We start from the raw sequence: 56,514 nt of genomic DNA, 5'->3' as shown, positions 1-56,514 counted from the left end.
AAATAATGATGCCAGAAACAAAGTTACCCGCCACATTCCGCATGCCAAAACCGATCCCAATGCCAAGCACACCAAACAAAGCCCCAAGAGCGGTTAAATCAATGCCGACACTCGTAAAGCTGACCGCCAGTGCCACAATCATAACCATATAATAAATGATTTGATTGAAGGTATAGCCGAGTCCCCTGTCGACCCGGTAATAATCATAAACAGGCGTCAGCACATACCTCATCACAAGTTTTAAAAGCCGGTCAGCCAGCGACACAATCATAACCGCCATAATGATTAAAAAAAGAGACACATCCACATCGCCATTAGAATATAGCGGGTAAAACAGCCAGCTGCTTTTTGAAAAATAAAGCAAAAACAGGAGAATCAAACAGTAAAAGGTCACCCAGTTTAACAGAGAGGAAATGGAAGTGAAGACCCCTTTTTTCACGCCTATTTTTTTAGCAGACATAGCATTGAAAAATCCTTTTAATACCATATTCACCAAAATGACTGCCGCAAATAATCCAATAAACCATGCGAGCTGGAGGTCTGAAAAATGCTTTAAAAAATCTGTCATTCGCCCTATCACCTAACTTGTTTTACAGTTTACCGCTGAAAGTGAAAAACGGTTTTGTTTTGCTTATTCCCTTTTCGATCAGCACAAAACTCATTCAGCATTCTCCCCGTTTTCCGCTCTTCCGCCCGCCTGCTTGCGCATAAATTCAAAACGAACGTACAGAATAGAACCGTCGTATAAACGTGATCATAAACTTTTTAAGGTGGGTCCGCTATGCAAATCGAACAAATTGAAACGTTTCCCCTGCTTCATCGTCTTGCCGCCCCTTACGGAGATGCGAATGGCCCTAAGAAATATAGATCGTGTTACCTCATCCGCATTACTACCAAATCCGGTGTTGACGGCTGGGGAGAATGCATCGACTGGCTGCCTGCCCTGCATGTCGGATTTACAGAAAGAATTATCCCGTACTTAATCGGAAAATCGGCCGCTGATCGCCTGCCGTTAGTGTCCGTCATTCAAAAATGGCATAAGCGGGCGGCCGCTGCAGTCAGTATGGCATTAACGGAAATAGCCGCAAAGTCTGCCCGTCTCTCGGTTTGTGATTTGTGGGGAGGAAAATGGCGGGACCGCATACCCGTGTACGCTTCCTTTCAATCTTATTCGGACCGGGACGATTGGATCGGCCACTCTCTACAGCTTGTAGAAGGAGCAATTCAAAAGGAGTTTAGGGCCGTAAAAGTAAAAATTGGCGGCAGAACGTTTCAAGACGACCTTACACATATTCAGTCTCTGCAAAAAATGACCGAAGAACGAATTTCGCTTATTCTGGATGCCAACCAGAGCTACGATATGGCAGCGTCCCGCAAATGGGAACCTTACCTATCAAATTGGGCTAATCTTTTGTGGCTGGAGGAGCCCATGCCGCTGAACAACCTGCCCGAGTATAAGCTATTGCGTGCCAGCCTTTCTGTACCGATTGCAGGCGGCGAAAACATAAAAAGCGCCAAACAGTTTTTGCCGATTTTAACCGAAAATGCGCTTGATATCATCCAGCCGGATATTCTGCATGGGACGGGTATCAACGATTTCCGTGATGCTTTGCAGCTTGCCCGGCATTTCGGAGTTAGAGTATCTCCTCACAGTTACGACGGTGCGCTTTCACGGCTGTATACGCTTTTTGCTCAGGCTAGCCTGGCTCCCTGGACAAAAATGAATGCGGAAAATATTGAACCCGTTGAGTGGGACGTAATGGAAAATCCGTTTTCCGACCTCGTGCCTGTTACGCCATCCGGCGGCTCCGTATCGATTCCAGACGGGATAGGAATCGGAGTTGAGATTAATACGGACCTGCTTCAAGCTTACCGCTGGGACGGTTCAGTTTACTGGAAGTAAATCCCTTAACTCTTTATAGGAAAACAGACCTTTAGGGACCCTAAGCATTTCAGTTTGTTTTGGATGTTTGGACTGTTACGATAGAAAAGAAACTTCATCCAGAAAGGACAAAATGAAATGTCAAATATACACATACCTGTATCGGTTTTAAACTTGGCCCCTATCCGCAAAGGACAAAAGCCAAAAGAAGCGATTGACTCTATGATCGATTTAGCGCAGGCGGCAGAAAAAATGGGCTACAGCCGCTACTGGATTGCAGAACATCACAATACACCTACTCTTGTAAGTTCTGCTACATCCATATTAATTAAGCATACCCTTGAGCACACAAAGCATATTCGCGTCGGCTCCGGCGGTATTATGCTGCCGAACCATTCACCTCTCGTGGTCGCTGAGCAGTTCGGCACGATGGCGACTATTTATCCCGACCGTCTCGATTTAGGCCTCGGGCGTGCACCGGGCACGGATATGAAAACAGCCAGCGCTTTAAGACGCTCGCAGCATGATACGGTTTATACATTCCCGGAAGATGTAAACAGCCTGCTGACATATTTTGGTCCGGCCGCGCTGCAAGGCGATGTGAAAGCTTACCCGGGCGCCGACACCAATATCCCAATTTATATTCTCGGCTCTTCCACCGATTCCGCTTATTTAGCCGCGGAGCTTGGCCTGCCGTATGTTTTTGCTGCTCATTTCGCACCAAGGTACCTGGCAGAAGCCATTGCGATTTACCGCAACCGGTTTAAGCCATCCGACTATTTGGACGCTCCTTATATGATCGTCTGCTTGAACGTAATCGCAGCAGAAAGCGATGAGGAAGCCGAGTTCGAGTCTACAACGATGCAGCAATTTTTCTTAAACGTTGTACGCGGCTCCAGCGTACCGCTCAGCCCTCCTGTAGAAAATATGGACGAACTGTGGAGCGAACCAGAAAAACAAATGGCGTCTTCCATGTCCAGCGTTACACTGATGGGAAGCAAGGAGTCTGTCCGCGATCAGCTGACGAGCTTCCAGGATATGTACAATGTAGAAGAAATTATGGCCGTCTCTTATATTTACGATCCGGACAAGCAAAAACGGTCCTATGAAATTTTAAAAGAAATTACGGATGGGAAATAAAACAAAAAAGCAAGCTCTTCTTCCAGGAGAAAGCTTGCTTTTTTGTTTTAATTGAAAAAGATATTTTTCAGTTCATTCACTGTCAGCACAATAAATAATAAAATACTAATGCCCAGCGCAAGGTTAGACCAGCGCTGATAGCGGTCAATCGTTCCTACGTATGTTTTCTTGTTGAGCAAATAAAGCAGTGTAATTGCCATAAATGGCATAAAAATCGACCCCAGCGCCCCGTAAGCAATAATTAAAAAAACCGGCTTTCCGATAAAATGAAGCAGCATCGGCGGAAAGGTTAACCATAGCACGTAAAAACGATACGCCTTTGTTTTACTCAAATCCTCCTTGCTGATATGTTGATGGCGAATGGTCCGGATAAAATCAGCAAATAAATACGGAACCCCATTCCACACTCCAAGAACGGAGGTGAAGGAAGCAGACCAAAAGCCGATAAGAAATAAATAGCGTACAGCAGGATGCAGTTCATTTCCTAGAATAGAAGCAAAATCGATCAATCCTTTTTCACCGCTAATGTTTACATTCGTTCCATATAACAATCCTGCGCCCAACAGGAGAAGGGCAGCGGTAAACAGCGCGGTTACAATATACGCAACGGCAGAATCATAGCGGACTGCACGAATAAAGGAAGGCCCCTGCCATTTGTTTTCCTGGAGCCAGTACCCATAAGAAGCCATTGTGAGAGAGCCGCCTACCCCGCCAATTAACCCGAGCGCATACACTAATGATCCTTCTGGAAGTGTGGGAACAGCTGTATCTACAATGTCACCAAGTTGAGGTACAACCAAAACAGCAGATCCTACTACCGTAATAAACATAATGCCAACCAGCCAGTTCATTACCTTTTCAAATGTCTTGTATTTCCCCCACCAAATCAAGCCAAAACCGGCTAATCCATGAATAACGGCCCATTGTGTTAAAGAAAGATGAGGAAACAGTGCGGCCATTGCGAGGGCACAGGATGCTGTACCGGCAGCTCCATATACAAACCCCCAAATAACGGAATACACACCAAAATAGCCAGTAGCCCATTTTCCCATCATGTGCCAGCCTTCTAATATGGTGTTTCCACTTGTTAAGTGCCAACGGCCTACCCCTTCATTTAGGGCAAACTTCAAAACAGAACCGATCAAAATTGCCCAAAGAAACACCAGGCCATAATTAGCACCCGCCATCAGTGCTGCTACTAAATCACCCGCGCCTACTCCGGTGGCCGCCACGATCAATCCCGGCCCGATCACCGACGTCTTTTTTACAGGTCCATTCAACTCCTCGTGTGTCTGCATGTGCTTTTCTGGTTTCATCGTTATCCCCCTTAGTTTAATTTGATGCCGTTTACAAAAAAAATATTTTGGTAAACTAAGCCATAAAATATAGATCACTTTTATTTTACCTTTCTTTTCCTGATTAATCTCTTCTTTAAGCTCTTTTCTTTACATCTCTCCCTCGATAATCTATCTTTTGATCAAACAAACTAAAAGCTTTACGGTTAGAAAGGTTGGGATAAAATGAAGCTGAGTGTATTGGACCAGTCTGTTATTGCGGCCGGCGAAACGGGAGCGGATGCATTAAAGAAAACCGTGAAGCTGGCGCAGTTGGCAGAAGCCATGGGCTATACCCGCTTTTGGACAGCAGAACATCATAATACAAACGGAATGGCGGGATCCGCACCAGAAATACTCATTTCGCATATCGCCTCACAAACAAAATCGATCCGCGTCGGGTCAGGCGGCGTGCTTCTCCCTCAATACAGCCCTTATAAGATTGCAGAGAATTTTAAAGTGTTAGAAGCGCTGTTTCCAAACCGGATTGACTTGGGCATCGGCCGCTCCCCCGGTGGTGCAGCCGATACCCGTCTGGCTCTTACAGACGGCGTGCGGAGGAGCTTAAATGAATTCCCGAGACAAGTAAGAGACCTGCATCGTTACTTAACGGATCGAGATGAAGCGGTAAAAGCCTACCCGAAGACAAGCGGGCTTCCCGAAATGTGGATGCTGGGCATTACCCACCGCGGTGCACGGACCGCTGCCGAAAACGGAACCGCTTTTACATACGGTCATTTTATTAATCCTTACAACGGCCAAAGAGCCATGAAGCAATATCGAAGCGATTTTCAGCCGTCCGCCCTGCTAAAGCAACCAAAAGTAAATGTCTGTATTTTTGTTGTATGTGCGCCTTCTCAGGAAAAAGCAGATGAAATCGCCCTCAGCCAGGATGCCTGGCTTTTAGCCGTTGAAAAAGGAGAAGACACAAGAATTCCGACAATTGAAGAAGCCAAACGAAAAATCGTTACACAGGCAGATAAAGAAAAAATAAAAGAAAACCGAAAACGGATAATTGTCGGCACCCCGCAAAAAGTAAGGGACGAGCTTCTTGCCCTGAGCGACGCCTATCAAACAGAAGAATTTATCGTCATTGCCAACGTGCACAACTTTGAAGATAAAGTACAGTCTTATACCCGTTTGGCCGAAGTGATGTTGTAACTAAATGGACTGCTTTTCCTAAAACAAAAAGACCCTTCTGTTGTCAGAAGGGTCTTTCTTTTATGAATAGTAACGGTTTGCTCTTCTTCTAAAGAAGACCTTGCGGATAATCGCAATTAACACGACAACCGCGAGCACATTAACGAGTAGTCCTAATATAGACCCAAGCATTCCCATGCTGCTAAGCAGACTGCCAAATATTAAGCCTGCCAATCCGCCAAGCATAAGTCCTTTCATTAATCGGCTTGAGAAAAAGCTGTTCTTTTTCTTTGTGGAAAAAGTCGATTTATTAGATACCGCTGAATTAGCTTTTTTATTTTGAAACGTTGAAGTAGAAGGGCTGTTCACGCTGCCGTTTGTGCTCTTGAATCCGCCCTTGCTTCCTCTTGCTTCTACGGTTGTAGACTGATCGTGAAAAACTGCACTTCCAACCGGTGAAAACGCGATTGCTGCTGCAAGTATAGCCGTAATAAATTTTTTCAATGTTCTATCTCCTTCATGCCTATAAGCATGGTATTTTGTAGTAGATCCTGCCTCTTACCTATCTTTCCTATGACAACATACAATTAGTTGTTATGCTTGAGATAGCCCTTTCTTTGAAGGCAAACGCCTTTTAATTTATTCTTTCTCTTACACTATGATTATAGCATTTTTTACGTTTCTTTGAAAACGAATGAACTTGGGAACAGAGGCCAAAAGCAGGGCATTTAAACACTTCTATTTTATTTTTAAATTATAGTACCCCTCCATTTAACTAAAAAACATTGTATGCTGTTAAATGATTCTTTTAGTCCACGTCTATTGGATTCTTACCTTTAGACTCATAAAGTTTCAATGCTGTCCCCTGCTCCGTTATTGGATAATAGTCTACTTCACAATAATAAAGTCCGTCTTTTACTTTTGAGTAACCCTGAGTAGAAAATGAAATCATCCTTTCACCAAAGGAAACTTCCATACTTTCTGCTGTTCTTCCGCCCCCGTAGACCCAAACTTCGCATTTTCCTTCATAATGCTCGGTCTTATTCGTTAAAACATTGGGCAAATCCATTAAAGACAAAATAAAGATGAATCCAAATGCAAAAATTAAAAAAGCATACACTAGTTTATTTTTGAAAGGAATTTTGTAAGAAGCGTCCTCTTCCTTGTTCCATTTATATGAATAAATAAAAGAGGCCACTGTGGCGATAGAGCCAACTCCTGAAATAGCTAGCATTACATAAAATTCTCGCAAATACTATCATTCCTTTTTAATGATTCTTTTCTTGTTATTGTAGCGAGATACGTAAAAGAACGGTTTAACTAAACAAAAAAAGCTGACCTTGCAGGCTCAGTCCTCGTCCCTTCTGCTTGTGCGCCTTTCAATTAACAACAAAAAAACCTCCTTGGCAGACCCATATAGAGTCCTCCAGAGAGGTTTTTCCGGCTCACAAGTTGACCTCTGTGCAACTGTAAGCTTCAAAGCTTGATATGATTCCTACTGGGTTCGAACCAGCGACCTCTACCCTGTCAAGGTAGCGCTCTCCCAGCTGAGCTAAGGAATCGTTTACTGACAATTTATATTTTATTCAATAAAGCCCTCCATGTCAACAAGTTTATGTATCTTTATTGATGTAAGTTCATATTACTCTTCTTTTATGTATGTAGTATGCGGTTGATAGCCCATACCGAGCCTTGATTACAAAAAGGGGCCCTTTTCCGTCAAACGGCAAGGGCTTCCTTTTTTCTATTTAATCTTCCGCCACATAAGATACAGCACGGTCATAAAGAGAACCGTCATTAAAAACGCTGTAATGAGCGCGATAATATACGTGTTCGTCCCGGAAATCGGTGACTGGTTTCCCATGGAGACGAAAATGCCGGCCATAATAATACTGAAAGCGAGCATAATCACACTGAGGACAATGAGTGACGCCATCCGTTCAAGGCGCCTCATCAGATTGTTATCGGCGGTTACATGCATTTTCAGCTTCGGCTGGCCGCCTTCCCATTCATTCAGCGTTTCATTTAAAATACTCGGCAGCTTGTTGGCGGCCATTTTAAACAAGCGCAAAAATGAACGGGATTCGCGTATCACTTCCTTCGGATGAATACGTCCAAACAGCACTTCCTTCGCCATATCGCGCACCATGCCGGATAAGCTTGAGCCCGGATCAAGGGCAATGACGGTTTGTTCCACTTTCAGAAAAGCCTGTCCCACTTGAACAAAATCTTTTGGAATGGAAATGTGATGGCGTCCAGCAACAGCAAAGAGCTCCTGCAGCATAGCGCCCATTTGTACCTCCGCAAGCTCAATGTCCATGTAGCCCGCCATCCAGCGGCTGATATCACGCTGAAGCTGGCGCCGTTCGACCGGCTTTCGCGCACCGAGTTCGAGCACAAGCATCGACAGCGCTGCGGCATCGCGGTCAGCGAGGGCAAACAAGCAGTCTGATAACAGATGCCTCATATCCTCTGACAACCGGCCGGTGTTACCGAAATCAATCAGCCCAAGACGGCCGTCGTCCAGAAGCAGCAGGTTGCCCGGGTGCGGGTCGGCATGAAATACGCCATCGATAAATACCTGGCGCAGCACAGTTTCCGACAAAGCCCGCGCAAGCTCCTGCCGCCGCTCGACATCCATTTCTTTGATCACATTGCCCCGCAGTGATTTTCCGTTCACAAATTCCATCACTAGCATTCGCTCGGTCGTCCATTCCGAGAAAATACGCGGCACATAAATACGCTTATCTTTCATCGACTCCCGCATTCCCGCCGCTTCGGTGGCTTCGAGCCGGTAGTTCATTTCCCGGCCAAGGGCCGCCGCAAAATCATCAATAATCGCTTTTAAGCTGATCTGCCGCGCAAGCTCGGAGTTTCGCTCAGCAAGGCTGGCCAGCTGGCGCAAAATCGAAATGTCGTTTCGAATCACCGGTTCGATGCCCGGCCGGCGAATTTTGATCGCAACCTCTGTTCCATCTTTTAAAGCAGCGCGGTGCACCTGTCCAATTGACGCGGCACCGAGCGGCATTTCTTCTATATACAACAGCCAGTCTGCAATCGGCTGTCCCGTTTCTAACTCCACAATTTTGCGAATATCATCAAACGGCATTGCCGGTGCACTGTTTTGCAGCTTGGCAAGCGGCTCTGTCCAGGATGGAGGCAGCAGATCGGTTCGCGTGGATAAAAACTGCCCAAGCTTCATAAAAGTCGGACCCAGATCTTCAAGCGCCCGCCGCAGTTCTTCGCCTTTTACATTTTGTTCTTTGGCGGCCCAGCGTGTGAACGGAATTTTTTCCGCCAGCCCAAGATCTTTTATGTATCCGGCAAAGCCATGCCTCGCAAAAACTGCCACGATTTCCGGCGCGCGCCGGAGCGTCCCGATTTTCACCACATTGTCACCTTCTCCGTTTCCATTATTTTGTTCATCATACCATACTCACTGCTGCCTCTGCTTGAAAAAGAACATTTATTCCCTTTTGGTCATGGTACAATAAGCTGACTGCATTTTTCACAGGAGGTTTTGACATGAAACGCGGAACCATTCAGGATCACTTTATTCATTCAGCCGAATTAGGAGAAGACGTTTCTTTTTTGGTATACGTGCCGGCAGACTTTTCACCGATGTTTTCGTATACCTTTTTAATCTGCCAGGACGGCAAAGACTACTTTCAGCTTGGACGGCTCCCGCGCCTGGCCGATGAACTGCTCGAAGCGGAAGAGATAGAACCATTGATTATGGTTGGCATTCCCTATCTTAACAAGCACGACCGGCGCGAAAAGTATCATCCGGACGGCGTGCAGCAATCCGCATACATACGCTTTCTCGCCAATGAACTTGTCCCTTATTTGGACGAGCAATTTCCGGGGCATGGCAACCGTTTTAGCCGTGCGCTCGCGGGCGATTCCCTTGCTGGTACCGTTTCCTTTATGGCAGCGTTAAAACATCCAGATTTATTCGGGCGCGTCCTGATGCATTCGCCTTTTGTGGACAGCACCGTAATGAATTTAGCCGAATCAGCAGAAACCCTTCCTTCTCTTTATCATGTGATTGGCACTGAAGAAACAGATGTGCTGATGACAAACGGCGAACGGGCGGACTTTCTGACGCCGAACCGGGCGCTTTCTTCGCTCCTATCCAGCAAAAGAACCGACTATTTTTATGAGGAGTTTGCCGGCAATCACACATGGACTTACTGGCAAAAAGACATGAAACGGGCGCTTTTAAAAATGTTCGAGTGAGGCCTGCCTCCCATTCTGCATTTTTGAAAACGTTTGGTATACTAATAGAGAAAAGGTTATTTTAAAGGAGTGAATGAACATGAAATACGGTATTGTCATTTTTCCATCAAAATCTTTGCAGGATAAAGTAAACGGTTACCGGAAACGGTACGATCCGCATTATGCGCTCGTGGCTCCTCATATTACGTTAAAAAGCCCATTTGACGCAGATGAACAGGATATAAGCAAGATTGCAGAGCAGCTGCGCCGTGTTGCTTCGCTTCATCAGCCGTTTTCGTATCACGTCAGCAAAGTTAAATCGTTCGAACCGGTAAATAACGTGATTTATTTTAAAGTGGATCCGAACGATACACTCACTTCTTTATATGAAATGCTCCATACGGAGGAATTTCCAGGTGAGGAGCCGTACGGATTCGTTCCCCACATTACAATCGGCCAGAAGCTGTCTAATGATGAACATTCCGATGTATATGGAGCCCTGCAGATGGAATCGATTGATTTAACGGAAAAAGCAGACCGTTTTCATTTGCTGTATCAGCTTGAGAATGGCTCATGGACAGTTTATGAAACATTTTTACTTGGGAAGGATGCATAAAACGTGAACGTTGTAAAAACAACAGATCTTGATCAGCGGGAAGATGCGTATTCTGTACGCACAACCGTTTTCGTAGGAGAACAAAATGTTCCGCCTGCACTTGAAATTGATGAGCTGGAAGATGAAGCTGTTCATTTTATTTTGTATGATGAAGAGCAAAAGCCGTGCGGCGCCGGCCGGTTTCGTACTGTCGGAGAATTTGGAAAAGTGGAACGGATTTGTGTGCTCAAAGAAGCAAGAGGGCGCGGCGCCGGCAATCTGATTATGGAAGCGATTGAGCAGCATGCTCAATCGGTAGCCGGCCTCACAATGCTTAAGCTTGACGCACAGCTTCATGCTATTCCCTTTTATGAAAAGCGCGGCTATACAGTCGTATCTGGCGAGTTTTTGGATGCAGGCATTTTGCATAAAACGATGACAAAACCGCTGTAACCACAAAAAAGCGTGTTCTCGATGAGGAGAATACGCTTTTTTATGCGCTTATGTAAACGCTGCTTCGTTATGCAAGACGGTCAATTTCAATGCCTCTTCCACTGATCTGCGCCATATGTACACGAAATGCTTCATGCTCACTTTGCCGTTTTCTTCTTATTTCTTCCGTGCTTAACTGGACCTGTGGCTCTGTGCGGTCTTGCAGCACTTTTTCAAATGTTACTTTTGAAGTCGGATCAATCGGTGCATACCCAACGGCTGCTTCGTTTAAAACCCGTTCTCTGTAATCATTGTATTGGAATTGTGGGATTGGAAGAATGTAGCCCATGTTATTCGCTCCTTTCAATAAAATATTCATTAATCTCCATATATATTCGCTTTTTCCTTATTTATTCCTTACGTAAACGCTTTAATTGAGAAACAGATCATTTGACCTGTATAAATAGGAAAAAGAGCAGCGTTTTTGCTGCTCTCTTTCTAGGCTCATTTGATCATCTTTGTGATCGTATTTATATCGAGCTTTTTGCCGTCTTTTAAGATCGTGCGGACGATTTCATCTTCGACCTGCTTCGGCACTTTTTTCCCGGCAAGCGCGGCTGTTTGCGCGACAACCGCACGGATTGTCCGTTCATCTTTGAAATCAGCATATTGAAGAGAGTCGACGAGTGCAAATATATCGCTCATACGCACGCCGGTCTTTTTTTCAATATTGCCGAAAAATTTATCGTTCATTGTCCGCTCCTCCTTCTAATGCATCAATAAAAACTCGCACCGACGATGATGAGCAAAATGAACAAAACAACAATCAATACAAATGTGCTTGAGCCGCCATAACCGCCACCGTAACCGCCGCATCCATACATTGCCATATATTTCTCCCCCTTTCACTGTTCTCTCCTTATCATATGAGAGGGGGGCAAAAAGGGATGGGCCCTGTTCACCCTTTTGGTTTAAAAAAGAGGGCACCGATAAATCCAAACACGATCGCAGCAGAAATACCTGAGCTTGTCACTTCAAACATGCCGGTCAGCACGCCGACTACTCCATGGAGCTTAGCTTCCTGCATCGCACCTTCTACAAGTGAATTGCCAAAGCTTGTAATCGGCATTGTTGCACCGGCGCCGGCAAAACCTACAAGCGGTTCATAAAGATCAAAGCCTGCAAGCAGTGCTCCGACTGAAACGAGAATCGACAACGTATGACCTGGTGTCAACTTTCCAAGGTCCATCATAAGCTGACCAATGACACAAATAAGCCCGCCGACGACAAATGCCCAAAAAAACATTGCGATCATCTTTTTCTTCCTTTCTCTACGCCATTTCTTTTTTCAATTTAATAATTTCCGCCAGGCGTTTGTCCGCTTCTTTTTCTGTAAAATGTCCCGCTTCCATATCTTCTTTTAAACGAACTGCTTCAAGAAAAATCTTATAATCGCTTGACACAACAATTTCTACTTTTTCTTTCTCTGCCGTTTTTTTCATACGTTCAGCCAGTTTTTTTTCGATTTGCTTCATCCGAAACCGCTCCAGATGGCGCACTTTGTAGGCTACAAGCAGCTGCTTCGTGCCTTTTACAACGGCTGTATCGTAAATCTCATCAAAAGAATCTGCTTCCTTTTTTATTTCTGCTGCCAGCTGATCATCATGACCGTCCAGCTGAACAGCATCGGGATCTGCTTTTTCAATCATCGCCGTCCCGTCGTGCTCGGGTCCGCACCCTGCCAGCAAAAGAACTAAAAAAATGCATGCTGTTTTTTTCATACCCGCACCTCCATTTTCGATCAGTATGTGCGAAACCAAAAAAAAAATTCCATTCAATGCGGCATTTGTCCATGCCTTTTTGAATGAAATTCATACTGTAATAATGTACCGATATTAAAGGAGGAATGCACAATGGGATGCCACAAGCATCGCGATGATGACAAGTTTGAGAGCTGTGTATGCGAAGTTGTCCGCGCGATCCGTGATATTCAAGACGCACGAGAAGATGAAGAGTGCCGTGATTGCAAAGACTGCTTCGCTGAGCCGCTGGGCGACCTGGATGGACCGCGCCGCCGCAATGCAGATACACGTGTGTTTACACTGACAACAAAAAAAGGGAAGCCATTTTTTGCTTTCTTTAGTCCAGATGAAGCTGATGATTGTGACGCCGGCTGTGTATCCATCTTCTTCCGTGTAGAAGATGTATTTGACAGCTGCTGTGCGCGCCTGCGGGTACTTATGCCGCTTGATGATGATCATGAGCCGGTTAACCTTGCCTGCGACGAAGGTATCAGCTTAAAGCAGGTGTGTAAAGTCGAAAATTTTGACAAGACACGAAGCTGCATAACGGTCGATCTAAATGAATTTATTGCGGTTCAGTGCATCAAAGACGTTGATCTTGATATCTGCCGTTAAAATCTACCGCCTCCACTAACGGGGCGGCTTTTTTTATGTTCCAGCGAGACGGATATACACAATGTCAGCAATAGGAACCTGCACCGGTGTATGGCTTTCTTCATCAAGTATCCATACGTACGTTTCATCAAACGATTGAATAACACCCCGAACCGTAGGACCACTCCACTCAAAACGGCACGGAACCGGAATGCGCCGCTCAGCAAGGTAAACGACTTTTTCTGTTATACTCATTTCCCGAAATGGTTTTAAGCGGCCGTCGCCTGACTTTTCTTCTTTTTTTTGGACCGGCGGCGTCAATTGCTTTTCCTCAACCTCTTGTTTCACCTCTTCGATAATTTCTCCCTCTGATTCTGCTTTAGCAATTTTCTGCATTACGGGCTGAATAGGTGTCAAATGAGGCTGACCAATATAAAGCAAGGGACCAGGTGTTTTTTTCATATGCACACACCTCCGCTTTTTTGTCCAGTATATGCAGAAAAACCGCCCAATATGGACGGTTTTTTTAATTAATTGCCTGTAATGTGGTAGCCGGAATCCACATGAATGTTTTCACCGGTAATGCCACGAGACATATCGCTGAACAAGAAAACAGCTGTATCGCCTACTTCTTCCTGTGTTGTTGTCCGGCGAAGCGGTGCTCGTTCTTCAATTTGAGTCAGCATCTCATTAAAATCACTAATGCCTTTTGCAGCCAGTGTACGAATTGGTCCTGCAGAAATCGAGTTCACACGAATGCCGTCTTTGCCAAGATCAGCAGCCAAATAACGCACGCTTGCATCAAGGGACGCTTTTGCGACACCCATCACGTTGTAGTTTGTAATTACGCGCTCACCGCCGAGGTACGTCAGTGTCACAATGCTGCCGCCTTCTGTCATAAGAGGCTTCGCATATTTTGCTACCGCTGTCAGCGAGTAAGCACTGATGTTGTGGGCAAGCATAAAGCCATCGCGGGATGTATCGACAAAATCGCCGTCTAAGTCTTCTTTGTTGGCAAACGCGATACAATGAGCAAGACCGTGGATGACACCTTCTTTTTCTTTGATGGCACGGAAGCATTCTTCAATCGCGGAATCATCTGTTACATCACATGGTAAAATGAACGGATCCTTTTGATTTTCAAGTGTTGCCGCCAGGTCACGAACGTTTTTTTCTAAACGATCGCCTGCATAAGTAAAAATAAGACGTGCTCCTGCTGCATCCAGAGAGCGGGCAATTCCCCATGCAATGCTGCGCTTGTTGGCAACACCCATTACGACAAATGTTTTTCCTTCAAGTGAAAATAGCATAAATCCGCTCCTCCATTTATACAAGTTATTAGTACCTAGTGTTAATCTTATCATGATTGCCAAAAAAATCAACGAATATCATGCCAGCTTTTGCCCGGCTTTTAAATTTTCTCCAAACGGATTATACTAATGCAGTAGACAAAAATGAATGGGGAGCGATTGAATGAAGCTGGATATTATCGGAGACATACACGGCTGTTTCGATGAGTTTCATATGCTGACGCATACGCTTGGATACAAATGGGACGAAGGTATCCCTATTCATCCGGATAGGCGGACGCTGGCTTTCGTCGGCGACTTAACCGACCGGGGCCCGGATTCGGTCCGGGTAATGGACGTTGTCTGCCGGCTGTTTGAAGAGCAAAATGCCCTTTTTGTGCCAGGCAACCACTGCAATAAGCTGTACCGGTATTTTCTTGGCAACAACGTTCAGGAAACACATGGACTGGAAACAACAGTGGCAGAGCTTGATTCCATGCCTGCCAATGAATACCGCCTGCTTAGAAAACGGTTCCTGTCTATGTATGAAGAGTCACCGCTCTATCACGTGCTTGAAGACCAGCGGCTTGTGATTGCTCACGCCGGGATACGTGCCGACTATATTGGCCGATTTGATGCGCGTGTAAAAACGTTTGTGCTTTACGGAGACATTACAGGTGAAAAACATCCGGATGGCTCTCCTGTCCGCCGCGACTGGGCAAAAAAGTACGCAGGAGATGCATATGTTGTGTACGGCCATACGCCTGTCAGCGCGCCGCGCGCGATCGGCAACACCATCAATATCGACACCGGCTGTGTATTTGGCGGCAAGCTGACCGCACTGCGCTGGCCGGAGCGTGAAATCCTATCGGTGGATTCCCAACAGCCGCTCGTTCGAGAAAAATTCCGTTCATTCTGCGATGTTTCATAAAAAAACCCGGGTTCCATAGTGGAATCCGGGTTTTTCTATATAACCATATTTCTCATATCCATTGGCATGGGCATTGTAAGATCGATAGGCGAGCCTGTTACAGGATGGTGAAACGACAGCGATCCACAGTGAAGTGCCTGCCTGTTTATGCGGCTCCTGCTGCCTCCATATAAATCATCGCCTGCAAGCGGATGACCAAGATGGGCAAGATGAACACGAATCTGGTGCGTCCGCCCGGTTTCCGGCTTAACAGCCACATGAGCAAAATCATCGTACTGCCGGATCACTTTGTAAACCGTCCGGGCATATTGGCCGTCCTCACGCACCATTCGTTCAATAATGCTGTCGTCCCGGCGGCCAATCGGCGCTTCTACTAAACCGGATGCCTGCTCAAAAATGCCTTCTGCAAGTGCTTCATATTGACGGAACACCTTTTTTTGCTTTTGCATCTCAGACATTAAATGATGCACGTATCGGTTTTTCGCCGCAAGGACAATCCCTGATGTATCGCGGTCCAGCCGGGTAACGATGTGTGCCGTTGCCTGCAGCCCCTGCTCCCTATACAGCCAGAGCAGGCCGGATGCAAGCGAGCCGGATGGATGCTCGCGGGACGGAATCGTGTTCATGCCCGCCGGCTTGGCGACAGCGATCAGCGCTTCATCCTCAAACAAAACCGGAAGATCGACCGGCTCCGCCTCGAGTCCGCCTGATGGTAATTCGGGCGGAAACACTACCCGTACGGCATCTCCTGCGGATAACACATGGCGGACATTTACTTCACAGCCATTTACTTCAATCAGCCCGCCGGTAAATTTAATATCCGTTAAAGCACGCTTGGAGATCGCCTTTTGCGCTAAAAAGGTTCGGAGCAGCAGTCCATCCTCATCCGCAGTCCAGCACAATTCGAACGGCTTTCCATTAACTGCTGACAAAGGAATCATGCACCCTTTTCCAAAATGGGAACGGCCGGAAGCGGGCAAAACGGATTTTTTCTGTGGCAACACGATATTGAATGGATTTTACATCTTTATGCAAAATTGTTAAGTGATCGATAGTCACTAAAAAATCCGGCCGGTTAACCGGTTTTAAAATACACGTATGGTGAGCGGGCAAAATCAGCGGTGAGCCAACAGTCCGGAACACACGGTTGTTGATCGATGCCATTTCCGCCAGCTGCAGGGCGCGGATTGACGGATGCAAAATAGCTCCGCCAAGCGCTTTATTATAGGCTGTGCTGCCAGATGGCGTTGATACGCACAAGCCATCGCCGCGAAAACGCTCAAACTGCTCGCCGCGAATTTCCACATCCATTACAAGTGTTCCATCCACACTTTTAACGGTTGATTCATTCAAGGCCAAATAGCGTGTTTCTTTACCCCCATCCTGATAGCGGATAATCGCTTCAAGAAGTGGATATTCAATGATCTGATATGGCGTCCGCGCAATGGCGATTACCAGCTTCTCAATTTCATCCGGTGTCCAGTCCGCATAAAAACCAAGATGTCCCGTATGTACCCCGACAAATGCCGTTTTATCAAGACGTCCATTATACCGGTGAAACGCGTAAAGAAGCGTTCCATCTCCTCCAACCGAAATGACGATATCCGGCTCGCTTTCATCGTACGTTAATTTAAAATCCGTCAGGTAATTGCGGATTTTATGCATTAATGCATTGGACTTGGCGTCCCCTTTTGATGTAATCGCAAATTTCATTCTGCCTCACCCCTGCCGTTTAGTAGTCATTCTTTTTTCTTTGTAAAAAACAGCTGCGCTTCCTGGATCTCTTCCCGGATCAAGGACATTTCCTCGTCCAGCCGGAAAGCGGCCTCTGCCGCACGCTGCAGCCTTGTTTGAATTTCTTCCGGAAAATCGCCATTGTATTTATAATTCAGCGAATGCTCAATGGTCGCCCAGAAATTCATGGCAAGCGTTCTGATTTGAATTTCAGCAAGCAGCTTTCTTTCCCCGTGAATGGTCTGTACCGGATATTCAATCACTACATGATAGGATCTGTAGCCGCTTGGTTTTTTATGGGAAATATAATCTTTTTCTTCAACGATTTTAAAATCTTTCCGCTTGCGCAAAATCTCCACAACGATTTTAATATCATCCACAAACTGGCACATCATGCGCAGCCCGGCAATGTCTTGCATATCCTGCTGGATGCGTTCCATTGGAATTCGTTTCGTTTCCATCTTATCTAGGATGCTTGGAACCGGCTTTACCCGTCCTGTCACAAATTCGATTGGTGAACGGTCGTCTTCCAGTGTAAACTGCTTGCGAATGCCGCGCAGCTTCACTTTTAATTCCTCTACCGCCTGCTTGTACGGTACTAAAAACTCATCCCAGTTGTCCATGCACGGTGTCCTCCATTAGCGCTGTTCGGCGAAAAAAACACGTTCCACTTTCTCTACCATTTCTTCGCCGTAGTTGCTGTTTCCTTCGATGTTGACAAGCAGATCGCTCATTTCCTCATGAAACGAGGCAAGCAGAAATGTACCGTCCGCTCCGGCTGCTTCAACCGGATGCCCGCCGTCAATCGCTCTCTTTACTTCTTCCCACGTACTCTCGTGTACATATAGATAAACATATCCCGGCTCTGCTTCCGCCAGATACACAAAAGCCGCGGCGTCTGAATCGGTAATCACCTGGGAGACCGGCTTCAAGTGTGTGACCTGTACCTCTTCCTCTGATAAAAGACGAAGCGTTTCGCCTGCCCATTCTGTTTTTGTAAAATGCCATTTCGTTCTCATTCTTCACTTCTCCTTTACAACAACCGTTCATTCAAAACTTCGTAAACATTTTACCACATTTTACTCTTTCAAACACGGTTCGAACAGGATACAATAAAAGAAGAACATTATGGAAAATGAGGCGGACACGATGAAGGAAGAAATTGAAATTGAATTTAAATGTGTGGTTACAAAAACACAGTTTGATCAGCTTGTCGCCGCTTTTGATCCAGGACCTTTTCAACAGCAGTCCAACCACTATTTTGATACATCAGATTTTTTGCTTAAAGAAGCCGGCGCCGCGCTTCGCATCCGTGAAAAGGGCGGACGAGCGGAAATGACGCTGAAAGAACCAGCAGATACAGGTCTTTTAGAATCAACGGTTTCATTATCACAACTTGAAGTGAAGGACGCCTTAGCCGGCACTCTTCCTGATAATAAAGTCATCAGCCGGGCGGCTGGCCGCGCTGGCGCGGCCAGTTTCGCTCACTTTGGCACGCTTTCAACAACACGGGCAGAGATGGCTTACGAAGGCGGCCTGCTCGTGTTTGACCATAGCACGTATCTCGGGCAGGAAGATTACGAGATTGAATATGAAGCAAAGGATGCTTCTGGAGAAGATGTTTTTTATCAAATTTTGAAGAAATATGGCATTGACTACACACCGGCAGAAAATAAAATCCGCCGTTTCTATCACGCACTTACACAACATGGGGGAAACTAACAACGTGGATACAAACTTTTTCAACACGATGATCAACACGACTGTCGCTAAAGCCGCTGGAACAGGAACCACTTCTCCATTTTCTTCTGCCGCTGGGACAGGCAATGTGTTTGGCTCTATTTTACAGCAGGCGCTTGCGCAGGGTCTTGAAATTATTCAAGCCGGGACCTCCGCTTCCGTGAGTGCCGCTTCTTCTGCAGCATCTGCACCAGCCCTCTTCACAAAAGCCGGCGCCGACATTGCAGCCGCACCTAAAACAGATTTTGATGATATTATTACCAGGGCTGCCGAGAAGTACAATGTTCCGAAAAAATTGATCCAATCTGTGATTAAACAGGAATCCAATTTTAACCCGAATGCCGTCAGCTACGCGGGCGCTTCAGGGCTTATGCAATTAATGCCGGGCACTGCAAGCTACCTCGGTGTTAAAGATTCAATGGACCCAGAACAAAACATATTTGGCGGAACGAAATATTTACGCCAAATGCTCGATATGTTTGATGGAGACATTTCCCTTGCGCTCGCTGCATATAATGCAGGGCCGGGCAACGTAAAGAAGTATGGCGGCATCCCGCCATTCAATGAAACACAAAACTATGTAAAAAAGATCACCGGCTACTACAATGCGTAGAGCCGGTTTTTTTTAAAGAAAAGGGATGTTTTGGAGATATGCCCTCAATCCTATCATTTGTTTTATGTCGAAAGCCTTGTTAAAATGAAGATACATTACGAGGAAAAAAGGAGTAACGTTTATGGCCGAGCAATCCAATGTTCCATACGACATCATTGGCGGGAAACAGCTTTCAGAACTGGTGGACGTTTTTTACAGCCGCGTTTCGCAGCATCCGGATCTTGCGCCGATTTTTCCCGATGATTTAACCGAAACTGCCCGAAAGCAGAAACAATTTCTAACTCAATTTCTAGGTGGACCAAGCCTTTATACAGATGAACACGGGCACCCGATGCTCCGGGCACGCCATTTGCCTTTCCCTATTACGCCAGCACGCGCAGAAGCCTGGCTGGAGTGCATGAATGCGGCAATGGATGATGTGCATTTAACCGGTGAATTGCGTGTTTTCTTTTTTGAACGACTTAAACAAACGGCGTTTCATATGGTGAACCAGCCGGATGATAAGGGTGATGCTTTGTGAATTCGATGCAACTGCCTGAACGTATTTGCTCTGCCCGGCAAAAGCCGCTCGAACTCTATGTATTTATTGATCCTTTGTGCCCGGATTGCTGGGCGCTCGACCCCCTTATTCGGAAGCTGCAAGTAGAATACGGCCATTATTTCAAGTTGAAGCAGGTATTAACCGGCAAGCTGACTGCCTTGAATACAGCTAAGCCTCTTCTTGCAGTGGAGCAAAGCGGGCTTGCCTGCGAGGAATCCGTCTGGGAGGAAGAGACGATCGAATCTCCTTTTCTTGCATCTATTGCCATCAAAGCAGCTGAGCTGCAAGGAAAACGGGCCGGCAGTAAGTTCCTCCGGAGAATTCAGGAGCAATTATTTTTAGATAAAGAGAATGTCGCAGATATAACTGTGTTAACCCGCTGTGCTGAAGAGGCGGGACTCGACAAAAGCGAGTTTTTAAATGATATTTATTCAGCTGGTGCCACAAAAGCCTTTCAAAGTGATTTAACGGTCACATGTGAAATGGATGTGGACGAAGCGCCGACGATCGTATTTTTTAATGAACGCATTGAAGATGAAGGTATTAAAATTGCCGGCCTTTATTCCTATGATATTTACGTACAAATTCTGCAGGAAATTCTAGAAGAAATACCAGAACCGCTTGACCCGCCTTCACTTGAAGAATTTATGCAATACTTTCGCATTGCGGCCACAAGTGAAATAAGAGGCGTTTATGATTGGACCGACGGCCAGACAGAATGCGAAATGAAAAAACTGCTTCTGCAGCGAAAAGTCCGCAGGATCCATACGAAGCACGGCACTTTTTGGGAATATATTCAGTAAAAACGCCAGCATCGGATGCTGGTGTTTTTTTTAGTGCATCCAAATAGAAAAAGCCCCGCCGAAGCGGGGCTCTTTCTTACGAACAAAGGGGATGGGAGAAATTTTTCACGGTCAAACAAAGGGGTATATGTTTGTTTGTGATCAACTTCACGACCCCATCGTACCATGTGTGGCACATTTTTTGCAAGGAATGACCCTTCAATTCACAAAATCGACATAATAATGGATTTGACAGCGATAACTTACAAATTAACCCAATAATTTCTCCATTTCGTCCAGTGTTTCCTCAAACACACGGCAGGCTGCTTCAATCGGACCTGCTTCCGTCATATCAACGCCTGCACGCTTTAATACTTCAATTGGATCTGCAGAGCTTCCTGCTTTTAAGAACTCATTAATGTACCGCTGGGCAGCCGGCTCGCCATCTTTTAAAATTTGTGAAGACAGCGCAATCGCTGCACTTAAGCCTGTCGCATACTGATATACGTAATAATTATAATAGAAATGCGGAATGCGTGCCCATTCAAGTGCAATTTCTTCATCAATAACCATATCATCACCGAAATACTTTTTATTCAGTGCGTAATAAGCTTCACTTAAGCCATCTGCTGTCAGTGCTTCTCCCTTTTGCGCTTTTTCATGAATCAGGTGTTCAAATTCTGCAAACATCGTCTGGCGAAAAATCGTGCCGCGGAATGTTTCAAGAAAATGATTCAGCAAGTAAATGCGTTTTTTCTCATCGTCTGTTGCTTTCAGCAAATAATCATTTAAAATGGATTCGTTGCACGTAGAAGCCACTTCTGCTACGAAAATAGAGTAGTCCCCATAAATATACGGCTGGCTCGCACGTGTATAATAGCTGTGAATGCTGTGCCCAAATTCATGAGCAAGTGTAAACAAATTGTTTACATTATCCTGCCAGTTCATCAGAACGTAAGGATTTGTGCCATAAGCACCGGAGGAGTAAGCCCCGCTTCTTTTTCCTTTATTCTCCACTACATCGACCCAGCGGCTTTCTAACCCTGTCGTTAAAATCTCGATGTATTCTTTTCCGAGCGGCTGTAAACCTTTTTGAAGAAGATCTTTCGCTTCGTCATACGTGACATCAAACTTGCCTTCTGCTACAAGCGGCGTATACAAATCGTACATATGCAGTTCATCAAGACCAAGTACCCGCTTGCGCAGCGCCACATAACGGTGAAGCAACGGCAGATTTTTGTTAATGGTAGCCACTAAATTGTCGTATACCTCTTCAGGAATATGATTACGTGACAGTGCTGCCTCTCGCGCGCTGTTGTAATGGCGTACACTTGCAGAGAAATTATCCCGTTTCACCTGGCCGGATAGCGTTGAAGCAAATGTATTTTTAAATTTTCCATAGGTGGCATACACGGCTTTAAAAGCTTCCTCTCGAACACGTCGGTCCGATGACTCAAGAAACCGCACGTAGTTGCCGTGTGTAATTTGTACACTTTCTCCGTTTTCATCCTGGATAACCGGAAATTCCAGGTCAGCATTATTCAGCATTCCAAATGTTGCACTCGATGAACCTAATACATCTGATGCCTGCGCCAGTAAATTCTCTTCTGTTGCAGACAGAACATGCGGACGCTGCTTGTTTAAGTCATCCAGCACTTTTTTGTACAATTGGAGCGGCTCATGGGATGCGACAAACCCATTTACTTTTTCTTCGTCAATCGACAAAATTTCAGGATCGGCAAACGAAAGCGCTCCTGCAATTTGCGTATACAGCATTTTAGCCCGGTCATTCATGCCCTGGTAATGAGCGTTTTGAGTATCTTCATCGTAGCGCATATGCGCATACGTATATAGACGGCCCATCCGCTCAAGCAGAACATCCTGCCAGGAGAAAAAGGCATACATCTGCTCTGCACTTTCATCAAGGGTCCCTCTATAGGAAGAGGCTTCTCCTGCAAGCGTCTGAAGCGCTTTAAACTCCTTCTCCCACTCTTCATCCGTTACAAAAATATCTTCAAGACGCCATTTCAGCTCCTCCGGCACCTCGGAACGTGCCGGAAGCTGTTTTACTGCATTTTCTGCCATCTTCAAAAACCTCCTTTTATGTATATAACCATTCTCCTTCCTTATTATATAATCCTTTGTTTTTCACCTCAAAAAATCAGCTTGTCTAAAACAGCCTTCCCGGATGCCTCTGTAAAGGCTTTTTCTTTTTCCAGCTTCACACCGAGCGAAGGGCTGTCCAAAGAAAGCGGATTTCCGATTACATCCAGCAGCGCGGCATATTCTACAGCAGCCATCTCCGGTGTTTTTCCGCCGGCAAGCGGCAGCGGCTGCTCTTTTACATGCCCAAGCTCGATTCGGCGTCGAATAATTTCTTCAGCCGGACGCTTCTCCAGCTCCAGCAAAAGATAAAACTGCCATTCAATCGGATGGTTCCGAATCGCTATACTGCTGCGGACAGGAAGCCCAATGTGTTCCGGCAGCAAATAAGGATTACGGCCGGATGCATAAACCGCTTGAAGAAAAGGATGTCGGTGCCCCCGGTCAAACTGGCAGGTCTGATCGATCCATTTCCTCCTGTAATCAAAAAAGGTATTCAGGTCAGATACCTCTCTTTCGCCGCCCGAAGCAGACGGAGGAAACGTCATGTCTTGAATAGGAATGAAGCGCTGGTGTGCTGTACAAAGTGTTACCGTAAGCGGAATGATGTTTTTATATAGCGTAAATCCTTTTCGTTCAGGGTCATACGACAAAAAATAAAAGCCCAGCTGAGGATGAAAACGCAAAAACAGCCGCTGAAAAGGCGTCAGCTTTACATAGCTCCCTTTCCGCTCAACCGGCTTGCCTCCATATATCCAAAACGGAATCATTCCACGCGCTGTATACTTCTCTGTCCGCTCCTCAAATAAAGTAGCGGAAATCGAAGAACACTGAAACTCAACCGCTATATTTCCTGTTAAAATGTCCGGGCGCTGGCCTCCGCCTGGCAAACATGCTTCCAATTCTGCTTCTGCTGTTTGGGTAATCCATTGAAATAAGTCTGCTTTTCCAGCTAAATGCCTGGGAGATTCGTGTTCTGAAAATGAGTGGCATAAAGTGTGGGAAATGTGGGCAAAATGTGGAATGTTAACATTCCCTGCTTTAATCATGACAGGGCTACCACATTGCGGGCAGTAATGTGGAGTATTTTTTAAACGAAGAGCTAGTGACTTGGCTTCTGTCCCGGTCAATACGACCGGCTTTCCTTGTCGATTCACTGCCGACAGCATACAGATATCCTCTCCTTTCATTTTATACGATTCGACAAGCGGGAGGGCACTTCCTTTTTTTTGCAAAAAAAGCATCCTCTTGACATGTCAAGAGGATGCTGGTTATGAAAAGTATTGACGAACGGTTTCAAATACATTTTCAGGCATGATGCATTTTCCGTATTCCTGAAGTGTATGGATCGTCATGCGGGATTCATGCGTATATTCAAGCAGAATGCTGAGCGCATCATCAATTTCTTCTTCCTGGAAACGATCGTCCGCGAACTCAACAAACAGATAATAACGATTTTCATGCGCATACAAGGAAGTGGTCAAGTAATCGAGACCGCCGCGATTGCTAAGCGCGATAACGTCTTCAAAATCACGGAATGCAAGAACAAAATCAAGCGGCGCATCGTCTTCTTCTGAACGGTCAAAATGTTCATCAAGCAAATCTTCAATCTGCCCATTTACATCCATTTTATCGCTTGTAAATGGCAGTTCCAGACGCTGTCCGTCTTTTGTCAGATTTGCCTGGGTAACCAAAATTTCCAAACCTTTATCAAGTGCATGCACTTGGATCCAAAGAGGCCCATCCACTGTAAAATCTTCTTCGTCGTGGACTTCCTCCATCATATCCCAGAACAGTTCTTCGCTGCGTTCCCGGTTGTACCAGATTTCCTCGCGGTCAAAGCCCCGTTCTTCTATATCAACATATGATATGAAAAACTTCACCGTGTTATCATTAATGCGTTCAATTTCCATTATGCGGTCTCTCCCTTCCATTTAGAGGGTTCACAGGGGTGCGGAAACATATCCCCATCCCTTCTTTATATTGTATGATAAACAAGGCGTAAATGAAAACAGAAAGACTTAGGTGTCTGCACATTCTAACTGAATTTTCTGCGTTCTTCAAGCTAAAACGGTTAAAAAAAATAAAAAATTCCTGCATACCGGGCAGGAATTTTTCTTTGTCAATTAGTTAACCATACGTTGTGCTTCAAGCAGCTGGAAAGTACGAACTTTCCGCGGTAAGAAACGACGAATTTCATCTTCGTTATAACCAACTTGCAGGCGCTTTTCATCCATAATAATCGGACGACGAAGCAATCCTGGGTTTTGTCGGATCAATTCAAACAAATCTTGAAGTGGAAGTGTTTCAAGATCAACATTCAATTTTTGGAAAATTTTCGAACGTGTTGAAATGATTTCATCCGTTCCGTCCTCCGTCATACGCAAAATTTCTTTGATCTCGTCAATGCTTAACGGTTCTGAGAAAATATTGCGTTCCACGTAAGGAATTTCGTGTTCCTCTAACCACGCTTTTGCTTTTCGGCATGAGGTGCAGCTTGGTGATGTATATAGTGTAACCATTCCTCATTCACACTCCTTAAATAAAATATATAATACCTGTCAATTTGAGGAATCGAACGTTCATGGAGATTTCATAGATAAGTGAAACTCCTCAACAACCGGCTACATATGTATTATACCATGAAATAACAGCCAATTGAATATCGTTTTCAGTTGTACGAACAATTATCTTTTACTTACAAATACATTGTACCCGGTGAATGTGTCAACTAAACGTCAAAGCTGCACCTTTTTAAACTTTTTGTGAGGATTCAAACGGCTCAAGAATATTCTCACGCTCTTCTTTATCTATAAAGGAAAGGGTTTCGCTTACCGGTGCGAAAGGAGCTCCGTAAATTTCTTTGTCTTTATACTTATGAATATCACGATATGTCCGAACCATCGCTTCGTAAATATCTTCCTCATCTGCCCCACTTGGGCTCCAATAAAGGATTTCCATCACCGTTTCCCGTCCGGTCGCAAGCGAACGCCGGCGGTAGCCGATTTTAGAAGCATGTTCAAATCCTTCACGGGCATAGAAGCGAAGCCTTTTTTCCGTATCTGTGTCCTCATATTGAACCGGTTCAACCTCAAGAATGACCGGTTTGTTTTTCGACTTTAATCCATCAATCAGTTTTTTGCCTAGTCCCTGTCCCCTTGCTTGTTTGGACACAAAAAGATAGTCGACAAAAACAAACCCGTCAAACTCTACATAAATGAGTACGTGGTTCGGACCTTCATCTTTATGGTAAACATCGCCGCGTTCAGCGAGCAGCACATCGATTTGTTCTTTTGCCTTCATTTCTTCAATCGGAAAATATTGATTCAACTTTTCATACCAGTTCATGCATGTCTCCTTTGCTTACCCATATTAAGTGCTTCTTATATAATATAGACCGTTTTTAAACGCTTAAACCTATAATTTAAAAAAGCGGCCGCTTATTGGGCCGCTTCGTAGATTTTTTAAAATTTATTCAACTCTTTTTCAGAGCATTAAACAAAGTAGTCAAAAGCTAAACTATGCTTCTCCACCTTGTCTTGCCGGCCACATTGACGCCCCGCAAATATCCGTACAATGAGCTGCCTCCTTCCTTTGAACAGGGTGCTGTCTTGCTGGCCCTGTTTTCTTCTTATTTCTTGTCATCTTGAATATTCAGTTTGTTTTATTTATAATGGAACACATATCAAGATGAAACGAAGTGAAGTGGACTAATGATGAAAACAATTTTTTCCGGCATTCAGCCAAGCGGCTCTGTTACATTGGGTAATTATATCGGTGCTATGCGGCAGTTTGTCGAATTACAGGAAGACTATGACTGCTTTTTTTGCATTGTAGACCAGCATGCCATTACCGTTCAGCAGGACCGCCTCGCGCTGCGCAGAAATATCCGCAGCCTGGCAGCGCTTTACGTGGCTATAGGGCTTGATCCTTCTAAAGCAACCCTATTTATCCAATCAGAAGTGCCTGCTCATGCACAGGCGGGCTGGATGCTTCAGTGTGTCTCTTACATCGGAGAGCTGGAGCGAATGACACAATTTAAAGACAAATCTGCAGGTAAAGAAGCGGTATCAGCCGGACTGCTTACATATCCTCCTCTCATGGCAGCGGATATCCTGCTTTACGGCACCGACCTGGTGCCGGTTGGCGAAGACCAAAAGCAGCACCTTGAGCTGACACGCGATTTGGCGGAGCGGTTTAACCGAAAATACAATGATATTTTCACGATTCCTGAAGTGCGTATTCCGAAAGAAGGCGCACGGGTCATGTCTCTGCAGGAACCAACGAAAAAAATGAGTAAATCCGATCCAAACCAAAAAGCATTTATCACGCTTTTGGATGAACCGAAGCAAATTGAGAAAAAAATCAAAAGTGCCGTAACCGATTCGGAAGGCGTAGTAAAGTACGACAAGGAAAACAAGCCTGGCATCTCAAACCTTCTGTCTATTTACTCAGCACTTGAAGGAATTTCGGTTGCGGATCTTGAACAGCAGTTTAGCGGAAAAGGCTATGGGGACTTTAAACAGGCAGCAGCCGATGTTGTCATCAAGCATTTAGCACCGATTCAAGAACGCTACTATGCATTAATTGAGTCTGATGAGCTAGACCAGATCCTAGACGAAGGCGCTGAAAAAGCCCGCTTTAGAGCCGGTAAAATGCTGAAAAAAATGGAAAATGCGATGGGTCTCGGCCGCAAACACAAATAAAAAACGTTCCGGTATAAACCGGAACGTTTTTTATTTGCTTGTTACGACTTTCATTTCCTGCTCATACATTTTTTCAAAGAACGGGCGCCCTTTAATCATCTGGGCACACAGCTGTTCATGTGCAGAAGTCCAGCCCATTACAACTGATTCACTAAACATCTTCACAGCAGATGTCCAATCCATCTGCCGGATAATTTCATATTTTGCCGGCTTCCACTCTGTGAGCCAGTACTTCAACGCCGGCTCATGGTCGGATTCAATAAGCTGATCAACAGCCATTAACAGAAGTGTTTTTAGCTGCCGCTCTTTTCTTGTTAACCCAATCATCCATTCCGGTGCCGGCTCTGAAAGGCTGTATGTTTTTTCAGCCATATCCGGGAAGTAAAACGGTTCTGCCGGATGGCAGTCGGCCATTTCCCGGACAATTAACTCATGCTGAGGCATAATGCGGCTTTTTTTAATTGGCACCCGGTATCCATTTGTATCAACAGCCATTGTCCGGTCTCCATCTGAAACAATAAAGCAGTACTCCATCATTTCACGTTTGCTTCCTTTACGGATAAACGCTTTGCTTTCTACTTTCTGCAGCAGCTCTTCCGGCAATTCACAAAGAGTTTTTTCAAAGAAATCCATTGCATTTTTACGTAAAATTAAAACTGGTACTTGATCAAGCAGCATCATCCCGTCGTCTTTACGCCATTCGTGATACGGGCATACATTGCATCCATTTTCTTCTCCCTCGAACCAGTTCACCCACACATCATGAAGGTACAGCATCAAATTCCTCCTTGATTACCGTTTTATGGGTTCATTATCGACACGTTTTTGTTACTTTATTCAATAAAACCGAAAAACATGAGCAGCCAGCCGACGAAAAATAAATAGCATTCCGGCCGGCGAATCGTAAAGGAAATGTATTCAGGCCATGTCATGCCTGCCGCAAGTAAATTCAAATACATAATAAAACTAATCCCGCCTGCTACGGCCAGGCCAAAGCCGGTTAAAAAAAGAACGAGTTTCATTCTATCACGCCTCCGCTGCTTGTCCTTCATGTATATGCAAAAATAAGCAAAAAAAAACAGGCCGGGGCCTGTTTTTTTAATCGTTGTATTGTTTCAGCACAATTGTCGCGTTATGTCCGCCGAATCCAAGCGAGTTGCTCATCGCTGCGCGTACTTCACTTTTACGTGCTTCGTTCGGCACATAATCAAGGTCACATTCCGGATCCGGGTTCTGCAGATTGATTGTTGGCGGAAGTGTGTTTTCCTGAATGGCAAGCGCAGTAAAAATGGCTTCAACACCCCCAGCCGCACCAAGCAGGTGGCCCGTCATTGATTTTGTTGAAGAAACGGCCAATTGTTTGGCGTGATCGCCAAAAACGGTTTTAATCGCCGCTGTTTCAAACTTATCGTTGTACGGCGTGCTTGTTCCATGTGCATTGATATAGTCGATATCAGATGGGCCAAGACCTGCATCATCAAGCGCCATTTTCATGGCACGAGAACCGCCTTCTCCCTCTGGTGCCGGAGCTGTAATATGGTGAGCATCGCCTGTTGAACCATAACCGACAATCTCAGCATAAATGTGAGCGCCGCGGGCTTTTGCATGCTCTAATTCCTCAAGGACCACAATACCTGCCCCTTCACCAATTACAAATCCGTCGCGTTCAGCATCAAACGGCCGGCTTGCTGTAGCTGGATCTGGATTTGTAGACAGCGCTGTGTTCGCACAAAATCCTGCAACCGACATTTGCGTAATCGGCGCTTCTGTTCCGCCTGAAATCATCGCATCGGCATCGCCGCGCTGAATAACTTTAAAAGCATCCCCAATGGAATTTGTTCCTGTTGCACAAGCTGTTACGGTACACGAGTTTACCCCTTTCGCTCCCAGGTAAATCGAGACTTGGCCCGCGGCCATATCCGGAATCATCATTGGGACGAAAAACGGGCTGACCCGGCGGTAGCCGCGTTCTAAAAATGTTTTATACTGTGTTTCAAATGTTTCCATGCCGCCGATGCCCGAACCGACCCAGACACCGATGCGCGGCGCGTTTTCTTCTGTAATTTCGAGCTTCGCATCTGCTACCGCCATTTTAGCCGCCGCAACGGCAAATTGTGTAAAGCGGTCCATTTTACGTGCTTCTTTTTTTTCTATAAATTGCTCCGGCTCAAAATCACGGATTTCAGCCGCCACTTTAGCAGGATAGTCATCTGCATTCAGGCGGGTCATCGGCTTAATGCCGCTTTTTCCTGCTGTAATATTACTCCAAGCTTCTTCTACTGTATTTCCCACCGGTGAAACAATGCCTAGACCGGTAATTACTACTCTTCGTTTTTCCACATTTTTCACCTCTTTATTAAATTGCTGTTAACGTCCCCATCTCATGGCGATGGCGCCCCACGTTAATCCTCCCCCGAAACCGACCATGACAATCACGTCGTCATCTTTTACCCGCCCGTTTTCAAGCTCTTCTACCATTGTGAGCGGAATGGATGCAGATGATGTATTGCCAAACTGGTTTACGGTTACAGACATTTTTTCCGGAGGCAGGCCAAGGCGCTCCCGTGCCGATTCCATGATACGGATATTGGCTTGATGCGGCATGAGAAAATCAACGTCTTCTTTTTGAAGACCCGCTTTTTCAATTACACTAATAGAGGATTCTCCCATTTGGCGAACGGCAAATTTAAACACTTCACGGCCATTCATTTTAACATATTTGTCTTCATACAAGTGCTTGCCGCCGCGTCCGTCAGCTCCAAGCTCAAAAGATAAAATTCCGCGTCCTTCTGATACCGGCCCAAGAACAGCAGCTCCTGCCCCGTCCCCAAACAGCACAGCGGTATTCCGGTCTTCCCAGTCAATCAAATTCGACAGTTTTTCTGCGCCAATAACGAGTACATGTTTGTATGCACCTGTTTCGATAAACTGTTTTCCCGTAATGATACCATACATAAACCCGGCACACGCAGCACTAATATCCATAGCGGCTGCATTGACTGCTCCGATTTCGTGCTGAATTTCACACGAAACAGATGGAAAGCTGTGGTCCGGTGTAACCGTTGCTGTAATAATCAAATCTATTTCTTCTGGATGAATGCCTGCATGTTCAATGGCTTTTCGAGCTGCTTTTGCTGCCATATGGACGGTGCCGACTTCATCTCCCGCAATGCGGCGTTCCTCGATGCCTGTGCGGGTACGAATCCATTCGTCAGAAGTATCCATTCTTTTTTCAAGATCAAAGTTTGTAATCACTTGATCCGGAATGTAACGTCCCATTCCCCATATTCCAGCGTTCAAAAAAACGCACCTTCTTTCAACCACATATTGTGATAGCAATTATTATGACTTGGTACTAATTTTACTGAAAAACACCTTTAAATGCAATGTCTAAATAGGAAAAAGCGAATTCCGTCTAATGGGAACCCGCTTTCATTTTAATGCTTTTCAATTGGCTCATCTGGGATCAGTTTGATCACAATAATAAGCAGGAGTGTCAGAACGATGGCAATGAAAACACCTATTTCAAAATGAAATGGTGCTCCATTCATTGAGGAAATAACATAAACCGTCATTTCAGATAAAAGGAATGTCCAGACAAACATCATGATATACTGCATAGGGCAGCCTCCTTTGCTTCTTTTTATGCACTCTGTTCATAATAGTAGCATATTTATCGGCTTGTGAGCGCAAAAAGTGTTTCTTTTTCTTGACGATTTGCGCAGATTGAATAAAATGAAGGAAAGAACTGGCTGAAGCCAAAAAGGAGATCCTATAATGGAAAAAAATATGGAATTTATGCAAATCGCAATGAAATACCTGCCGGAAGCCCAGCAGAAAATGCAGGAAGCCGGCATTGAGTTTTCACCTGCAATGGCAGAGCCGTTTTTTGGCTTGTTCATGAAAGTCATGCAGGAAGCTTACGATCTGGGCAAGAAAGAAGCCTTGCTCGAAGAATAAAAAAATCCGCTGCATGTAAAATGTAGAAATGCGGCTATGTTCATGTTTTTAACATAAAGAAAGGGCGTCTTATAAGCCGGAAAACCGGCTTATAAGACAAGCCCTTTTTTTATAGCCGTAACACAGCGTGCGCCGGACATATTCTTGTTCATGAAAGCCGAAAAAAGATATTCCGGCCATCCTTGGTCCTTATTGCTTCAGGCAAGGTGACACTTCATCTTATTTCACAACAAGTTCACCATTCACTACATCAACGACAGCTTCAGTTCCTGGCAAAACCGTTCCAGCAATAATCGCCCGGGCTGCCTGCGTCTCGATATTACGCTGAACAAACCGCTTAAGCGGCCGCGCACCGAAAACAGGATCATACCCTTCCTCTGCAATTTTCTCTTTTGCCGCTTCTGTTATCCGAAGCGTAACACCGCGCTCAAGCAGGCGTTCCGCCAATCCTTCAAGCACTTTGCCGGCGATGCCTTTTAAGTTTTCACGTGTAAGCGGCTTGAAAAGAACAATGTCATCTACCCGGTTTAAAAACTCCGGACGGAAATGACCGCGCAGCTGCGCCATTACATTGTTTTTTGCTTCTTCTGGAATCTCTTCTTCTCCACCCGCTTCAAGCAGGAAGGATGAACCAATATTTGAAGTCATAATGACCACTGTATTTTTGCAGTCAATCATGCGGCCTTGAGAATCTGTAATGCGGCCGTCATCAAGCATCTGCAGCAAAATATTAAACACATCCGGGTGCGCTTTTTCCACTTCATCAAGCAGCACGACAGAATATGGACGGCGCCGGATCGCTTCGGTAAGCTGTCCGCCCTCTTCATAGCCAACGTATCCCGGAGGGGCGCCGACAAGTCTCGACACCGAATGCTTCTCCATGTATTCAGACATATCAAGGCGGATCATCTGGTCCTCGCTGTCGAATAAAACATCGGCGAGCGTTTTAGCAAGTTCTGTTTTTCCAACGCCGGTCGGACCAAGAAACAGAAACGAACCAATCGGCCGATTCGGATCTTTAATACCTGCTCGTGCCCGCAGAACAGCATCGCTCACAAGAGACACAGCTTCATCCTGGCCGATTACCCGCTCATGCAGAATGTCTTCAAGGCGAAGCAATTTCTCACGCTCTCCTTCCACAAGCTTTGTTACCGGAATACCGGTCCACCGGGCGACGATAGAAGCAATTTCTTCTTCTGTTACTTCTTCTCGCAGCAGACGGTCGTCTTTTCCGGACGAAGCCGCCGATTCAAGGGCAGCCAGCTCTTTTTCCACTGCCGGAATTCGACCGTGGCGCAGTTCGGCTGCCCGGTTTAAATCATATCTGCTTTCCGCATCCTCAAGCTCGCGGCGAAGCCGGTCCAGCTCCTCCCGCTTGTCTTTGACGCTCATAATGGCTTCTTTTTCACTCATCCACTGGGCCTTCATCGCATCAGCCTGCTCTTTTAAGTCGGCCAGTTCCCTTTGAATCTGCTCAAGACGCGCTGCACTTTCACGGTCTTTTTCTTTTTGAAGAGCCGCTTCTTCAATTTCAAGCTGCATAACCCGGCGCATCACGGCGTCAAGTTCAGACGGCATAGAATCAATTTCGGTCCGAATCATCGCGCAGGCTTCATCCACCAGGTCAATCGCTTTGTCAGGCAAAAAGCGGTCCGTAATATAGCGATTTGATAATGTTGCCGCAGCTACAAGCGCCCGGTCATGAATATTTACACCGTGATGAATTTCAAACCGCTCTTTTAAGCCGCGCAGGATGGAAATCGCATCTTCAATGGTTGGTTCAGAGACGAGCACGGGCTGAAACCGGCGCTCTAAAGCCGGGTCTTTTTCAATATATTGGCGGTGTTCATCCAATGTAGTGGCACCGATACAGTGCAGCTCTCCCCGCGCAAGCATCGGCTTCAGCATATTGCCGGCATCCATCGACCCTTCTGTTTTACCTGCACCGACAATGGTATGAATTTCGTCAATAAACAGGAGAATGCGTCCCTCGCTTTTTTTCACTTCATTCAAGACCGCTTTCAGCCGCTCTTCAAATTCCCCGCGAAATTTCGCGCCGGCAATGAGTGAGCTCATATCGAGTGAAAAAATAGTTTTGTCTTTTAAGCCATCCGGCACGTCTTTACGGACGATCCGCCAGGCAAGCCCTTCAACGATCGCTGTTTTTCCTGTGCCCGGCTCACCGATCAGTACGGGGTTGTTTTTTGTTTTCCGCGACAAAATACGGATCACATGGCGAATTTCCTCATCCCGTCCGATCACCGGGTCGATTTTTCCTGCCCGGACTTCTTCAATCAGATCCCGTCCGTATTTTGCTAATGCTTCGTAACCTGATTCCGGATTTTGTGTCGTCACTTTTTCATTCCTCCTTATTTCATGAATAGCCTCCAAAACTGCGTTCTCTGGCACGTTTTCCTGCTTCATAAAATCGGCTGTTTTCATACCGGCTGAAAAAATCGCAGCGGCCATATGTTCAACCGATAAGTATGCATCTTCCCACTTTTTTTGCATCTCAGCCGCTCGTTGAAACCATGTATTCAGCCCGCCTGACAAGTAAGCACCGTATTGCACGTTTCCTGACACAGCAGGCTTTAGCTGAATTTCCTTTTGGACAAACTTAAGGAAGGCGGCTTTTGATAGACCGGCGCGTTCAAAAATGCGGCTGAACAGGCCATCTTCTTTTGAAAGCAGCGCTGTCAGCATATGTACGGTATCCACATCTGAATGGTTTCGTTCAACCGCGCTCTGCTGGGCAGCTGCCAGTGCTTCCTGCATTGTATACGTCATTTGTTCCATGTTCATATGCTTCAAAACCCCCTTGACCTTTTTTGACCTTTTGTTTTATTTTAAAAGATCCTCCCCTTTTCCGCAAAGAAAACGGCGTGAAAGAATCGTATTTACTGACAGACAAACAAGCTCCATCCAAGTTTATCCTTTTTCCGGCTTTCTTTTTGAATAAAAATTTACTCTCTCAAAGAATGCAGAATCAGGTTGAAACGTTGTAACGTCCTGTTTTTCTCGTTAAAATAGTAGAAAAAGAGGTAAATTCCGTGGCGTTTGAACCCTCTCTTGCACAAGCACTGGAGCTGTTATTTACAGAAGAGCGGAAAGTACGTTCTTTTCAAAAAGGAGCCTATCTTTTCCAAGAGGGTGAGCCCGCTGATGATATTTTCTGGCTTCGCTCTGGAAAAGTAAAAGTGGGCAAGATTGTGCCGGATGGGCGCGAGCTGACGATCCGCGTATCAAAAAAACAGGACATGCTTATCGAAATGACCCTGTTTGAAGAAGAAGCTGTTTATATGATGAATGCGAAAGCACTGGAATATGAGGAAGCCCGGGCGGTTCCACGCCGTTTTTTAGAAAAACTTTTGTCCTCAAAGCCGGAATTGATGGTTTACTGGCTCCGTTACACACAAACTGAGCATTTGCGGACTCAGTCCAAGCTGCGTGATCTCGTAATGAACGGGAAAAAAGGCGGTGTTTATTCTACTCTCATCCGGATGGGCAATACGTTTGGCAAACAAACAGAAGACGGCATCATTCAAATGAAACGAAACCAGATTACACTTTGTGATCTTGATTATTTAAAACGTGAAATCAACTGTGAAAATTGCCCGATTGATATTTGCCAAATTGATTAAAAAAGAAGGTTCCATAACGGAATCTTTTCAGATTGTAGACAATTAAAATCTTTTGCCAAAGAACCTCTTTATTTCTTTTTCATGCAAGGAGTCGGAAGGTACAAATAAGAGCCGATAAGACGGCGGGCGCACAACTTTTCCTATCGGCTCTTTTTAAGAAGCGATGTTTCCCTAAAAGTCTGCTGCCCGATTTCGGCAGTGAAAGTTTTCATAAAAAAAGACTGACGACAAAGTCGCCAGTCTCAGAAGGCTCCATAATGGAACCTTCTCTTTTACTGGATGCCTAAAGCGATTTTCGCGTAGCGTGACATCATATCACGTGACCAAACTGGCGTCCAGACGATATTTGTTTCCACGCCCGTTACTTCTGGAATATCAGAAAGCGCTGCTTTTACCTGGTCAACGATCACACCGGCAAGCGGGCATCCCATCGATGTTAACGTCATCGTAACCGTTGTTTTTCCAGCCTCATCCATATCTACATCGTACACAAGCCCGAGATTCACAATATCAATACCCAGCTCCGGGTCAACAACCTGTTCAAGCGCACCCATAATATTTTCTTTTAAATCCTGATCCATGTAAAACACTCCTTTCAAAGTATGCGTATAGCTTTATCATAACAGACATTTCTTCGAATGATGAGTAAAAAGCCTGTTTCTTTGCAAACGGCGCCCTAACCCTCTACACTGAAAGAAGAACCGACAAAGGAGTGACTCGCCTATATGGAAAAGCATTTAATTGTATTAGACCTCGATGGTACGTTATTAACGGATCAAAAAACCATTTCCCCCCGCACAAAACGCACCCTTCAAAAAGCGATGGAGCACGGGCATGAAGTAATGATTGCCACAGGCCGCCCGTTCCGCTCAAGCGCTCCTTACTATGCGGAGCTCGGATTAACAACACCGATTGTCAATTTTAACGGCGCCTTCGTTCATCATCCCGGCAATCAAAAATGGGGCTTCTTTCACGAACCGATGGAGTTAAAAACCGCCATTGATATCGTTGAAGCATGCCATGATTTTGACTTTTACAATATTATCGCAGAAGTGCTCGATAACGTTTATTTTCATTATCATGATGAAAAGCTTATTGATGTTTTTAACATGGGCAATCCTGTAGTCACAACAGGTGACTTGCGCCAAAAGCTGACCGATCATCCAACAAGCATGCTGATTCATGCAACAGAAGAGCAGGTACCGGCTATCCGCCGCCATTTAAGCGATGTGCACGCAGAAGTGATTGACCACCGCCGCTGGGCCGCTCCGTGGCATGTGATTGAAATTGTCAAAAGCGGCCTAAGCAAAGCAGTCGGCTTAAAGCGTGTATCAGACTGGATCGGCATCCCGCCGGACCGGATTATTGCATTTGGTGATGAAGATAATGATCTTGAGATGATTGATTACGCCGGCACAGGTGTAGCGATGAGCAACGGTATTGATGCCTTGAAATCGATCGCCAATGACATTACCGCTTCAAACGAAGAAGACGGCATTGCGGTTTTCCTGGAAGAGCGCTTATCTTTAAAAACGTTCGCATAAAAAAAGGCTTCTCAGCAAATTTGCTGAGAAGCCTTTTTTTACGATTGAGCTGCCCTTTTGCCGCGCTTCCATACCACATAAAGAAACAAAACAAAGATAATCCAGACCGCTGACATAGCCGCAATAAAGGCATAATTTATGCCGGTTTTCTCCGCCAGTGCATAAATTTCCGCTTCCTCACGGTCAAGAATAATGGTAAATTCCCCATCTGCCGCACGCGACATGTCACCAGCAAGCAATCCTCTCAGCTCTTTGTTCTCATCCAGTTTAGAAGCTGGAATCGCGATGCTTTGTGTTTCGCCTGTGTTATTGATTGCCACCACAACTGTTTCATTCTCGTATTGCCGCTTAAACACCGTCATGCCGTTCCGATTAAAAATCGGCTCATAGGAACCACGTCTGAGCGCCGGGAGTTTCTGGCGTAAGGCTGCGATCTGTTTGATATAATCCATCAGCTCCTGATCGGTACGGAAATTCATCAGTCCGTGCGCGTCCGGGCCGGTTTCTCCGTTTTGCGCGATTTCCGACCCATAAAAAACTGCTGGAGTTCCAGGAGATGTGTACAAATACGTAAGTGCCATCCGCCAGCGTGTGCCCGGAAACATATTTTCTTCCGCCATATCCCTTGTAAACCGGTCTGTTACGACAGAGTCCGTTAAATGAACTGTTTCCAACGGATGCTCCAGTACGGTTTCTTCCTGGAGAAGGAGCTCTTCTACCATATTCGAAGAGCGGTCTACTGTCGCAAACTGCTTGCGCAGCGGCTCCTGCATCCAGGAAGAAGTCACCGCATCAAGCCCGGCTTTTTCATAAGCGGCGGCTCCCTGTATGGTGGTTTCCGCCATTTCTCCTATTAAGTGCAAATTAGGCATCGCCTCATGAAAAGCGCTCCAAAAAGCAGGCTTTGCTATGGAAGCATTGCTGAAAAAATATCCATCAATACCAGTCCGGCCGGCCAGCTTTACAGCTGCTTCAACGAGCGCTGCCTGTACATCTGGATTCTCTGTGTTTAAAAGAGCCATTTCGCCAAGCCAGTCCGGCTTCTGCAAAACAGAGACGTTTGTAAACCAGTTCTCTTTGCCGGCTTCACTTAGCCATACATGCTTTGTGCTTACACGTACAGCCGGAAAATCCACTAAAACACGAATATTTTGTTTATGTGCACTGTCAACGAGTTCTTTTAACTGCTGCTCATTGCCAAATTGCGGGTTTAGCTTTGTGTAGTCCGTTATGCTGTAGCCATGGTAAGCACCCGCTTCGTTTTCAAACACAGGTGAAATCACGATTGACGTCATGCCCAGCTCTTTCACATAATCAAGCTGATCTTGAATTCCTTTAAAGTCACCGCCCTGGTAAGCAGATGCATCATCATTATTCGTTTGTTTATCATTTGAACGATCCCCGTTCATAAACCGGTCCGTCATTAAAAAATACATCGTTTCATCCTGCCAGCCTTCCTTCTTTTCTTCGGCAGAAACCATACCTCCAGATAAAAGAAGAAGCGGAATGATAAGTGAAAGAAATCGTTTTCTCACTGCTCGTTTCCCCCTGCGCCAAAATGTTCCATCCTCATTTAGAGTACGCTTTTTCCCACATGACGTCAATGAAAGCAGGGATTGTTCAAGAAAACGACACGGTTCAACACCCGCTGTTTATGAAATAAATGCGAGAATTTCTTTTTTCTTAAAACGGGAAACCACATACACAGCTGAAGCAAGCCCACCTGGCCCCGTTCTAACAACTGCAATTCTTTTTGGCATAAACTCCGCCCTCTCTTTTATATGAACAAATGTTACACAAAAAAACATAAACAAGTGTCAGATTGGGCGCAACTTTCGATATGTATATAAAAAATAACCGCCGCCCCTTTACGGGAATGACGGTTATCGGGGGGATGAATCCTCTTTTTCTTCTATTGGCACTAATTCACTTGCTTCCTGCGGTCTGGCTTTTTTCATATAAACCGAAACAACCTGCACTGACACAAAAAACGAAACAAAAACAAGAATCCATAAAATCACGGGAAACACAAAGACGCCTCCTTTTTGTCATTATAACAAAAAAAGCTGCGCTTTTTGCACGCAGCTCTTTCCATGGCTCTTTTATCAAGCAATGCCTGGGAGGGCAAAACCTAAAATAACCGTCAGAACAAGCACAATAAACGCGCCGGCCAAAACACCGCCGTTTTTTTTGCCTTTTTTCTTCCGTACGAGCGTCATTTCCATTAATCCAATCGTGACTATGCCTAAAAGCATTTTGATGCCATACAGGGCTGGATTCAAGCTGTCGAACGTGGTAAATAGCGCAAAGCCAGTAATTAAAATCAGTACATAAAACAGGCGAAGCCCCATATGTACACCGGTTGATGGCTTTCTTACTGCGATCAAAAACAGTACGAGCGCAATCACCCACGTTGTAATATGTACGTGTGTGGATTGTGTTAAAAAGTCCATAAAAGATCCCCTCCTTTTCTTTCTTATTCTACCATACTACTCTTGAACGGTATTCGACAACGTTCCAATGCCCTCCACCGTAATTTCAACCGTATCTCCTTTTTGCAATGTACCTTTCGGCTCCATCGCAAATCCTACTCCCGCCGGTGTTCCCGTTGCGATAATATCGCCCGGCTCGAGTGTCATGCCTTTTGAAAGAACATGAATCACTTCATCAATAGGAAAAATAAAGTGAGAAGTGTTGGACTGCTGTCTTATTTCCCCATTTACCATTGTTTGAATCGCTAAATTGTGAGGATCGGCAATTTCATCTTTTGACACAATCCAGGGTCCTATCGGGCAGCTGCCATCCAGGCTTTTACCGATAAAAAACTGTTTATGGCGGCTTTGCAGATCTCGTGCGGTAATATCATTCAGCACAGTGTAGCCAAACACATAGTCAAATGCCTCTTCACGAGCAATTTCTTTTCCTTTTCTGCCGATAATGACAGCCAGTTCTCCTTCATAATCCAATGAATCGGTCAATGACTCATAAGCAGGAATAGGTGCTCCATGTGCACTGACTGCGGTCGGTGCTTTTGTAAAAATCATCGGATGCTCCGGTACACTTGCTTCTCCACCCATTTCAATGGCATGGTCCCGATAGTTTTTCCCCACGCACATGACATTTTTAAGCGGGCGCGGGATAGGTGCCAGCCATTCAATAGATGCTTCTTCTACGGAAAGTATGGATTCCGGATTACGGCAGACAGATGCTAAAAACTGTCCTTCTTCAATGGCAGCCGCCAGCGTGATTGGGGCACCATCTATATCTGAAACAGCAGCTACTGCCTGTTTTTCTGCCAAATAAAAACCGTACTTTTCTTTTCCCTCATGTTTAAAGCTCATCCACTTCATTTTCTCATCCCCTTTTTTCCGTAAGTAACAAACCGCCAGATGACTTCCATCGGTCCGCGCTGAAACTGGCTCAGCCATAGCCCAGAAACCATTACTTGCAGGGCAAAAATAGTGACGCAAAGCAAAATGCCTGTCGTGACCGTAACCTGTCCGTAAAAACCGAGACCATATGCATAAAACAAAAGCGAACCGATCACCGACTGCATCAAATAGTTGGTCAGCGACATTTTACCGGCCTGTGCAAAGGGCAAAAGCAGTTTGAACGGACGAGTTAAGGTACACAAATACACAACGAGCATCGCATAAGAAGCCGCAAGTACCGGGCCTCCAAGAGAATCCTGCACATACATATACGCTATATGACTTGGACCGAGCAGATGCGGAACACCTTTAAGCAGGAGCCCTGCCCCGAAAAAAAGTGCAAACATCCGAAGTGTTTTTTTCGGATGAGCGGCCCATTTTTGGATAAGGCGCTGCTTGTATACACCCGCGCCAATGAGTAAAAATGGAAAAACCGTCATTGTCTGAAACCCAAAGGCGCCGTCAAAAATGTTATTGTTCGTCCAATCGTGAATACGCTGCTCCGTTACCTCTGCGTACGACCCGCTTCCGTAGGCTGCAATCGAATCGGAAACAGAAGTAATATCCGTCCAAAACAAGGCATTATACGGGTCGGATTGAGCAGATACAAAAAGAAGCACGCTGAACAAAACAGCTGGTACAAGCAGGAGAATAAGCCCCATTCGAAGAAGCGTTTCTGCGGAAAAACGCAGAAAAAACAAAAGCAAAAAGCCGCATACTGCGTAATTGAATAAAATGTCCCCTGGCCAAATAAAGATAGCGTGAGCAACACCTAAAACAAGCAAAAACGAAAAACGCCGCACGCCTGTCCAGGCAAATGTCCCCGTTCTCTCGAGCGCTTTCTCACGCTGCATAGCCGCGCCGAATCCAAACATAGCCGCAAAAATTGGATAAAAGCTCGCCTGCACAAGCACGTCAATCCAGGAAAACGCCAGTTTATCCTGAGGGGCTTCCCACCATTCATACGGGTTGTAATAAAAATAAGGAGAATGAAACGACAGCATATTCACAAGGAAAATACCGAAAAGAGAAATACCTCTCAAAATATCGATGGACGCAATCCGCGCCGTTTCATTCTGCTTTACAGACTGCAACCAATCACACCCTTTCCTTTTATGATTACTTGCTTATCATAACAGAAAAGGAACAATTTACGTATATTCCACTACATGGGCGCCATCTAAGAAAAAGACAAATTTCCCGTCAATTGGACGCTTCCAGATTCGCTCGACCGCTTTGGTATAAAGCCCGATTTGTACATTGTACCGCTTAGCCAGCACCGGCTTCGCTTCCTCGAAGCCGCCGGCGAAACGATCCGTGACCCGGTCTGTTTTATAGTCGAGTAAATACAAGCGGCCTTTGTATTCAAACAAGCAGTCAATAACCCCTTGAATCAAAACAACTTCATCGGATTCACCCAGACCTGCTTCACGTGCAGTCATGCCCATATTAAAAGGCAGTTCCCGCTGAACGTGATCAGCAGCGAGAAGCATTCTGCCAGGCTCGGTGGCAAAAAACGCCACAATCTCTCCCGCATCAACTGCTTCTGCCTGCTCAATCGTAAGCAGCTCTCTTCCGATCAATTCATCCAAAAGCCGTTCTACCGACACTTCAGATGGAGCGCGGTTTAAATCGATGTGCTGCATAACGGTATGAACGGCTGTCCCTATCTCTGCCTGTGACAGCTGCTTTTCCTGAACAAAGCGGGGCCGGCGGAAAATAGGGCGGCGGTAGGATCGGGCTGCTTCATTGGATGCTCCTTCACTGTAAATATCATTCGATCTCTTAAGGTCAGACACGGATTGTTTGGAACGGAGCCGGACGGCTTCAGGGAATCGGTATTCCCATGTCATCCGCTCTTTAATTTCTTCTTTTGCCGGTGACTGCTCTGGAGACGGCTTTCGTTCTTTCAATAAATCCAGCCAGGACTCTTCCTGCTCTTCACTTTCTGCCTGGGAAGCAATGAGGCTTTCAGCCGCTGTAACCCCAAGCTGAAAGCGGGATGGATGATCTGCAAAAAACGGATGGCCGCCTTTCACGTCATTGTGTCGCATCAGTGCCGGGCCAATCCAGTCAATGTAAGAACCAGCCGAAGCCCGGACCGCGTCCCCGAGCAGCCGTGACGGGTGCTCTCCTGACAGGGCCCACGCCTCCATTTTTTTCTCTAATTTTTTGACGGACGCTGTGACGACCAGCCGTTCTTTCGCCCGGGTCATCGCCACATACAAGACGCGCATTTCTTCCGCCAGAAGCTCCAGCTTCTTTTTGCGCTGAAAAGCAAGCTGCACAAGCGACGGCCAGGCAATTCGTTTCTGGGGATTCATATATTTCACAGCAATGCCATAATCCTTATCAAACAGCACACGCCCGTTTAAATCCATCATATTAAAGCGGCGGCCGGCCGCTGCTGTAAATACAACAGGAAACTCCAGCCCTTTACTCGCATGAATCGTCATAATGCGGACGACGTCTTCCTGCTCAGATAAAGCACGTGCTGTGCCCAAGTCATCTCCCCGCTCACGCATCCGCTCAATAAAGCGCAAAAAGCGAAATAGGCCGCGGAATGATGTTTCTTCGTACTGTCTTGCCCGGTCGTACAGAGCTCGCAAGTTAGCCTGGCGTTGCTTTCCGCCCGGCATTCCGCCTGCAAAAGCATAAAACTGTGTATCGCGGTACAAGATCCAGATTAAATCAGATAGAGCGCCACTGCGCCCAATGGAGCGCCACGTCTCAAGTTTTTCCATAAACGGAGCTAGTTTCTCCATTAACGCCGCATCGCCCCGGCCGTTTTCCATAAAAGCAAGCAGCGCTTCAAAGTAGCTTCCTTTTTTCGAAGCAAGCCGGATCGTAGCCATTTCATCTTCTGTACAGCGGACAATTGGCGAACGAAGCACGGCTGCAAGCGGAATATCCTGAAATGGATTATCGATAACATGGAGCAGCGACAGCATTACAGAAATCTCAGTTGCCCGGAAATAGCCGCCAGATGTATTGGCATAAACGGGGATGCCGGCATGCTTAAATTCTTCGATCATTTCTGGAACCCATGTAAGAGAGCGCATTAAAATGACGATATCCCGGTATTGAACCGGTCGCATGGAATTGGTTTTCGAATCCCAAATTGGATGTCCGGATTCAATCAGTTCTTTGATTTTTGAAGCAATGAAGCGGGATTCCAATTGAGACTGTTCTGCATCTTCACGATCCATTTCGTCCCCGTCTGTTTCTTCCGGAGCGTCGCTGTCAATAATGGCTACTTCAATTGGATAATCTGCTTCCGGATAAGAAGCCCCTAAAACAAGTGCTTCTTCTTCTCCATACTCAATTTCCCCCACTTCCGTTCCCATAATTTGCCCGAAAATATAGTTTGTTCCATCAAGCACTTCCCTGCGGCTGCGGAAATTACGAGATAAGCTGATTTTCAAGCCGGCATCTGCGCCTTCTGGATGAAAACGATTGTACTTGCCAAGGAAAAGACCCGGCTCTGCAAGACGAAAACGATAAATAGACTGTTTAACATCGCCTACCATAAAGAGATTGCCCGACTGTTCCTGATCATGGGAAACAAGGCGGACAATCTTTTCCTGAACCATGTTTACATCCTGGTATTCATCTACAAGCACTTCTTTAAAACGGCGTCGATAAGCCTGGGCTGCTTTAGAAGGCTGGCCGCCTTCCGTTAAAATAGCCAGCGCATAATGCTCAAGATCGCTGAAATCTGTCAGGCCTTTTTCCCGCTTAGCTTCGGCATACCGGGCTGAAAACGTCAGAACAAGCTCGGACAAGCGTTTCACAATCGGCTGCATTTCCGCCAAATCCTTCAGCCAGTTTTCAGGCTTCCGGCTAAAAAAGGTGTCTTTTAATTCGGTTACTATTTTTTTCGCTCTGTCCCGAACACCTTTAGACCGCTCCTTCAGCTCTTCATCGTAGTCATCGCCTTTGCACGTTTTTAAAGTCGGAAATTTAACCGACTGAAATGCGCTGTACCATTCCTCCCACGTTTTACACTCGAGCAGTGCGGTTACTATGGTGAGGTCTGCGGTGAAATTTTCTGCCCGCGGCACCGGACCGCCGGGCATCTCTGTCATTTCAAGCCCTTCGCGAAGCAGCGCCTCGGCACTTTGAAGCTGAAACCGAATATCTTTCTTCAATGGTTCTATAAAAGGAAGATCGTCAATTGCTTCAGCCGGTTCATACAAAGAAGGGAGTTCACTCAGCCAGCGTTCCGGATCTGGATGGGACCGCGCAAAATTAAATAATTGAATAACAGACTGCTGAAGCTCTACATCGCTTCTGTCTCCTGAAAAGGTATCAACCAATGCGAAAAAAGCTTCGTTGTCCGGGCGGGCATACTCTTCCTCAAGCAAATCCTCGAGTACTTCATCCCGAATCAGGACGGCTTCTGTATCGTCAGCGATACGGAAGCCTGGATCAATATCAATTAAATAGTAATACTTTCGAATAACCTCCAAACAAAAAGAATGGAGAGTAGAAATAGATGCTTTGTTTAATAATCGAAGCTGGCGGCGAAGCCGGCTTGAAGCAGGATCCCTTTCAATCTCTTCTTCCAGTGCTTCGCCAATCCGCTGCCGCATTTCTGCTGCTGCTGCATTGGTGAACGTGACAACTAAAAGCTCATCTACATCCACCGGTGCTTCCTGACGAATCATCTTTTGAATGATCCGTTCTACTAGAACAGCGGTTTTGCCAGAGCCGGCTGCCGCAGCGACCAGAATGTCGCTTCCTTCTGCATAAATCGCTTTCCACTGATCGTCCGTCCAGCGGGCTCCGTCCGGTTTTTCAGGAACTTTATAGCTGTTCATCGCTCTCCTCCTTCATCATTTGAATAATCTCTTCATTTTTTTTCGGCCGGATGATCCGGTAGTTGTTTTCATCCAGTGTATCGTCAAACTGGCATACCTGACGGTAAGAACAAAATGTACATGGCGTTTTTTTATTGTAACGGTACGGCGTAATGTCCACGCGGCCGGATACAATGGCATTGCCCGCTTTTTCGTACAGGCCGCGGACATGCCCTCTCATCGCGCTGAACTCGCTGTCATCAGCTGTTTTTGAACGTGCGGACAAGGAACCGTCTTTTTTAAAGCCCGCTGGAATAATCAGTGAGTCTCCTGTTTCAAGCTGCTTGTCCATTAAATGAATGGCCTCGTCTTCCTCCAGCACCAGCCCTTTCATTCGGAAGCTTTTCATCATTTCTTTTTCAATTTCATCAATTGTCATAAATTTTTTCGTATTTAAGAACGGATTGTGGACATGAAAATATAATACACCCCCCGGCCGTGCTTTCGTGCCGGTTAAAAGCGGTGAATGCGTAACGACGATATCAAGGTACGTCAGCATCTGCATCGCAAAGCCATAATAAATCTCGGTCATATCCACATCCCGTGTGCCGGATTTATAATCGATAACGCGTAAGTACGTATCGTTCTCTCCATGCGCACGGTCAACCCGGTCAATACGGCCGGCAAGCGACATGCGTGCTCCATTTTTTAATTCAAAAACGAGCGGCGGCAGTTCAGAACGCGGTCCAAATGCAAGCTCAATCCCAAGCGGTGAAAACCCGCTTATTTTTGCTTGTTCACTTAAAACCGTTGAAGCACGAGCAATAATCTGCTCGAGCTTATTCTGAATATAAAGGTGCCGGTGGGAACTCATTAAAATACGATTTTGAAGCTTCGGAGCGAGCTCTTCTACAGCTGTTTTCGCAAACGTCCGGCACTGTTCCGGTGTAAGCTCCGGCCATTTCATCCCTCTTTTTTCTACTTCTTCTGCAATCCATTTGAGTGCACCATGGAAAAGGTCGCCAATGTCCGGCGCTTCAAGACGGTACACAAGGCGGTCACGCAGCTTTAAGCCATGGCTGGCAAAATGGCTGAATGGGCATGAGTGAAAAGTCTCCATACGCGAAACGCTGGCAATCATATCCGTTCCATACAAATCAAGGCTTGTTTGATCTTCCAACGGTGTTGTTTTATTTTCATAGGCGAGACTATCAAGAACGAAGCCTGCTTTTTTTCTGCTGCTTTCCAGATACAGGTTATATACATCCCACCAAAATGGATAAACCGGGTATCCCCGCTTTTTCATTTGAAGCTGGGAGGTTAAATAAGACAAAGTCGGCTCCGGATGGCAAATGTATGCAAGCTGCTCCTCCGCCGGCAGATCAGCCGGATCGTTGGCAACGACTGTTTCCTCCATTTGTTCAAACCATTCCCGCATTCTTTTTAAATAAGGAGACGGCTGTAGGGACTTTCCTTCCGCATCCGCAATAGGCCATGAAACGTACAAGCGGTGTGATGGAACAGTAAAAGCCCGGTAAGCAATGAGTTCTTCATCAAGCAGTTTCGTTTTGCTGCCTGGTGCCACATGCATCCCGGAAGAAAGAAGCGCCTCTCTTTCTTCATCATCTAAAATGCCGTCCTCCATCTGACGGGCGGGAAAAACGCCATCATTCATGCCGACAATAAAAGCGGTATGAATATCGGCGAGTCTGGATTTATCCGGGTTGGCTACAATCACTTGATCGGCTGCCGGCGGCACAATCGAAAATTCAAGTGCTTCAAGCCCGGCATCGAGCACGGCAGCGAATTTTTTGGCATCCATTTCTTCACTGCCAGCTACCTCTGCATACTCATCGAGCATCCCGATCACCGCATCCCATGCCTGGTTGTGCTGTGCTGCTTCAGCCAGCTCACCGCGTTCCTCCGCTTCAATAGAGAGCTGCTCTATTTTCTCGGGTATATCCAGCTCTTCAATATACTGATAAAGAGCCCGGCAGCATTCCATCGCATTTTTGGCGCGTTTCATCCGCTTTTCAAGCCGGAAAAGCGGCGCTGCAATCGTTTCTTTCATTACATTTAAACGTGCTTCAAATGCCCGTTCCTCATCCGTCTGGGCAACAGCGGTAAATTCGAGTCCCATGTAACGGCGGTAGGTCCAGCGTTCGCCGTTCGTCCAGCGCTCGCCATAAATTCCATGAGCCAGCACATAGTTTTCAAGCAGGTCCATTCCGCGCCGGACCTGTTCGCGCGGCTGGTCAAATGAAAAAAGCAAATCGGTTTTAACTGCACGAAAAACTGCTTCGTAACGCCAGTTTCCGCCGATTACTTCCAATGAAGAGCGAATCAGCTCTACGAGCGGATGATTAAGCATCGGTCTTTTTTGATCGATAAAAAACGGGATGCTGTAGTCATCAAAGACGGTCTCGATAATAGACCGGTAGTCTTCCCCGTTTCGTGCAAGGAGCGCTATTTGCTTGTAACGCAGTCCTTCTGTGCGGGAAAGGCGGCGTATTTCACGCGCTGCTGCTTCAACCTCCGCCCGTCTGCTTGCCGCCTGCCAGAGAGCGGTGCCGCTGCTGTGGGCTAGGGCTCGTGCCGGACGTTTATCGAACTGCATTTCAAGATGAATAAGAGAAGCCTCTTTCTGGCGTTTATGGCCATACAGGATCAGATCTTTTTTTATATCGATTTCCTCTTCTGCCGCAATCCGATACAAATCATGATACGCACGTCCCGGCTGGCGGAACAAATGCGTGTCCTCGGGCGCCTCATCCCGGAACGGACGGTCAGTTGTCAGGGCAATCGTGACTTCATTGGCTGTTTTCATTAATACTCTTATTACGTCATATTCCTGCGGCGTAAAGCTGTGAAATCCATCTATATATATATCAGCTTCCCGTACATAAGACGAGGAAGCGGCCATTTGGGCAAGGAGCCTCAAATAATCCTCGGAATCTATATATTTGCCGGCAAGCGCGCGCTCATATGACGTATAAATCATTTGCAGGTCACTCAGTTTGTCTGCGAGAGCAGCCGGTACATGCTTGCGGTGCTCTTCCATTTCTTCAGGGACAATTAAATACTGGCGAAATTCTGTCAGCATCTGTTCAACCGTGCTGACAAACCCTGTTTTATCGGCTGCTTTTGCAAAAACGGCTAAATCCTGGCGGCTCTCTTCAATAATTTTTCGAATTAAGATATTGCGCCCGGCTGGCGTTATATGCTGCCTGCTCATGCCGCCTTCCTGCTGCAGAACACGCCAGGCAAGACGTGTCAGGCTGTATACCTGCGCCCGGATAATGCCTCCGACTTCCTGGTCAGACGCCAGGCGGTACTCTGACAAGAATGACATTTGCTCAGGTACAATATAAATAAGCGGCTTTCCGTCTGGCTGCCGGATAAGACGTTCTTTTATTTCATTTATAATATGCTCTGTTTTTCCCGAACCGGAACGTCCGATAATAAATTGTAAAGCCATCCGGATTCCTCCTTTTACTTCCTTTCAGTATAACAAAGATCATACGTTCGGTCAAAAGAACAAAATAAAAACGGCCCTTAGCCGTTTTTATTTTTGCAGACGCTTTTCCAATTGTTTTCCTGCTGCCCATAGAAGAGCAATCGCTGCGATAATAACAGCCGTTCTTCCCGGCTGATGAATAAGAGCGAAAAGATCGTGGCCGACGTAGCTGATCGTAAAAATCATGACGGTTTTTCCCGCCATAACGGCAAATAAATATTGAACCACACTAATATGAGACAGGCCCGCTACGATATTAACAATCGCAGAAGGCGTGAACGGGAAGCACAACATCAAAAAAATGGGCGCAAAGCCATGCCTGTCCATCCAGTTCATCATTTGTGCAACCTGCTTGTTTCGCTGCAGGAAACGTAAAATACGCTGCTGCCCCAATCTTCTCACAAGCAAAAAAACAAGGAAAGACCCGGTGACGGCCCCTCCCCATGAAATTAAAAAGCCGAGCCAGAGCCCAAACGCATTTACATTTGCAAGAACAAAAGCAAAAAGCGGCAAAAAGGGCAGGAATGCTTCAAGCAGCGGAAGCAGGAAGCCCGGCAGCGGCCCAAATGACTCGTACCGCTGAATCCATTCCATAATATGGTCTATTGAGAAATTCATTGACTTGTTCCCTTTCGTTATCCATCCTTGTTGTGCTCATTCCCTGTTTCGGGTATAAAAAAACGAAATGATATTTTCTTTTACCCCGACAACATATTGAGCACGATTGACTTTTTCGGTTTGTATAGAAGGTGAACTGGCATTACCCCTTTCATAAAGTTCTTTTGTCATCATAATCTGATTATGAACAGCAAGAGGCGAGACCGGCACCATAATGGCTTGATCGTCTGTAAATGTTACTTTTGTTTGTTTTTTATCGATTTTTTCCAAGAATTTTAAATGGGAAAGTGTAATCCATATACATTCAGGTTTTAAATGAGAAATCGTCGGGAATAGATAAGTACCTTTCAAATGATCCACATTAACCGGAACTTTTCGATTGATGCCAAGGACTCTGGTAGACGCTTCTCTCCGGCCGTCATAGGTTGAAAGGTAGCGAATGCAGCTTTGCCGAATAATTTTCAGCGGCGTTTTCTTTATCATAACCGGTTCTTTGTTTTTTTCATACACTTTTGTGTATTCTCCAAAACGAATCGGTTCCAGGGAAAGAGTACGTTCATTGATAATATATTCGCTGTTTACATCATTCGGCTGGTTGTTCACTTGATCGACTCACCCGTTTCTTTCATTTATTTGAACGACTTTATTCTATCATTTAGCAGTAAAATTGTCCCATTTGCCACGAGAAATAATTTTCTAAAAATTTTAAACTTTCTGTTGATTAGTTGTTTGGAATCCCATATAATAAAAAAAAGGTATCTGAGGTGATTAAAAATGGAAAACAACAATTACTTTGCTGAGATGATGAAGTCCCCGATGCCCCGTGAAAAAGAAAAAACAGTAATGAGCGAATTTATTGACAGCTTTTTAAGCGATATTCTATACAAAAAAGAAAAAGCGGCCTTAATGGAAAAAATCGATCTTTCACTTGATAAAGGCGACCGTTCCGCTTTTATTGCCCTATCTGATGAATTAAACCGTTTGGAGAAAACCTATCGCGCATCTTGATGCTTCCCTTCACACTGGTTTCCCCAAACGACAAAATCCCATATTCAACCTAAAAGCCCCGTATCCTTCTAGATACGGGTGCTTTTGAGTGTACATTCCCCCTCTCACATTGAAAAAACGGATAAAACCGTTAAAATTCCAATTGACCCAAGAACCGTAACAATAATGTTAGCGCCTGTAAACGCAAGAATAAAAGCTGCCGCTGTTCCAATTAAAGCAAAGGCCGTATTTTCATGAAAGGTTAAAATTCCTGGAAAAATAAGCGCGCCTAGAGTAGCATACGGAACATTCTGCAGTATTCCCTGCCAAAAAGAAGGCAGCTCTTTGCCTTTAAACAAAACAAATGGCAGCATACGCGGAATATATGTTACGAGAGTCATCCCTATCACAATGGCCGCAATCGTTATACTCATTCTCTGCTCCCCTTTCTTTTTGCCTGGTCAGCTGCTTCAATACTGATCGCGGCAATAAGCGTTGACACAATAATAGACCAGCCGCTTGAAAGAGCATCCGAATACGTAAAGATACAGTTTAATACCGCTGCAGTAGAAGCCAGCAGGACCGCTTTTGCGCTTTTTTTAAGCGACGGCACCAAAAGACCAATAAACATGGCGTATAAGGCAATGCCCATACTTTCCTGAACAACAGGCGGCATGGCACTTCCTGCCAGATAACCGACTCCCGAGGCGAGCACCCAGCTGGAATAAGAAATAAGCACAAGACCTGCCATAAAAGAGGAATGAAGCGTTCCGCTTTTCATTGCCGCCACTGAAAATGTTTCATCTGTCACGCCAAAAGCATAAGCGGCTTTTTTCCAGAGAGGCTCTTCTTCCGCTTTTTCATTTAAAGCAGTTGACATTAGAAAGTGGCGGATGTTCAGAATAAAGGTCGTCAGCACAATTTCAAAAATCCCTGTGCCGATCGTGATCAAGCTTAAAGCTATATACTGAGCGGCTCCGGCAAAAACAAAGATGCTCAATGACATCGCCTCGGCCAATGTTAATCCCGCACTTTTAGCGAGCAGGCCATATGTAAGAGCTGCCGGCACATAACCAATGGCAATGCCTATGCCGGCTGCGAGCCCATCTTTAAATTCGCTTTGCGCTGCCGCTGTTGTTTCCACTTCGTCCCCTCCATTTTCTCGTTTTTCAACAAATTATACTCTTTTGCGTGGAGTCTAACAATAAAAAAATGCGCCGGCAGCAGGCTGGCGCGTGGATTATCTCTGTTTTTCAATTTGTTTTTTAAGAGATTTTCTTAAAATTTTTCCAGTCGTGTTTTTTGGCAGCTCTTTTAAAAACTCTACGGATGATGGCACCTTATACGAAACAAGTCTTTCTTTGCAATATGTCCGGATCTCTTCTTCGGTTAAGGAATCTCCATGTTGAACAACAAAAGCGAGAACCGCTTCTCCATAATCGGGATCCGGGACACCAAGCACAGCGGCTTCTCTGATACCGGGATGCTCATATAAAACTTCTTCTACTTCACGCGGATATACATTGTACCCGCCTACTAATATGAGATCTTTTTTCCGGTCTACAATATAAAAATAGCCTTCATCGTCCTGGCAGGCCAAATCCCCGGTATACAGCCAGCCGTCCCGAAGAACAGCCGCTGTTTCTTCCGGCATTTTATAATATCCTTTCATCACATTTGGCCCTCTCACAATCAATTCACCTACCTGGCCAAGTGTTATTTCTTCGCCGATTTCATTGACGATTTTGTTTTCAACGTTCGGAATAGAGCAGCCAATCGAACCGGCTTTACGTGGACGGTCAAGCGGGTTGAAACAAGTAACCGGGCTTGCTTCTGACAGTCCGTATCCTTCTGAAACGCGCACATAAAATGTTTCCTCGAACTGCTTCAAAAGAGAGACGGGCATAGGCGCTCCGCCGGAGATACAAAGGCGGACAGACGAAAAATCAGCCGGTTGTGCCTTTGAATGCTGTATTAAAAAAGAATACATGGTCGGCACACCAGCAAACACAGTCGCTTTGTGTTCTTTAGCTGCCTGAAACACTTCTTTTGGGCTGAATGACGGCAGAATAATGATTTCAGCTCCGCAAATAAGAGGCGTATTCAGCATGACCGTTAAGCAAAAAATATGAAACATCGGCAGAGCGGTGATGACAATATCTGAATTCGTCATAGATAAGTACTCGGCAATATCCCGCGCATTTGAATACATATTTTTATGCGTCAGCATGACACCTTTCGGCTGGCCGGTTGTACCAGAGGTATATAAGATCACAGCTGTATCTGCTTCGCACAAATCCAGCCTGCAAAGAGGATTTTCACACTCAGCTAACTCAGAAAACGTTTTCAATTTTAGGGAAATAGAAAGATCCGGCTTATCAGGTTCATGTGTAAAAGAGTGATCAGATGTATAGAGAATAAACTGGCTGACAGCTGGAAGTTCCTGATGCATACTTTCCATAACGGGAAGCAGCTTGTCCGTCGTCACAACTGCTTTTGTATCACTATTTTGTAAGATATAAAGTAATTCATTTCGTGTATAAGCTGGGTTGATTGGAACCACAATGAGACCCGCCCGCAGCGCCCCATACAACGAAACGATAAACTGCGGTGAATTGCCCAGCAATAAAGCAATGTGGTCACCCTTTTGAAAACCAAGTAACTGCAGGCCGGCCGCAAATCGTGTAGCATTATCGTTCAGCTCCCGATAAGTCGCAGACGTATTTAAAAATGTATATGCTCTTTTGTTCGCTTGAATAGACCCCATTTGTTCAAGTGCCCATGATACATTCACCGTTTCATCCTCCCCCGTGTCAAACAAATAATAAATCTGTTTTCTCTATTATATAAAACAACAAAAAAGCCGCAAGTGCGGCTTTTGGGCTGCCAGCAAATGCCCGCTTTCAATGTTACCTGCCCGCTGTGAATGCTCATGCCTCTAACCGCTTCCCATCCGGCAGTGTTCCTTGAAGGACAAGTGTTTTGAATCAGCCTGCTTTCTATATTTTAAAAACCAATTTCCAAGTTTTCTCTTGCGAGCATAATAGGGCCGCTGAATTCTTCGCCGGCTTCCTGGACAAGCTGATCAAGTTCTCCAAAGTGAGGCAAATGAGTCAGCACTAATGTTTTCACTTGTGCTTCCCTAGCAAGGATGCCGGCTTCCTGCGCTGTCATATGGCCGGCCGAAGAGCCATCCATTCCTTTATATAAGTTGCTTTCAGCAAGCAGTACATCTGCACCTTGTGCAAAAGATGCAAGCTCCCTGTGAAAGGCGGTATCCGCTGTATACACCACCGTATCTGTTCCGTCTGTAATTTTGATGGCATAGCAGGGCGCCGGGTGATTTGTTTTGAAAAATGAAATCGAAAAAGGCCCGGCTTGAAGTGTATCCGCAGGATTATAAGCAACGCCCTTCGTTATGTTTTTGTACATCAAGGTTTGGAATCCGTCTGCTTCATTATGTCCGTAAATAGCAAGAGGCTCTTCCCTCGTTTTACTTGTAAAAGAATCAATTAAAAGCGCATGCTGCAATACGCCAATATCCGCTACATGATCTGCGTGATAATGGGACAGAATAACAGCATTAAGATCTGCTGGCTTTAAATGATTTTGCAGTTTCGATAAAACAGCGCTACCGCAGTCTACAAGCAGCTTGAAACCGTCATGTTCAACCAAATATCCGCTGCTGGCCTCATTCGCTTTCGGAAAGCCGCCCCAGCAGCCTAGTACAGTTACATTCATGTATGTATGCTCCTTTCTTTTTTCATTGTATTCCCTTATTCCGAAAAAATAAAATAAATTTTCAGAAAACGGTTGACGATTCGGTTCTGTTATAATACACTGTTAATAACAAATCAATCAGTTATATAACAAAGGAGAGACAAACATGATCACAGACATCGTTGAATTTTTCAAAAACCTTCCGCCAAAACAATGCACAAGCTGCGGTTCTCATATCGAAGAACAGCATGACTGCTACAGCAATACATGCTCAACTTGCGCATCAAAGGATCTGTAACCCTGTCGCCTGCGTCATAAAAACCCCCTGCCTCAACCGGCAGGGGGTTTCATTTACGTTTTTATTGCGCTTCTTTATCCGACTGAGCCGGCGTGACAGCATTGCCGACAGAAAAAGCCGATTTTGGCATTGTGTGCAATCCTCGTGCTGTAACGTGCACCTGTACATAATAAACAGCTTCTTCATTAAATGTTTTGGAAACAGTATATACACCATTTCCCTTTGAGACTGCATCAAGCATTTCGCTGCTTTCTTTATGGCCATCTTTCCAAATTTCATATTTTACTTCATCGGGATTATCAACTGGTTCTCCGTCTTCGGTAATGGTAGTAGAAACCGTGACTTCTTCGCCTGCATCCACTTTTTCCGGTACATGAAGAACAGCTTCAACCGGATCGGGAAGCGGAGGCGGCTCGTTTTTTTCAGGTGCACAGGCGGTCAGCAACAATCCAAGCATCATCATGCATACTGCTTTCCTATTCATGTTTCCTCTCCTTCTTCCATCAGCGCCGGCAGAGTAACCGTAACGGTTGTCCCTACTCCTGCTTCGCTTTGTATATTAAGCTCTCCTCCATGGCGTTCAACAATCTGCTTCACAATCGACAAACCCAAACCTGATCCTCCGTCTTCACGGGTACGCGCTTTATTGATACGGTAAAATTGGTTTGTGACCTTCGGAATTTCTTCCTCAGGCATGCCGGCTCCAATATCACGAACGATCCATTTAACTTGATCTTTTTCTTGTCTGAGCGTAATGTAAATGGGCTTATTTTTTTGCGAATACCGCACCGCGTTGTCAATAATATTGGTCATCACTTGACTCAGTCTGTCTTCATCCCCATATACAATCGTTTTTTCGTTTATGTCAAGCGCAAAACGGTTATGCTTCAGCCGAAACATGTCGACAGTCCGATAAACAAGATCGGCAAGCGGAAGAAAGGTTTTTTCTATGTTCATTTTATTCGAATCGAGCCGGATTAATTCAAGCAGATCGTTTACAAGGCGCTCCATTCGGGCGGCCTCGCGCTGAATAATACTGAGCTGCTGTTTCGGGCGGCCGATACCGTTTATCATTGCTTCACTATAGCCCTTTATATAACTGAGCGGAGTACGAAGCTCATGTGAAACAGTTGCCAAAAATGTTTTCCGCTGTTCGTTTTCTTTTTGAATCGCTTCAGCCATTTCATTGAATGTACGCGCAAGCTGGCCAAACTCATCCTTTGATTCAGCCGGTACGCGTGCCATATAATCCCCTTTTGATAAACGGACGGCCGCTCCTTTCATCTCTTCAAGCGGCTTGACTACATGGCGTGTCCATCTCATGCCTCCATACAGGAGAACAGCCGTCAGCATTGCAGCCCCCGCTGCCCAGAACAAAATCAGGCTCGACACAAGTTCATCGATTCGTTCGAGAGGTATATACAAATAAAGAATGCCTTTTAACTGCTTATCGTCCAAAAGTGGATAAATAACGGAAATAATCTGCCGGTCAAACCGCTCGGAATAACCGGTTTCTTCAATCATTTTACTTTCCAGCAGCTTTTCTCTTTCTTCCGGCCCGATCAGTGTTTCATAATCCGCTTCATATGGAATACAGGCAGCAAGCTCCCTCGGATTATGTACGGCGAAAGCTTCAAATGGTGACTTTTCACTGAACCAGCCGACGCGTTCTACAAATGCAGCGTTCAATTCTCCTCCCTCATAATCGTCCGACAGGTTTTCTGCCGCGGCTTTCAGTTCGGCTTTAACACTTTCTACATACAGCTTTTCATACAGCGTATAAGAGAGGCCAAATGCAGATCCAACTGCAAGAAGAACAAAAATAAACAGCGTCATCCACAGTTTTTTCCGAAATGTCATATTGTGCCGTCCACAAATTTATAGCCAATTCCCCAAACGGTTTCAATGGAGGCTCCTTCGTGCTTCAATTTCATCCGCAATGTTTTAATATGTGTATCTACTGTTCGGGTGCCGCCCCTGTACTCTGTTCCCCAGACGGTTTCAAGCAGTTCTTCCCGCGAAAAAATTCGCCCCCGGTTTTTTGCAATAAGAACGAGCAAGTCAAATTCTTTCATTGTTAGCCCGACGGCTGTACCGTCTACCTTTACCGCCCGGGAATGAATATCGATCAAAAGAGTTTGATGCTGGATCGTCTCCCGTTTATCCGTCGAAGAGCCGAATCGACGAAGCACTGCTTGAATACGGGCAGTCATTTCTCCAGGAGAAAAGGGCTTCACAATATAGTCATCTCCTCCAAGCGAAAAGGCGCGCACCTTGTCCCACTCTTCTCCGCGTGCGCTCAAAAAAATAATGGGGATGTCGCTGTAAGCACGGATGGCCTCGCACACGGCAAATCCATCGCGCCCCGGCATCATAATATCCAGCAGTATAAGGTCCGGCTGAAGCTCTTTTAATTTTTC

At 45.6% G+C, this 56,514-nt stretch carries 62 protein-coding genes and 1 tRNA gene (2 of these 63 running past the window's edge); 18 read left to right on the top strand and 45 right to left on the bottom strand.

Features of this window, described 5'->3' with window-relative positions; genetic code table 11:
* Positions 1-568, bottom strand: partial view of a mechanosensitive ion channel family protein gene (locus RIN81_RS00670; RefSeq protein ID WP_309086845.1) — the 5' portion only. 485 nt of this gene lie to the left of the window's left edge; 568 of the gene's 1,053 nt are visible here — the first part of the coding sequence; the start codon lies at positions 566-568; its stop codon lies beyond the left edge, outside the window.
* Between the two features lie 213 nt (positions 569-781).
* Here RIN81_RS00670 and RIN81_RS00665 point away from each other — a divergent pair, with 213 nt between their 5' ends.
* Entirely contained in the window at positions 782-1,903 is a 1,122-nt protein-coding gene (locus RIN81_RS00665) for a mandelate racemase/muconate lactonizing enzyme family protein (RefSeq protein ID WP_309086844.1), read from the top strand.
* A 117-nt stretch (positions 1,904-2,020) separates the two neighbouring features.
* The gene (locus RIN81_RS00660) at positions 2,021-3,022 is read left to right on the top strand and encodes an LLM class flavin-dependent oxidoreductase (protein WP_309086843.1); all 1,002 of its coding nucleotides are present in this window, start codon (positions 2,021-2,023) and stop codon (positions 3,020-3,022) included.
* 47 nt (positions 3,023-3,069) lie between these two features.
* Here RIN81_RS00660 and RIN81_RS00655 read toward each other — a convergent pair whose 3' ends face one another.
* The gene (locus tag RIN81_RS00655; RefSeq protein WP_309086842.1) at positions 3,070-4,338 is read right to left on the bottom strand and encodes an Nramp family divalent metal transporter; all 1,269 of its coding nucleotides are present in this window, start codon (positions 4,336-4,338) and stop codon (positions 3,070-3,072) included.
* 204 nt (positions 4,339-4,542) lie between these two features.
* On the opposite strand from RIN81_RS00655, the gene RIN81_RS00650 reads away from it, so the two are divergent.
* On the top strand, positions 4,543-5,517 hold the full coding sequence (locus tag RIN81_RS00650; protein WP_309086841.1) for an LLM class flavin-dependent oxidoreductase: 975 nt from the start codon (positions 4,543-4,545) through the stop codon (positions 5,515-5,517).
* 60 nt (positions 5,518-5,577) lie between these two features.
* Here the strand turns inward: RIN81_RS00650 and RIN81_RS00645 are convergent, their stop codons facing one another.
* From RIN81_RS00645 to RIN81_RS00630, 4 genes are all read right to left on the bottom strand, one after another.
* Complete coding sequence (locus RIN81_RS00645; protein WP_251270521.1) at positions 5,578-6,000, bottom strand: hypothetical protein; 423 nt, start codon at positions 5,998-6,000, stop codon at positions 5,578-5,580.
* 304 nt (positions 6,001-6,304) lie between these two features.
* Positions 6,305-6,748 (bottom strand): hypothetical protein, encoded by a 444-nt coding sequence (locus RIN81_RS00640; RefSeq protein ID WP_309086840.1) that lies wholly within the window; start codon positions 6,746-6,748, stop codon positions 6,305-6,307.
* 237 nt (positions 6,749-6,985) lie between these two features.
* A tRNA-Val gene (locus RIN81_RS00635) sits at positions 6,986-7,058 on the bottom strand.
* Between the two features lie 182 nt (positions 7,059-7,240).
* Positions 7,241-8,887, bottom strand: a complete 1,647-nt coding sequence (locus tag RIN81_RS00630) for an ABC1 kinase family protein (RefSeq protein WP_309086839.1) — start codon at positions 8,885-8,887, stop codon at positions 7,241-7,243.
* 134 nt (positions 8,888-9,021) lie between these two features.
* Between RIN81_RS00630 and RIN81_RS00625 the strand changes: the two genes are divergently transcribed.
* The 3 genes from RIN81_RS00625 to RIN81_RS00615 all read left to right on the top strand — a co-directional run bounded on the left by RIN81_RS00625 (position 9,022) and on the right by RIN81_RS00615 (position 10,762).
* Positions 9,022-9,735 carry an alpha/beta hydrolase gene (locus tag RIN81_RS00625; protein ID WP_309086838.1) on the top strand — a complete coding sequence of 238 codons (714 nt, stop codon included), beginning with the start codon at positions 9,022-9,024 and terminating at the stop codon, positions 9,733-9,735.
* 79 nt (positions 9,736-9,814) lie between these two features.
* Positions 9,815-10,330, top strand: coding sequence for a YjcG family protein (locus RIN81_RS00620; protein ID WP_309086837.1), 516 nt, complete (start codon positions 9,815-9,817; stop codon positions 10,328-10,330).
* Positions 10,331-10,333: 3 nt separating this feature from the next.
* Complete coding sequence (locus tag RIN81_RS00615) at positions 10,334-10,762, top strand: GNAT family N-acetyltransferase (RefSeq protein WP_242232353.1); 429 nt, start codon at positions 10,334-10,336, stop codon at positions 10,760-10,762.
* Positions 10,763-10,829: 67 nt separating this feature from the next.
* On the opposite strand, the gene RIN81_RS00610 is transcribed toward RIN81_RS00615, so the two are convergent.
* From RIN81_RS00610 to RIN81_RS00590, 5 genes are all read right to left on the bottom strand, one after another.
* Positions 10,830-11,090 (bottom strand): hypothetical protein, encoded by a 261-nt coding sequence (locus RIN81_RS00610; protein WP_309086836.1) that lies wholly within the window; start codon positions 11,088-11,090, stop codon positions 10,830-10,832.
* Between the two features lie 155 nt (positions 11,091-11,245).
* The gene (locus RIN81_RS00605) at positions 11,246-11,494 is read right to left on the bottom strand and encodes a stage VI sporulation protein F (protein ID WP_309086835.1); all 249 of its coding nucleotides are present in this window, start codon (positions 11,492-11,494) and stop codon (positions 11,246-11,248) included.
* A gap of 23 nt (positions 11,495-11,517) precedes the next feature.
* Entirely contained in the window at positions 11,518-11,631 is a 114-nt protein-coding gene (locus RIN81_RS00600) for a YjcZ family sporulation protein (RefSeq protein ID WP_285879211.1), read from the bottom strand.
* A gap of 68 nt (positions 11,632-11,699) precedes the next feature.
* Complete coding sequence (spoVAE, locus tag RIN81_RS00595) at positions 11,700-12,056, bottom strand: stage V sporulation protein AE (protein ID WP_242232356.1); 357 nt, start codon at positions 12,054-12,056, stop codon at positions 11,700-11,702.
* Positions 12,057-12,072: 16 nt separating this feature from the next.
* Positions 12,073-12,522, bottom strand: a complete 450-nt coding sequence (locus RIN81_RS00590) for a sporulation protein (RefSeq protein ID WP_309086834.1) — start codon at positions 12,520-12,522, stop codon at positions 12,073-12,075.
* Between the two features lie 132 nt (positions 12,523-12,654).
* On the opposite strand from RIN81_RS00590, the gene RIN81_RS00585 reads away from it, so the two are divergent.
* Positions 12,655-13,158: a CotY/CotZ family spore coat protein gene (locus RIN81_RS00585; RefSeq protein WP_309086833.1), complete on the top strand. Its 504-nt coding sequence runs from the start codon at positions 12,655-12,657 to the stop codon at positions 13,156-13,158.
* 33 nt (positions 13,159-13,191) lie between these two features.
* Here the strand turns inward: RIN81_RS00585 and RIN81_RS00580 are convergent, their stop codons facing one another.
* Entirely contained in the window at positions 13,192-13,599 is a 408-nt protein-coding gene (locus tag RIN81_RS00580) for a CotO family spore coat protein (protein WP_309086832.1), read from the bottom strand.
* A 68-nt stretch (positions 13,600-13,667) separates the two neighbouring features.
* Positions 13,668-14,447, bottom strand: a complete 780-nt coding sequence (fabI, locus tag RIN81_RS00575; RefSeq protein ID WP_309086831.1) for an enoyl-ACP reductase FabI — start codon at positions 14,445-14,447, stop codon at positions 13,668-13,670.
* A gap of 163 nt (positions 14,448-14,610) precedes the next feature.
* Between fabI and prpE the strand changes: the two genes are divergently transcribed.
* Positions 14,611-15,357 carry a bis(5'-nucleosyl)-tetraphosphatase PrpE gene (gene prpE / locus RIN81_RS00570; RefSeq protein WP_309086830.1) on the top strand — a complete coding sequence of 249 codons (747 nt, stop codon included), beginning with the start codon at positions 14,611-14,613 and terminating at the stop codon, positions 15,355-15,357.
* A 35-nt stretch (positions 15,358-15,392) separates the two neighbouring features.
* Here the strand turns inward: prpE and RIN81_RS00565 are convergent, their stop codons facing one another.
* From RIN81_RS00565 to RIN81_RS00550, 4 genes are read right to left on the bottom strand one after another with little or no spacing between them, the layout of a single operon-like run.
* Entirely contained in the window at positions 15,393-16,298 is a 906-nt protein-coding gene (locus RIN81_RS00565; RefSeq protein WP_309086829.1) for an RluA family pseudouridine synthase, read from the bottom strand.
* Positions 16,276-17,070 carry an NAD kinase gene (locus RIN81_RS00560; RefSeq protein ID WP_242232363.1) on the bottom strand — a complete coding sequence of 265 codons (795 nt, stop codon included), beginning with the start codon at positions 17,068-17,070 and terminating at the stop codon, positions 16,276-16,278. The genes RIN81_RS00565 and RIN81_RS00560 overlap by 23 nt, the downstream gene beginning before the upstream one ends.
* Positions 17,071-17,096: 26 nt before the next feature.
* Complete coding sequence (gene yjbM, locus RIN81_RS00555; RefSeq protein ID WP_309086828.1) at positions 17,097-17,714, bottom strand: GTP diphosphokinase; 618 nt, start codon at positions 17,712-17,714, stop codon at positions 17,097-17,099.
* 15 nt (positions 17,715-17,729) lie between these two features.
* Complete coding sequence (locus tag RIN81_RS00550; RefSeq protein WP_251270537.1) at positions 17,730-18,110, bottom strand: UPF0738 family protein; 381 nt, start codon at positions 18,108-18,110, stop codon at positions 17,730-17,732.
* Positions 18,111-18,240: 130 nt separating this feature from the next.
* On the opposite strand from RIN81_RS00550, the gene RIN81_RS00545 reads away from it, so the two are divergent.
* The 4 genes from RIN81_RS00545 to RIN81_RS00530 all read left to right on the top strand — a co-directional run bounded on the left by RIN81_RS00545 (position 18,241) and on the right by RIN81_RS00530 (position 20,788).
* Positions 18,241-18,813 carry a CYTH domain-containing protein gene (locus RIN81_RS00545; RefSeq protein ID WP_309086827.1) on the top strand — a complete coding sequence of 191 codons (573 nt, stop codon included), beginning with the start codon at positions 18,241-18,243 and terminating at the stop codon, positions 18,811-18,813.
* A gap of 4 nt (positions 18,814-18,817) precedes the next feature.
* Complete coding sequence (locus RIN81_RS00540; protein WP_309086826.1) at positions 18,818-19,444, top strand: lytic transglycosylase domain-containing protein; 627 nt, start codon at positions 18,818-18,820, stop codon at positions 19,442-19,444.
* A 121-nt stretch (positions 19,445-19,565) separates the two neighbouring features.
* Positions 19,566-19,964, top strand: a complete 399-nt coding sequence (locus RIN81_RS00535) for a globin domain-containing protein (protein WP_242232367.1) — start codon at positions 19,566-19,568, stop codon at positions 19,962-19,964.
* A 5-nt stretch (positions 19,965-19,969) separates the two neighbouring features.
* Positions 19,970-20,788 carry a ClpXP adapter SpxH family protein gene (locus RIN81_RS00530; RefSeq protein ID WP_309087486.1) on the top strand — a complete coding sequence of 273 codons (819 nt, stop codon included), beginning with the start codon at positions 19,970-19,972 and terminating at the stop codon, positions 20,786-20,788.
* A 249-nt stretch (positions 20,789-21,037) separates the two neighbouring features.
* Here RIN81_RS00530 and pepF read toward each other — a convergent pair whose 3' ends face one another.
* From pepF to RIN81_RS00505, 5 genes are all read right to left on the bottom strand, one after another.
* Positions 21,038-22,852, bottom strand: coding sequence for an oligoendopeptidase F (gene pepF, locus RIN81_RS00525; protein ID WP_251270539.1), 1,815 nt, complete (start codon positions 22,850-22,852; stop codon positions 21,038-21,040).
* A gap of 68 nt (positions 22,853-22,920) precedes the next feature.
* Positions 22,921-24,105: a competence protein CoiA family protein gene (locus RIN81_RS00520; protein ID WP_309086825.1), complete on the bottom strand. Its 1,185-nt coding sequence runs from the start codon at positions 24,103-24,105 to the stop codon at positions 22,921-22,923.
* Positions 24,106-24,141: 36 nt separating this feature from the next.
* On the bottom strand, positions 24,142-24,783 hold the full coding sequence (mecA, locus tag RIN81_RS00515) for an adaptor protein MecA (RefSeq protein ID WP_242232370.1): 642 nt from the start codon (positions 24,781-24,783) through the stop codon (positions 24,142-24,144).
* A gap of 213 nt (positions 24,784-24,996) precedes the next feature.
* The gene (gene spxA, locus RIN81_RS00510) at positions 24,997-25,392 is read right to left on the bottom strand and encodes a transcriptional regulator SpxA (protein ID WP_045850634.1); all 396 of its coding nucleotides are present in this window, start codon (positions 25,390-25,392) and stop codon (positions 24,997-24,999) included.
* Between the two features lie 232 nt (positions 25,393-25,624).
* Positions 25,625-26,218: a GNAT family N-acetyltransferase gene (locus RIN81_RS00505; RefSeq protein WP_309086824.1), complete on the bottom strand. Its 594-nt coding sequence runs from the start codon at positions 26,216-26,218 to the stop codon at positions 25,625-25,627.
* Between the two features lie 365 nt (positions 26,219-26,583).
* On the opposite strand from RIN81_RS00505, the gene trpS reads away from it, so the two are divergent.
* Entirely contained in the window at positions 26,584-27,576 is a 993-nt protein-coding gene (gene trpS, locus RIN81_RS00500; protein WP_309086823.1) for a tryptophan--tRNA ligase, read from the top strand.
* 30 nt (positions 27,577-27,606) lie between these two features.
* On the opposite strand, the gene RIN81_RS00495 is transcribed toward trpS, so the two are convergent.
* The 5 genes from RIN81_RS00495 to RIN81_RS00475 all read right to left on the bottom strand — a co-directional run bounded on the left by RIN81_RS00495 (position 27,607) and on the right by RIN81_RS00475 (position 31,196).
* Positions 27,607-28,353: a DUF3603 family protein gene (locus tag RIN81_RS00495; RefSeq protein WP_309086822.1), complete on the bottom strand. Its 747-nt coding sequence runs from the start codon at positions 28,351-28,353 to the stop codon at positions 27,607-27,609.
* A gap of 56 nt (positions 28,354-28,409) precedes the next feature.
* Positions 28,410-28,598 carry a YuzI family membrane protein gene (locus RIN81_RS00490; protein WP_242232374.1) on the bottom strand — a complete coding sequence of 63 codons (189 nt, stop codon included), beginning with the start codon at positions 28,596-28,598 and terminating at the stop codon, positions 28,410-28,412.
* A 76-nt stretch (positions 28,599-28,674) separates the two neighbouring features.
* A complete protein-coding gene (gene fabF / locus RIN81_RS00485) occupies positions 28,675-29,916 on the bottom strand; it encodes a beta-ketoacyl-ACP synthase II (RefSeq protein WP_309086821.1) in 1,242 nt (413 codons plus the stop codon).
* A 27-nt stretch (positions 29,917-29,943) separates the two neighbouring features.
* On the bottom strand, positions 29,944-30,876 hold the full coding sequence (locus tag RIN81_RS00480) for a beta-ketoacyl-ACP synthase III (protein ID WP_309086820.1): 933 nt from the start codon (positions 30,874-30,876) through the stop codon (positions 29,944-29,946).
* 137 nt (positions 30,877-31,013) lie between these two features.
* Complete coding sequence (locus RIN81_RS00475; RefSeq protein ID WP_309086819.1) at positions 31,014-31,196, bottom strand: DUF2929 family protein; 183 nt, start codon at positions 31,194-31,196, stop codon at positions 31,014-31,016.
* Positions 31,197-31,353: 157 nt separating this feature from the next.
* Between RIN81_RS00475 and RIN81_RS00470 the strand changes: the two genes are divergently transcribed.
* A complete protein-coding gene (locus RIN81_RS00470; protein WP_242232378.1) occupies positions 31,354-31,536 on the top strand; it encodes a ComZ family protein in 183 nt (60 codons plus the stop codon).
* Positions 31,537-31,755: 219 nt separating this feature from the next.
* Here RIN81_RS00470 and clpB read toward each other — a convergent pair whose 3' ends face one another.
* On the bottom strand, positions 31,756-34,338 hold the full coding sequence (clpB, locus tag RIN81_RS00465; RefSeq protein ID WP_309086818.1) for an ATP-dependent chaperone ClpB: 2,583 nt from the start codon (positions 34,336-34,338) through the stop codon (positions 31,756-31,758).
* 248 nt (positions 34,339-34,586) lie between these two features.
* Here clpB and RIN81_RS00460 point away from each other — a divergent pair, with 248 nt between their 5' ends.
* Entirely contained in the window at positions 34,587-35,177 is a 591-nt protein-coding gene (locus RIN81_RS00460; protein WP_309086817.1) for a Crp/Fnr family transcriptional regulator, read from the top strand.
* A 272-nt stretch (positions 35,178-35,449) separates the two neighbouring features.
* Here the strand turns inward: RIN81_RS00460 and RIN81_RS00455 are convergent, their stop codons facing one another.
* Positions 35,450-35,758, bottom strand: coding sequence for a metal-sulfur cluster assembly factor (locus RIN81_RS00455; RefSeq protein WP_309086816.1), 309 nt, complete (start codon positions 35,756-35,758; stop codon positions 35,450-35,452).
* Positions 35,759-35,902: 144 nt separating this feature from the next.
* Here RIN81_RS00455 and RIN81_RS00450 point away from each other — a divergent pair, with 144 nt between their 5' ends.
* Entirely contained in the window at positions 35,903-36,721 is an 819-nt protein-coding gene (locus RIN81_RS00450; protein WP_242232382.1) for a Cof-type HAD-IIB family hydrolase, read from the top strand.
* A gap of 38 nt (positions 36,722-36,759) precedes the next feature.
* Here the strand turns inward: RIN81_RS00450 and RIN81_RS00445 are convergent, their stop codons facing one another.
* The 9 genes from RIN81_RS00445 to RIN81_RS00405 form a co-directional block, all read right to left on the bottom strand.
* Positions 36,760-38,256: an alpha-amylase family glycosyl hydrolase gene (locus tag RIN81_RS00445; RefSeq protein ID WP_309086815.1), complete on the bottom strand. Its 1,497-nt coding sequence runs from the start codon at positions 38,254-38,256 to the stop codon at positions 36,760-36,762.
* Positions 38,257-38,604: 348 nt separating this feature from the next.
* Positions 38,605-38,751: a hypothetical protein gene (locus tag RIN81_RS00440; protein WP_309086814.1), complete on the bottom strand. Its 147-nt coding sequence runs from the start codon at positions 38,749-38,751 to the stop codon at positions 38,605-38,607.
* Between the two features lie 75 nt (positions 38,752-38,826).
* Positions 38,827-39,174 (bottom strand): YisL family protein, encoded by a 348-nt coding sequence (locus RIN81_RS00435; RefSeq protein ID WP_242232385.1) that lies wholly within the window; start codon positions 39,172-39,174, stop codon positions 38,827-38,829.
* A 36-nt stretch (positions 39,175-39,210) separates the two neighbouring features.
* Complete coding sequence (locus RIN81_RS00430; protein WP_309086813.1) at positions 39,211-40,071, bottom strand: fumarylacetoacetate hydrolase family protein; 861 nt, start codon at positions 40,069-40,071, stop codon at positions 39,211-39,213.
* Positions 40,068-41,246 carry a DUF418 domain-containing protein gene (locus RIN81_RS00425; protein ID WP_309086812.1) on the bottom strand — a complete coding sequence of 393 codons (1,179 nt, stop codon included), beginning with the start codon at positions 41,244-41,246 and terminating at the stop codon, positions 40,068-40,070. Before RIN81_RS00425 ends, RIN81_RS00430 begins: the two co-directional genes overlap by 4 nt.
* Positions 41,247-41,303: 57 nt before the next feature.
* Positions 41,304-44,975, bottom strand: a complete 3,672-nt coding sequence (gene addA, locus RIN81_RS00420) for a helicase-exonuclease AddAB subunit AddA (protein WP_309086811.1) — start codon at positions 44,973-44,975, stop codon at positions 41,304-41,306.
* Complete coding sequence (gene addB, locus RIN81_RS00415) at positions 44,962-48,432, bottom strand: helicase-exonuclease AddAB subunit AddB (RefSeq protein WP_309086810.1); 3,471 nt, start codon at positions 48,430-48,432, stop codon at positions 44,962-44,964. Before addB ends, addA begins: the two co-directional genes overlap by 14 nt.
* Before the next feature lie 87 nt (positions 48,433-48,519).
* Positions 48,520-49,089, bottom strand: a complete 570-nt coding sequence (locus RIN81_RS00410) for a TVP38/TMEM64 family protein (RefSeq protein WP_242232390.1) — start codon at positions 49,087-49,089, stop codon at positions 48,520-48,522.
* 36 nt (positions 49,090-49,125) lie between these two features.
* Positions 49,126-49,692 (bottom strand): competence protein ComK, encoded by a 567-nt coding sequence (locus tag RIN81_RS00405; protein WP_309086809.1) that lies wholly within the window; start codon positions 49,690-49,692, stop codon positions 49,126-49,128.
* Between the two features lie 171 nt (positions 49,693-49,863).
* On the opposite strand from RIN81_RS00405, the gene RIN81_RS00400 reads away from it, so the two are divergent.
* Positions 49,864-50,097, top strand: coding sequence for an IDEAL domain-containing protein (locus RIN81_RS00400; RefSeq protein WP_242232392.1), 234 nt, complete (start codon positions 49,864-49,866; stop codon positions 50,095-50,097).
* Between the two features lie 104 nt (positions 50,098-50,201).
* Here RIN81_RS00400 and RIN81_RS00395 read toward each other — a convergent pair whose 3' ends face one another.
* From RIN81_RS00395 to RIN81_RS00380, 4 genes are all read right to left on the bottom strand, one after another.
* Positions 50,202-50,510 carry an AzlD domain-containing protein gene (locus RIN81_RS00395; RefSeq protein WP_309086808.1) on the bottom strand — a complete coding sequence of 103 codons (309 nt, stop codon included), beginning with the start codon at positions 50,508-50,510 and terminating at the stop codon, positions 50,202-50,204.
* Positions 50,507-51,220: an AzlC family ABC transporter permease gene (locus tag RIN81_RS00390; protein WP_309086807.1), complete on the bottom strand. Its 714-nt coding sequence runs from the start codon at positions 51,218-51,220 to the stop codon at positions 50,507-50,509. Before RIN81_RS00390 ends, RIN81_RS00395 begins: the two co-directional genes overlap by 4 nt.
* A gap of 96 nt (positions 51,221-51,316) precedes the next feature.
* The gene (locus RIN81_RS00385) at positions 51,317-52,870 is read right to left on the bottom strand and encodes a fatty acid--CoA ligase family protein (RefSeq protein WP_309086806.1); all 1,554 of its coding nucleotides are present in this window, start codon (positions 52,868-52,870) and stop codon (positions 51,317-51,319) included.
* Between the two features lie 212 nt (positions 52,871-53,082).
* Positions 53,083-53,817, bottom strand: a complete 735-nt coding sequence (locus RIN81_RS00380) for an MBL fold metallo-hydrolase (protein ID WP_309086805.1) — start codon at positions 53,815-53,817, stop codon at positions 53,083-53,085.
* Between the two features lie 145 nt (positions 53,818-53,962).
* Here RIN81_RS00380 and yhfH point away from each other — a divergent pair, with 145 nt between their 5' ends.
* Positions 53,963-54,094 (top strand): protein YhfH, encoded by a 132-nt coding sequence (gene yhfH / locus RIN81_RS00375; protein ID WP_242232397.1) that lies wholly within the window; start codon positions 53,963-53,965, stop codon positions 54,092-54,094.
* Between the two features lie 61 nt (positions 54,095-54,155).
* On the opposite strand, the gene RIN81_RS00370 is transcribed toward yhfH, so the two are convergent.
* The 3 genes in view from RIN81_RS00370 to RIN81_RS00360 are tightly spaced (each overlapping or abutting the next) and all read right to left on the bottom strand, a layout consistent with a single transcriptional unit that may run on beyond the window.
* Positions 54,156-54,578 carry a FixH family protein gene (locus RIN81_RS00370; protein ID WP_309086804.1) on the bottom strand — a complete coding sequence of 141 codons (423 nt, stop codon included), beginning with the start codon at positions 54,576-54,578 and terminating at the stop codon, positions 54,156-54,158.
* Positions 54,575-55,954, bottom strand: a complete 1,380-nt coding sequence (locus tag RIN81_RS00365) for a sensor histidine kinase (RefSeq protein ID WP_309086803.1) — start codon at positions 55,952-55,954, stop codon at positions 54,575-54,577. Before RIN81_RS00365 ends, RIN81_RS00370 begins: the two co-directional genes overlap by 4 nt.
* A protein-coding gene (locus tag RIN81_RS00360) for a response regulator transcription factor (protein ID WP_309086802.1) crosses the window boundary here: on the bottom strand, positions 55,951-56,514 show its 3' portion. 114 nt of this gene lie beyond the right edge of the window; only the last 564 of its 678 coding nucleotides appear in the window; its start codon lies beyond the right edge, outside the window — the gene reads right to left on this strand; the stop codon is at positions 55,951-55,953. Before RIN81_RS00360 ends, RIN81_RS00365 begins: the two co-directional genes overlap by 4 nt.

It is taken from the genome of Domibacillus sp., from assembly GCF_031181085.1.
Classification (GTDB): domain Bacteria; phylum Bacillota; class Bacilli; order Bacillales; family Domibacillaceae; genus Domibacillus.
Note: the sequence above shows the minus strand (reverse complement) of the source record. Positions and strands in the feature narration are given on the sequence as shown.

Excerpts from the sequence above, each read along its gene's own strand:
- RIN81_RS00545 (WP_309086827.1), top strand. The coding sequence starts at position 18,241 with ATGAAGGAAGAAATTGAAATTGAATTTAAATGTGTGGTTACAAAAACA.
- RIN81_RS00650 (WP_309086841.1), top strand. The coding sequence starts at position 4,543 with ATGAAGCTGAGTGTATTGGACCAGTCTGTTATTGCGGCCGGCGAAACG.
- RIN81_RS00605 (WP_309086835.1), bottom strand. The coding sequence starts at position 11,494 with ATGAACGATAAATTTTTCGGCAATATTGAAAAAAAGACCGGCGTGCGT.
- RIN81_RS00400 (WP_242232392.1), top strand. The coding sequence starts at position 49,864 with ATGGAAAACAACAATTACTTTGCTGAGATGATGAAGTCCCCGATGCCC.
- RIN81_RS00600 (WP_285879211.1), bottom strand. The coding sequence starts at position 11,631 with ATGGCAATGTATGGATGCGGCGGTTACGGTGGCGGTTATGGCGGCTCA.
- clpB (WP_309086818.1), bottom strand. The coding sequence starts at position 34,338 with ATGAACATGGAACAAATGACGTATACAATGCAGGAAGCACTGGCAGCT.
- RIN81_RS00395 (WP_309086808.1), bottom strand. The coding sequence starts at position 50,510 with ATGAGTATAACGATTGCGGCCATTGTGATAGGGATGACTCTCGTAACA.
- addB (WP_309086810.1), bottom strand. The coding sequence starts at position 48,432 with ATGGCTTTACAATTTATTATCGGACGTTCCGGTTCGGGAAAAACAGAG.
- RIN81_RS00565 (WP_309086829.1), bottom strand. The coding sequence starts at position 16,298 with ATGATTCCTTTGTCAGCAGTTAATGGAAAGCCGTTCGAATTGTGCTGG.
- RIN81_RS00490 (WP_242232374.1), bottom strand. The coding sequence starts at position 28,598 with ATGAAACTCGTTCTTTTTTTAACCGGCTTTGGCCTGGCCGTAGCAGGC.
- prpE (WP_309086830.1), top strand. The coding sequence starts at position 14,611 with ATGAAGCTGGATATTATCGGAGACATACACGGCTGTTTCGATGAGTTT.
- RIN81_RS00505 (WP_309086824.1), bottom strand. The coding sequence starts at position 26,218 with ATGAACTGGTATGAAAAGTTGAATCAATATTTTCCGATTGAAGAAATG.
- RIN81_RS00590 (WP_309086834.1), bottom strand. The coding sequence starts at position 12,522 with ATGAAAAAAACAGCATGCATTTTTTTAGTTCTTTTGCTGGCAGGGTGC.
- yjbM (WP_309086828.1), bottom strand. The coding sequence starts at position 17,714 with ATGGACAACTGGGATGAGTTTTTAGTACCGTACAAGCAGGCGGTAGAG.
- RIN81_RS00560 (WP_242232363.1), bottom strand. The coding sequence starts at position 17,070 with ATGAAATTTGCGATTACATCAAAAGGGGACGCCAAGTCCAATGCATTA.
- RIN81_RS00470 (WP_242232378.1), top strand. The coding sequence starts at position 31,354 with ATGGAAAAAAATATGGAATTTATGCAAATCGCAATGAAATACCTGCCG.
- RIN81_RS00410 (WP_242232390.1), bottom strand. The coding sequence starts at position 49,089 with ATGAATTTCTCAATAGACCATATTATGGAATGGATTCAGCGGTACGAG.
- RIN81_RS00550 (WP_251270537.1), bottom strand. The coding sequence starts at position 18,110 with ATGAGAACGAAATGGCATTTTACAAAAACAGAATGGGCAGGCGAAACG.
- RIN81_RS00455 (WP_309086816.1), bottom strand. The coding sequence starts at position 35,758 with ATGGATCAGGATTTAAAAGAAAATATTATGGGTGCGCTTGAACAGGTT.
- RIN81_RS00380 (WP_309086805.1), bottom strand. The coding sequence starts at position 53,817 with ATGAATGTAACTGTACTAGGCTGCTGGGGCGGCTTTCCGAAAGCGAAT.
- RIN81_RS00530 (WP_309087486.1), top strand. The coding sequence starts at position 19,970 with ATGCAACTGCCTGAACGTATTTGCTCTGCCCGGCAAAAGCCGCTCGAA.
- RIN81_RS00580 (WP_309086832.1), bottom strand. The coding sequence starts at position 13,599 with ATGAAAAAAACACCTGGTCCCTTGCTTTATATTGGTCAGCCTCATTTG.
- RIN81_RS00665 (WP_309086844.1), top strand. The coding sequence starts at position 782 with ATGCAAATCGAACAAATTGAAACGTTTCCCCTGCTTCATCGTCTTGCC.
- RIN81_RS00585 (WP_309086833.1), top strand. The coding sequence starts at position 12,655 with ATGGGATGCCACAAGCATCGCGATGATGACAAGTTTGAGAGCTGTGTA.
- spxA (WP_045850634.1), bottom strand. The coding sequence starts at position 25,392 with ATGGTTACACTATATACATCACCAAGCTGCACCTCATGCCGAAAAGCA.
- pepF (WP_251270539.1), bottom strand. The coding sequence starts at position 22,852 with ATGGCAGAAAATGCAGTAAAACAGCTTCCGGCACGTTCCGAGGTGCCG.
- yhfH (WP_242232397.1), top strand. The coding sequence starts at position 53,963 with ATGATCACAGACATCGTTGAATTTTTCAAAAACCTTCCGCCAAAACAA.
- trpS (WP_309086823.1), top strand. The coding sequence starts at position 26,584 with ATGATGAAAACAATTTTTTCCGGCATTCAGCCAAGCGGCTCTGTTACA.
- RIN81_RS00430 (WP_309086813.1), bottom strand. The coding sequence starts at position 40,071 with ATGAAGTGGATGAGCTTTAAACATGAGGGAAAAGAAAAGTACGGTTTT.
- RIN81_RS00365 (WP_309086803.1), bottom strand. The coding sequence starts at position 55,954 with ATGACATTTCGGAAAAAACTGTGGATGACGCTGTTTATTTTTGTTCTT.
- mecA (WP_242232370.1), bottom strand. The coding sequence starts at position 24,783 with ATGGAAATTGAACGCATTAATGATAACACGGTGAAGTTTTTCATATCA.
- RIN81_RS00370 (WP_309086804.1), bottom strand. The coding sequence starts at position 54,578 with ATGAATAGGAAAGCAGTATGCATGATGATGCTTGGATTGTTGCTGACC.
- fabI (WP_309086831.1), bottom strand. The coding sequence starts at position 14,447 with ATGCTATTTTCACTTGAAGGAAAAACATTTGTCGTAATGGGTGTTGCC.
- RIN81_RS00495 (WP_309086822.1), bottom strand. The coding sequence starts at position 28,353 with ATGCTGTACCTTCATGATGTGTGGGTGAACTGGTTCGAGGGAGAAGAA.
- RIN81_RS00435 (WP_242232385.1), bottom strand. The coding sequence starts at position 39,174 with ATGGACTTTTTAACACAATCCACACACGTACATATTACAACGTGGGTG.
- RIN81_RS00620 (WP_309086837.1), top strand. The coding sequence starts at position 9,815 with ATGAAATACGGTATTGTCATTTTTCCATCAAAATCTTTGCAGGATAAA.
- RIN81_RS00475 (WP_309086819.1), bottom strand. The coding sequence starts at position 31,196 with ATGCAGTATATCATGATGTTTGTCTGGACATTCCTTTTATCTGAAATG.
- RIN81_RS00535 (WP_242232367.1), top strand. The coding sequence starts at position 19,566 with ATGGCCGAGCAATCCAATGTTCCATACGACATCATTGGCGGGAAACAG.
- addA (WP_309086811.1), bottom strand. The coding sequence starts at position 44,975 with ATGAACAGCTATAAAGTTCCTGAAAAACCGGACGGAGCCCGCTGGACG.
- RIN81_RS00450 (WP_242232382.1), top strand. The coding sequence starts at position 35,903 with ATGGAAAAGCATTTAATTGTATTAGACCTCGATGGTACGTTATTAACG.
- RIN81_RS00625 (WP_309086838.1), top strand. The coding sequence starts at position 9,022 with ATGAAACGCGGAACCATTCAGGATCACTTTATTCATTCAGCCGAATTA.
- RIN81_RS00610 (WP_309086836.1), bottom strand. The coding sequence starts at position 11,090 with ATGGGCTACATTCTTCCAATCCCACAATTCCAATACAATGATTACAGA.
- RIN81_RS00655 (WP_309086842.1), bottom strand. The coding sequence starts at position 4,338 with ATGAAACCAGAAAAGCACATGCAGACACACGAGGAGTTGAATGGACCT.
- RIN81_RS00660 (WP_309086843.1), top strand. The coding sequence starts at position 2,021 with ATGTCAAATATACACATACCTGTATCGGTTTTAAACTTGGCCCCTATC.
- spoVAE (WP_242232356.1), bottom strand. The coding sequence starts at position 12,056 with ATGATCGCAATGTTTTTTTGGGCATTTGTCGTCGGCGGGCTTATTTGT.